Raw genomic sequence first — 57,671 nt, 5'->3', positions numbered from 1 at the left:
GTCAATTAGGTTTTATGGTTAAGAAGAGAGGCCCCAGAGCCTCTCTTTTTTATTTTGGTCACAATCGATGTGCAGGATGTAATACAGTTTTTAAATTCTGGTAATAAAAATACTTGAACAAACAGTATGATTAATATTTTTCGATGCCTTTTGCACTTTGTCATTGTCGTGATTCTAACAGTAATTACACAAATTGGCGGTGTTGCTTACCTTCTTTCTTTGGTATTTAAAAAGTATATAGCTCGAGTAGGGAAATTGAAATTTGGTTATGGTTTTCTTCTATTTGCTATTTTTTATGGCTTGTTATGGGGCGGCTCGATATTTATCGCACCACAGTTTGGCCGTGTAGCACTTCCTTGTTTTTCAGATCAAACAGATAAAATTGCAGTTCAGTCTCCGCTTTATTGTTTGCTGAACAGGCATTATGTTACCCCCAAATTGTTAGAGCTTGGGAATGCTCTGGCGAGTAGTATAGACGCCAGATTTCCAAGAACACAAACACAGGCTCTTGACGCTAACTTTCCATTTTTTGACAAATTTCCTCTGTTGCCGCATTTATCCCACGATGATGGGAGAAAGCTTGATATCGCGTTTTATTATCGGAATGATAAAAACGAATATGTGGTGGGAAAAACCAAATCCCCAATCGGATATTGGGGGTTCGAGCAACCTACTGATAGCCGTAGTCAACTTTGTTCCAATAATGATGATAATTGGAATTTACGATGGGATATGGATTGGTTTCAATTTTTGAATAAACAACACTACCAACTTGATCGAGAAAGAACCTCGGTGGCGTTGCAATGGCTTGCGAATCAAGGACAATCTTATAAGGTGTCGAAAATATTTGTCGAACCTTATTTGGCTAAGCGTTTAGGTGTTTCTAATAAAATTATTCGTTTCCAAGGATGTAGAGCTGCTCGCCATGATGATCATATTCATATACAAATAGCGAAATAAAGCCATCTCAGCCCGTTTTCTTACGTTCCCAAACCGTTCGGTAATCTTCGGGTGAGTTCTGTATGGAAAACTTTATTCTATCATTTTGATACGAAGGGTTTTGGGGAAATTATACGGTTTTCCCTAACCTTTCTTTGGCAAAATCCAAAAACAATTGAACCCGGGCTGGCTTTGTTGAGTTGTGGTGTGTCAAGGCAGTGACCGGGGCGTCGGGTGCTTGCCAGTGGGGGAGGAGCTCTGTCAGGCGGCCCGCTTTGATATCTTCTCGAACACTCCATTCCGATCTTAGAATAATACCGCGATCAGAGAGCGCCCAGCCTTTGGCGACCTCGCCGTCGTTGCTGGCAAGGGGCGGGGCGATACGGATGTCAGAACGTTTTCCTTCTTTACCTGTGAACCGCCATAAGGTGACGTCTTCGTCATCTTCACGGATAGCAATGCATTGATGGTTCGTTAGATCAGCGGGGGTGCGGGGGGAACCGTGTTGTTTCAGATAATCCGGAGAAGCACAAAGAATACGTCTGTTGGATGCTATGGTGGTTCGCAGTAAATCACTGTTTTTTAAGGGGCCAACCCGGAAGATAATATCCCAACTGTCACGCGGTAAGTGCCCCAATTGATCGCTGAGTTGCAGGTTAACTGTGATTCCTTGGTTTTGTGTCTGAAAAGTAGCGAGTAATGGTGCAATACGAAGTCTGCCGAAACCAAGAGGGGCGATGACTTTCAGATGACCTGAAATAATGCCACGTTGGGCTGCGATTTCTTCCTCTAGCCCATCAAGGGTATTGAGAAGCTGTTCGGCCCGGGCGGCAAGTAGTTCACCTTCTGTAGTCATTACAAGGCTTGCTCCGCCTGAGCGCTCAGCCAATTTCAGCCCAAGGCGTTGTTCAAGGCTTGAAAGTCGCTGGCTGACAGCGGAGGCCGTGACATTGAGCGTGCGTGAAGCCGCGGCGAGGGAGCCTCCTCTGGCGATGGCTTGGACAAGTTGCAAGTCGGTTGATGAAATCATTAGTTTATCTAACGTTTAAAGTGAAAAATCATAAATTTACCTTTTCGTTGATCCAGGTGCAAACTGCAACAAGAAAACGAATTAGAAGAAAGGGCGTCTCTATGAGTAATAAAATTCACGATTTGGATACACCATGTTTGTTACTGGACCGAGATCGCCTAGAGACCAATCTTGAGCGCATGAAAAAAGTCGCGACATCTAGATCGACGCTGTTGAGGCCGCATTTAAAAACCTCCAAGTCGCTAGAGGTTGCCTCTTTGGCTCTGAAAGCAAGTGGCGGCGGGGCAACAGTCTCTACCTTGAAAGAAGCAGAGGTTCTTGGGCGCAGCGGTGCCGTTGATTTGCTTTATGCGGTTGCCATTTCACCACAAAAACTCAAACGTGTTGCTGGTTTGAGAGCTGAAGGTATTGATCTAAAGGTTGTTGTCGACAATGTTGAGATGGCCGAGCATCTGTCCGCGTTTTATGAGCAGACTGGGCAAACCATCCCGACCTTGATTGAGCTCGACTTGGATGGACACAGATCGGGCGTTCGCCCCGAGGATAGCATTCAGCTTCTTGCTATTGGGAGAGAACTCGACAGGTATCAGCAGTTACGAGGGGTGATGGCCCATGCGGGTGAAAGTTACGCGCTTTCAGATCCCGCTGACCTGCAGCATTCTGCCGACAATGAAGCAAAGTCAGCTTGTGCGGCGGCGCAAACCCTCTGTAATTCTGGCCTGCCGTGTCCGATTGTGAGTATCGGCTCCACGCCAACGGCCTTGATGGGGACAAGCTACGAAGGCGTTACCGAACTGCGAGCGGGAGTCTTTATGTTCTTTGATCTGGTCCAGTCGGGGGTGGGGGTGTGCAGAAAAGACGATATTGCGTTGAGCGTCCTCAGCACGGTGATCAGTACTAACCCAGATGCCAGCCGTCTGGTCATTGATGCCGGCTGGATGGCCTTGTCCCGCGACCGGGGAACAGCATCCCAAGCTGAAGACTATGGTTATGGGCAGGTTTGCCTACCGGACGGCATCATCCTGACAGATGTTCTGGTGCTGGATGCGCAACAAGAACACGGGATCATCGGGGTGCGTCGTGGATCAAGTGCGTGTCTGCCCAAATTATCAATCGGTGACCAGTTGCGTATCTTGCCCAATCATGCTTGTGCTACTGCGGCGCAGCACGGGGCCTATCACGTCATCAACAAACAAGCGGAAGTCGAGGCTATCTGGCCCCGGTTTTCTGGCTGGTAAGGAGATAGAGTTATGAGCGAATTAACCGTTATCAGTGCATCTGATATTGCAGAGTATGTGACTCGTGATCTTGCCTTTGCGGCTGTTGAAAAAGCCCTGATTGCAATCACCAAACCGGATAGCCGTTTGTTCCCGGTAACCATTGGCCGGGGAGTACCCGATGAGAGTATGGTGGCGATAAAATCAGGAATGTCGGCTCCAGAGGGGGTTGTCGGAATGAAGGTCGGAACCTATTGGCCGAACAACCGGGACATGGGTTTGACCAATCACGGCTCAACAACCTTGTTACTGGATCCGGACACAGGTATGCCGACGGTGTTATTTAATGCTGTGGCGCTGAACGGTTTGCGCACTGCCGCGGCCAATGCGGTTGCAAGCAATGTTCTGGCGCGACCGGATGCCGAGGTTCTTTTGCTGGTAGGGGCCGGGCATCAGGCCCGCTGCGAAATCGCAGCCCTCTGTGACATTCGCCCGATTTCTCGGGTGCTGATCTGGAGCCGTAATCTAAACCATGCCGCGGAATTGGCAGAAGAATTATCCGCGAGCGCCTCAAATCAGTCTTTTGCCCAATTTTCTGCGACCTCAGATCTGGAGATGGCTGCTGGAGAGGCGGATATCATCACCACAGTCACGCCCTCAACCCAAGTGTTAATCCAATCAGCGTGGGTGCGTCCTGGAACCCACATCTCGGCGATGGGAGCCGATAAAAAGGGCAAACAGGAACTGGACCCTCGCTTAGTAGAGGGCGGCAAGCTTTTTGCTGATCACCCGCCACAGTCTGTTGAGATCGGAGAATTTCAAAGCGCGACCCAACAAGAGTTGATCCGGGAGCAGGATATTACGGCAATCGGCAGAGTCTTAACGGGCGTGTGTAAAGGGCGGACGGGCGAAAGAGACATTACTATTTTTGACAGCTCTGGCATCGTTTTACAGGATATTGCCGTTGCTCAGGCCGTATTAGAAAAGATACGCAAGAAAGGAGGTGGGCTTAAAGTATCGTTTTGAGAGAGTAAAATATTTGGATGCTTTAAATACAATAGTCTATGGAACAATAGTGAATAGTTTGGCTCTATCAGCTCGTTTTCTTGCACTCCCATATCGTTTGATAACCTTCGGGTGAGTTCTGGGCAACAAACTCGGCCGAGGTTTTGCAACTTTCGTAGGTTGCGTAGGTTTCTGATCCCCCAATAGTCATTTCCTGTTGCCCACTCAACAACGATACGAGGAAAAATGTAATTTTAAACATGGGAACTATCCTTCCTATGCTTAAAGTACAATCAATGTTTGTGCCAAGGTAATGACGAGACTAGGGAGATACTTTGACCGGAAGGGGAATTAGTTGACTTCGATGGGGAGTTGGTAGCGTGATTTAATGGCGTTCCATTCCGGATCATCTTTCATTTTTAGTATCATGCTATCAAGGAATTCTCTGGCCTGTGGAAGATATCCACTTATGAGAAAGCGTCTAAGAAAGATGCTGTGTTTATAGGTACTGAAATGAATTTCTTCACTAAGATTTTCTTCCCATACCAGATAGCGTGCAGAGCTTTCTGCCATTATTCCGATATCAACACGTTTGCCTACAAGCATTTTGATAAGGTTTCGCTCATGAGGCGCATTCATTCTGGAAAAAGATCCTTTTGCGACTTCATTGTCAATCCGTGCATAGCGGTGACCAAGTACGCCGCCCAACAATAAATCCTCAAGATCCCCCATACTTTTAACTTCTATGGAACGGTCTTTACGTGAAAAATAAACATTTCCGTCGGATATGAGAGGTGTGGTCCATTCAAACCTACTTTTTGCATCCGGCCCAAACCAATCCGGTGAAACCCAGGGGATGATTATATCGCTGTTTGCTTTTAGCAGATTGTCCAATCGCTTTCTGGGAAGGATACTGAGTTTAAATTGGAACTTTTTTGCGCCGTGTTTATTTAGATAATTCACAAGATCGTGACTCAAGCCTTTGTTCTCACCGACAATAAATGGGGGAACATTGTGATAGCTGTAAATTTGATATTCAGTGGCTAGGGAGATCTTTAGGGGAAAGAGTATTCCAAAAGCCAAGCTTACGATGAACATTAAAGCTATATAATGGACGTGAGAAATAGATACACTACGAAGATCATTGGTCATGGTAATAATCTTTGCTGCGGGCTAAAATAAGTACCTAATGTATCACATTATTTGTGTGAAAAGTTATTTTTCTATTTTTGGGTGTGTTTTGGCGGAGTCCAAGAAGTATTTTCCTGAAGTATTAATATCAAAAAACAGAAGTATTTTGATTAATGACTTTAATTCTGAATGTGGTGATTATGCAGCTTTTTCCAGACTTCTTTAATGCTCGGCAGTTCAGAGGACATTAATTCTTTTATTTTACCAAGGCTGTCTTCCGAGAAGTTTGCTCTTCTGAGTTTATCAATATGGATCTTGATAAACTGTCCGTTCTGGGCGCAGGAAAACAATTCAGGGCTTACGGCAATATGCCCGTCGTCTGCCATCAGCATAAGAGGCCCATTGACCTGAATTTCATCTCCGCTTTGGAGAATTGCTTTAATTGTCATTTTGGTACTCAGGATTTATGAGCAGGTGAATTAGAAGGGCAACACTAAAAGCTATATCGTCGATTTTTTATAAATTTAAGTGTTGTCTCTGTTGAAGAGTGGGGAAAACATAGAAGTGAAATTGAAAAAAAGCAAGTTTCTCATCTAGTGGGATTAGAAAGCCAGATGCTCCTTTACAGATCACCCGTTAAATGTTTTCCCAAAGCCCGCTCTCGCCAGCCACGTAGATTGTATCAATTAAACGCTGATTTTTTTGTGAGTTTTCAAGGGTAAAAACTTTTGCAATATCTGCAGAAGTTCTGGTAAGCACTGCGCGTGAGAAGGCTTCTATCTGTAGCTTGTATTGGTTCGCGCCGGGGAAGTGAAATTCCTGTTTTTCGGAATGGCTTGTATTGTGCAGTGTTACTTTATCTGCATCGTAAAGACCCGCATTAAACGGGGCTGAAACTTCAATCCATCCTTTATCACCGTGGAATGAAATTTCCTGTCGATGTGCGAGTTGTGTTGCCACATACATGGTCATTTCAAAGTCACCAAAATCAGCACGACAGGAGGCAAAAACATCGGTACCAAAATCTTTATCATATTTTACCTTTGCGGAAACGGCGACAGGTTCAACACCCGTTGCGAAACGTGTCGCGACGGTTGGGTAAACACCGATATCAGGTAAGGCGCCACCGCCTAATTCGCGGATGTTCCGCATATTATTGCTGTCTTTGTTGAAGTAGGTAAACGCGGATTGAACGTGGGAAAGAGTACCGATGGCACCACCTTGGATTAAATCACGTATTTTGTGCCATTGAGGGTGATAGGTGATCATGAATGCTTCTGAAACCAGGACGTTATTTTTATCCCGTGCCTGAATGATCTCTGCGATTTGAGATGCCTTTAGAGAAATTGGCTTTTCACAAAGCACATGTTTTCCCGCATTTGCTGTCTTGATAGACCATTCCACATGATGTGCAGTGGGCAGGGGGATGTAAACGGCGTCTACAAGGTTGCTTGCCAGTAGATCATCATAAGACCCAAAGGTATGTGGAATAGCAAAGCGTTCTGCAAGGGCATCTGCCTTTGACTTATCCCGACTGGCGATAGCGGCAATCACAGCATTGTCTGCATTTAAAATTGCCGGAATAACGTGTTCTACACCAATTTTGGCAGTCGATAGAATTCCCCAGCGCAGCATTTTTCATCCCGTTCAAAGTAAGATTTTTTATCTGGATGATACTAAAGAGGTAATTGAAATTTCACCAATAAAATCAGAAGCGAGTTGTTGTCCTTGTTTGATGTTATGTGAATCATTACCGATAGATAACAAAAAAATACTATCTAATCTTCGGGTTCATAAAATTCGGTATCCAGATCATCAAGCTTTTCTGCGATATATTTCCGAGCATCGGCGATACCTTGGTTGTATTGTGATGGTCCAATCTTTTTGAGGAGGAAATCGATCACCTCTGCCGCACGAAATTCGCTGATATCTTCGTCAAATTCTGAATAGTGAAAATTGATCAATGCTTCAATAATTTCGGCTCTTCGTTCTTTTTCAAGTTTAATACGCATGATATCAGCGCTTTCATTTCGATAGAGTGTCTAATGATTGGTTTTGGTTTTTTTGTAACGGGATATTTCGAAGGTAAAATCACAGGGCTGAGAAGTGATTCTGTAACCAACTGAGAATGCCTTTGACAGTGGATTTCACTATCGCAGATGGCAGCGGTGGTCGCGATATCATCAGTACAGGGATATTATGTTTTCGGGCGACGATTAGTTTGGCGTAAGTTGCAGTGCCACCTGAGTTTTTGCAGACAATCAGGTCAATTTTTTCTTCTTTTACAAGGCGAGTTTCTTCATCCTCAGAAAAGGGACCACGTTGTAAGATTATTTTTAAGTTCTGTTTCTCTGCGTCTGAGACAGATGGTTCAATCATTCTGGCTATGAATTTATGCTGTTTGATTGCGATGAAACCGTCGAGTTTCTTCTGTCCTGTCGTCAGAAAAACGGTCATAGAATTTTCTAAAGTTCGTAAATATTCCTGTGCTGTCTGAATATCAGGAACCTCAATCCAGTTATCATTCTGTTCTGCGCACCAAGCTGAACGCTGCAAGATAAGGTGAGGAATTTCAAACTTTTGGCACGCTGTCCAGGTATTGCCGGTTATTGTTGATGCAAAGGGATGCGTGGCATCTATAACGACGTTTATGGCGCTTGTTCTGAGATATTCTATGAGACCTTCCACACCGCCAAAGCCACCCATCCTCTCGTTACCTGATACTTTCGCACGGTTTACTGTGACCCCCGCGCGTGATGTCGTTACATGAAAGGTTGGGTCTTTGGATAGGTGCTCTGCAAGCTCGTTAGCTTCGGTGGTGCCGCCCAGAATCAAAATGCGTGGCTGAGTGTCATTATGATTTGTTTTCCCCGTTGTTGTCCTGAAGGTCTGTGAGGTCATTTTGCAAACCCGGTTTTAGCGACGATGGTCCCGGGTCGGTCAATGATGATTACTTCAACTTCAGTATTCCCTCTTAGAATCTTCAAGGCTTCGGTTCGGGCGAGGTAAGCGATCTTTTCAGCCAAAGGAACATCTTCGGCGAGGCAACGTAAAAGGATCTGGTTTGCTGTATTGGCTGTTTGTGCTTCTTCAATGATATCTTCGGAGGCGTCTATTTCACGCAATCTATCGGCGAGCCACGACATATCGACCTGACTTCGCCCAGAATGAAGATCCATATGGCCCATGGCAAGTTTTGTCAGCTTACCAAAGCCACCGCCTATAGTCAGTTTAGGGACAGGGTGGTCTCGCAGATATTTGAGCATCCCCCCGGCAAAATCCCCCATATCAAGCATGTCTGTATCTTCCAAATTATAAAGATCCATAACTGCTTTTTCTGATGTTGATCCTGTGCAACCGGCAACGTGTGGACGATTGGTGGCTATGGCAACGTCAATGCCGCGGTGAATGGAATGAATCCAGGACGAGCAGGAAAAGGGAATAACAACGCCTGTGGTTCCCAGAATGGACAGGCCACCAAGAATACCCAAGCGTGGATTCCATGTTTTTTGAGCCAGCTCTTTGCCATCGGGAATGGATATTTCAATTTCGACATCACCGGGCAGATTGTGCGCATGGGCAATTTCTGTGATGACCTCAGTCATCATTTTTCTTGGGATCGGATTGATTGCTGGCTCCCCCGCAGGAATGGGTAAACCAGGTTTTGTAACCATGCCAACCCCTTCGCCAGCGTGAAAGATTATGCCGCTTCCAGGCACGCCATGTCGAACCCGAGAGATTATTGTGGCATGATGGGTGACATCCGGATCGTCGCCCGCATCCTTTATAATTGCTGCCATGGCCGAGCAATCGTCTTTTTCTTCTCTGCAAAGAGCAAAAGCGGGTTGCTCTCCTTTTGGGAGAGTTATAGTAACAGGATCTGGAAATTGATTTGTTACAAGAGCTGTATAGGCCGCTTTGGTTGCCGCAGTGGCACAGGCACCGGTGGTCCAGCCTCTTTTCAATTTTCCTTCGGGTTTTCGTGCCATGACAGTATAATACTAAACCGTTATTTTATAGATCGTTCGGCTTTACTTCTGAATCAGAATCAGAAAGTAACACCAGTTTGAGGTATCTTTAGTGTGAAGCTACACGAGAAGGACAGTGTGATAAATGGATAAACTGCCTCTAGACCTTCCAAATTTTGAACCCGGCTGGGTTTGGCTTGTTGGTGGCGGACCAGGTGATGCTGGCCTTTTGACACTCTATGGGTTGCATGCACTGAGATCAGCTGATGTTCTGGTATATGATGCGTTGGTTGGCGAAGATATTCTGAGAATGGCCCGTGAAGGCTGTGTTCTTGAATATGCAGGCAAACGGGGTGGTAAGCCGTCTTCAAAACAGGCTGATATTTCTCAGCGTCTTATTCAATTGGCCAAAGAAGGCAAAAGAGTCTTGCGTCTGAAAGGCGGCGATCCTTTTGTCTTTGGCAGAGGCGGCGAGGAAGCTTTGGCGCTGGTGGAAGCGAATGTTCCTTTCCGTGTTGTTCCGGGTATTTCCAGTGGTATTGGCGGGCTGGCTTATGCCGGAATTCCTGTTACCCACCGCGATTGCAATTCGGCGGTGACCTTTCTGACCGGGCATAATGCCAGCGGTATTGTGCCGGATAACATTAACTGGGAAGGTCTTGCTCAGGGATCACCCGTAATTGTGATCTATATGGCGATCAAACACTTGGGTGATATCGCGCAAAAATTAATGGCCCATGGCCGGTCCGCTGATGAGCCCGTTGGCATTGTCAGCCGGGCGTCGACCCCGTCGCAAGAGGTTTTGGAAACCAGTTTGGGGCGCTGTGTCGAAGATGTCGCCAAAAGTGGCATTGAGCCGCCAGCACTTGTGGTGATTGGCGAAGTTGTGCGCTTGCGGTCGGGACTTGACTGGATGGGGGCGATGAACGGTCGAGTTCTTACATCTGACCCGCTTAACCTATCCGAAAATGTTGATAAGGTTGCGAACGCTTGATATCGAAAGACGGTGCCGAAAATTCACAACAGCAAGGCGCTTCTATAAATCCAGAGGCAGCTAAGGGACTGATTATTGCGGCACCTTCTTCTGGAAGTGGCAAGACCACGCTGACCTTGGCATTGTTGCGTTATTTCAAAAACAATAATCTACGTGTTGCCCCGGCAAAGGTCGGGCCGGATTATATTGACCCGGCGTATCATACCGCAGCAGCAGGACGCCCTTGTTTTAACCTTGACCCCTGGGCCATGAGACAAGAGAGTTTGGCCTCTATCATTACCCTCAGCGGGCAAGATGTTGATGTTATCCTGACCGAAGGTGTGATGGGGCTTTTTGACGGCGCAGCCGGTGGAGCAGGGTCAACCGCGGAATTAGCTAAGAAAACCGGATGGCCTGTTATCCTTGTTATTGATGTTAAGGGTATGTCTGCTTCGGCGGCGGCTATTTTACACGGCTTTGCTTCTTTTGATCCTAAAGTTTCTGTCGGTGGGGTTATCTTCAATAGAGTTGGTTCTCCAAGGCATGCCGAGTTGTTGAAAGAAGCTTGTGGCCCCCTTGGAATTCCTGTTCTCGGTTATCTGAAAAGGCAGGATAATCTGGTTTTGCCAAATAGGCATCTGGGTTTGGTGCAGGCAATTGAACACAGCGAACTCGATGGTTATCTCGATGAAGCCGCAGAGCAGGTTGGTTGGGATGTTCGCTGTGAAGAGCTTCTGAAGCTGGCACGTCCTTCTATTCTTGCGGGGCTTTCTTCTTGTTCAGGTAAAGACATACACAGTTTTGTGCCGCCGATAGGGCAACGCATTGCAATAGCACAGGATGTTGCCTTTTCCTTTATCTATCCGGCACTTCTGGAAGGCTGGAAAAGATCAGGCGCAGAGTTGAGTTTTTTCTCTCCCCTTGCTGATGAAAAACCATGTGCAGAAGCTGATGCAATCTATCTGCCCGGCGGATACCCCGAGCTACATGTGGGACAGCTTGGCGCAAATCTGAAATTTCTAAAAAGCCTGCGTCAGGCAGCAAAGAAGAACAAAACCATTTATGGGGAGTGTGGCGGCTATATGGTTCTCGGCAAGGGACTTATTGATACCCGTGGAGATCACCATGAACTTGCTGGGTTGCTACCTGTTGAGACGTCTTTTGCCGTTCGGCGTCGATCATTGGGCTATCGTGAGGTAACGACGCTTAGAAACACTGCTTTGGGCGACAAGGGAACAACTTTTAAGGCTCATGAATTTCATTACTCTACAGTCGTGGGAAATGAAGGCGATGATCCTTTGTTTGATGTCAGGGATGCAGCCGGTCAAAAGCAAGGGCAGGTTGGTTGTGTAAATGGTTCTGTGATGGGGTCTTATATCCATCTTATTGATCAATCCTGAAAGACGAGTCTGCTTTAGTGGAATCGTCTGTATGCTGATTGTACTGCTTTAAGCGGAAAAAAATCAAAAACTGTGCTACTATCTTTACGAGGGGTTTTGTGAGTTCAATCTGAATTCGCATACTCGAGAGGAAAGTATCACGTGCAAGTGAACCGAGAACGTTTTCATAGTTCTGCTCAGTGTTTACCACCACCCCAAGCTTACCCGATGATCCGAGGGACAGTTGGTCGATATATCGCACGCCCGTGGTTTGATGCGTTGGCTCTTCGGTTGGTTGTTAAGTATCTCTTTCCGCTTACCCGTGTTTTACAGAGGGCAATTGTGAGTGAGGGAAATGCCCAAAAGCTAATAGATGATCTTGGTCTCAAACACGCATTGCCTGATAGCAGTGATAAAGCTCTGACTGAAGTTTGTATCCGCCATCATGTGGCTAAATCAGCTTTCGAGCGCTGGAAAGTGGTCATGTTCGGCGACGGTCTGAGTATCGCTGGGAGAGTCTTTGCCGAACGACGCAGACAGGAAACGCAGCAAAGATTGTTGGAAGCATCCCTGTTTTTCAAAGAGATTCGTAAAGAAGTCGCCCCTGTCCAATGGCAACTGCCAACCCCCAAAGAGTTTTTTAAAACCTTTGAGGGGTATCAGGACGATCTAAATGCTTTTTATCGCCCGCCTAAAAAAATGTCTGGGATTCATTCATCACATTCTATTCACGGGGTTTATGGTCGTGAATATTGGCTGCGCTATGACTCTGAGTTTGGCGCAGAGAACTGGGTGCGCTGTTATGAACCGCTGACAGGATTGAACCCGACCGCCCCGACGATTATTTTTTTGCAAGGGCTGGGCGTTGAACAGGACTGTTTTCAGGATCGGGAAGATCCGGTTTGTGCGTTGACGGAGGCTGGTTTTCGCGTTTTGCGTATGCAGCAACCCGGCCATGGTTTCCGCAAAGCGCCGGGGTTTTATGCCGGAGAACAGATATTCAGCGAAGGTCCTATGGGGTTGATCAAGCTCTATAGGCAATGGATTTCAGATATTTCTGTATTGATGAACTGGGTGCGGCAGCAAGGTGGAGGCCCTGTTGTTCTCGGCGGTGTGAGTTTAGGTGCGCTAACCGCACAGCTCTATTCATCTGTTGCCTGGAATTGGCGTGATGCTTTGAAACCGGACGCTTTACTTTTGATTGGCACCAGCGGAAATGTAATGGATGTATTACTTAAAGGATGTTTGACACAGGCACTTGCTATTCCCAGAAAACTTCACGAACTGGGCTGGCGCGAAGCCGACTATGTGAAGTGTTTGCCCTTTGTTCAGCCAACGGGACATTCTGTTGTTCCGCCGGAAAAGATAATTTTTATGCTTGGCCAAGCTGATAAACTAACACCTTACAAAGGTGGACTGGATCTTGCCAATCGCTGGCGGGTTCCCCCGGAAAACAGGTTCCTCAGAAGAAGTAAGGGGCATTTCTCTCTGCTTATTGACCTTATCCGTGATCCAGCTGTCTTAAGACGATTGACTGAAATCACGTCGTAATCCCTAGGCTCTTTTACAAATATTACTGGATGATTCTACACATGCAATTATGGCACAGGTGCTCTGTGAGGCAGGGCATTAACAAAATGATTGTTATCTGATATGTTGCCAAAAATTTGTACTCTGCTGGTTTTCGCAGACGAAAGCCCAAAACTATTTCGGGCTTGATTACCATAGGGGATGGTCTTACATAGCCATCCAATGGACAGACTTTGACGATTGGCGTCAAAGTAAGTTTTTACGAGATAAGCGAACTCATGAATTCTCTTGGTATAGATAAAGAGCCTAAAGATACACGCGTTGTTGTTGCCATGTCTGGTGGTGTCGACAGTTCTGTTGTTGCGTGTATGCTGAAAGAAGAAGGTTATGACGTTATTGGCGTTACCCTTCAACTCTATGACCATGGAATTGCCTTGGAGAAAAGTGGTGCCTGTTGTGCCGGGCAGGACATTTATGATGCCCGTACTGTGGCTGATCGTTATGGGTTCCCACACTATATTCTGGATTATGAATCGCGCTTTAAACAGGATGTTATGGAAGATTTCGCTGACAGCTATATGCGCGGTGAAACACCTATCCCCTGTGTGCGGTGCAACCAGAAAGTCAAATTCAAAGACATGCTGGCGATGGCCAAGGATCTCGGTGCGGATGTGATGGCAACGGGCCATTACGTACAGCGGATCGAAGGCCCTAATGGTCCTGAACTCCATCGGGCTTTCGACGATACAAAAGACCAGACTTATTTCCTGTTCACAACAACCGAAGATCAGCTGGATTTTCTGCGCTTTCCCCTCGGCGGGTTGCCAAAAACGGAAACCCGCAAGATCGCGGAACGTATGGGGCTGTCGGTTGCGGATAAACCGGATAGTCAGGATATCTGTTTCGTACCGGACGGGTCTTATGCCCGTGTGGTTGAACGGTTGCGCCCCGGTGCTTTGGATAAAGGGGATATTGTCCACCTTGACGGCACCGTTCTGGGACAGCATGACGGAATTATCAACTATACGGTTGGACAGCGTCGGGGTATTGGTGTTGGTGGCACCAGCGATCCTATTTATGTTATTCGTCTCAACGCAGAGAAAAAACAGGTTATTGTCGGCCCCAAAGAAGCGCTTTCCCGTGATGTCGTTCTTGTGAATGAACTCAACTGGTTGGCAGATCCTTTGAATGATCAGGGCCGTGAAGTCACTGTTAAACTACGATCTGCATCAAAGCCAACCTCTGCCACGGTTTATCCCGAAGGACAGGGACTGGGTATGGGCGGTGCACGTGTCGTACTGCACGATCCGCTTTATGGCATCTCACCGGGTCAGGCCGCTGTTTTTTATGATGGTGATCGTGTTTTAGGTGGCGGCTGGATCGTGTCTACGAAAAAGCAGGTTCTGGATGAAGAGGCACAGGGTGCCGCTTAACCTTTAAGTCAGTAGGTTTATTTCTTTCTGGAAATGTAATTTTGTTCCTGTTATGTTCTGTGAAGTGTTTCTTTATTCATTTCACAGAAATAGCAGCGCATGATTCCTCAGATAGCCAACTCCCAAGCCCGAAGACTGTTTATGGAGCGGCAGGGGTTATGCGATAATCCTGCCCCGAAACAGAGTAAACCCGAGTTACTAAACCTGATAGAACGCATGGGCTTTGTGCAGATCGACAGTATCAATACTGTGGAGCGCGCTCATCATATGATCCTCTTTTCTCGAAATCAGACCTATCAGAAAAAGCACTTTGATCAGCTTTTGGAAAAAGACCGTTCTTTGTTTGAGAACTGGACGCACGACGCATCAGTGATCCCGATGGTCTATTATCCCTATTGGAAATATCGCTTTGGGCGTACAGAGGTTTACTTGCTGGAAAGATGGCGCAAGTGGCGACAGGAAGGCTTTGAAGAAAGCTTTCGAACAGTCCTGGAACATATTCGGGTAAATGGGCCGACACGTTCCCGGGATATGAAAAAACCGGATACGAGTGATGGGAAAAAGAAAAATCAGGGCTGGTGGGATTGGCATCCATCCAAGACGGCTTTGGAATTTCTGTGGCGGACCGGGGCTTTGTCTGTTGATCGGCGTGATGGTTTTCAGAAGGTTTATGACGTCACAGACAGAATTATTCCATCAGAAATCCTTTCCCAAGATATCAATCATGAGAGCTTTATAGGCTGGTCGTGCCGTTCCGCGATGGAAAAACTTGGCTTTGCGACGTCTGGTGAACTCGCTTCTTTTTGGGATGGGATAAAGCCTGCGGAAGCCAAAACATGGTGCGAAGACAGGCTTGGCAAGGAACTTATTGAGGTCGAGATCCTGTCTGCCGATGGCAGCAAACCGCGCAAGGTTTATGCCTTTGAGGGTATCATAAATCAGTTGGATAGTTTGCCGACAGCCCCGAAACGAGTTCGGGTGCTTAGTCCTTTTGATCCCTTGATCCGGAATAGAAAGCGGACCGAACGTCTTTTTGATTTTCACTACCGCATTGAAGTTTTTGTGCCAGAAGCAAAACGACAATATGGGTACTATGTTTTCCCTTTGCTTGAGGGTGAAAACCTTATCGGCCGGATTGATATGAAACGACAGGGAACGGAGTTGTTTGTTAAAGGCTTGTGGTTTGAGCCTAAAGTGCGGGCCAGTAAGGGGCGCTTAAATGCCTTAACGTCCGAGCTGGAGCGGATCAGGCGTTTTGTTGGCTGTGAAAGTCTGACTTTTGCAGATGATTATCTGAAGTCAGGTTAACTCTATCATCTTACGTTTAACCTACTGGAAAAAAGATCTTAATAAATCCATTCCGCAAGTTTTGGATTTATTTCGATGGCGTCATTAAAAAGCCAGACCATACGATCGCAGAACCACATTTTTCCGATGATCATGGCAAAACCAAAAAACATGGTTGGCCAGAATAGGTTCAGATAAGCGGTGATAAGGCCGCCAAAAAATCCAAACCCGGCCAAAATGCTCAAAGCGCGTGTCTGGGATCTGTGCATGTCGAGAAGTTCGTCCAACCCGTTAAAGGGAACCTCTTTGAGCCAAATACGTTCACCGAAGGTAATCTGTGAAGCCCAGAAATCAGTGTGACGGGGCTTGGGGAAGATACGGGGATTGAGATACATCCAGAAGACAAAGAGAAAGATAAGAAATCCAGCCACGGGCCAGCCCCATGCTTCATGAGACCATATCGCAGGGAAGATGAGCCACCCCGTTACAAGGCGTGTCCACCCTGACATGGGGTGAGAATGGTGTTCCCACGTATTCTGCGACATTTTGAAAATGTTTCGCATGATATCACTTTGCTACGATTTTGTTTTCGTCCAAGAAGGGGTATTGACGAGGTTAGTAATCTGAAAAGCCTGATACAAGCTAATATTATAACTCTTTGCATTCGTTGCCTGTCGGGCTTTGCACGGATTATGGGTGAGGGAAGAGAGATGAATTTTCAAAAAAAATAAAAAGCGTATCACTCCGCTATTGACAGTTTTGTGTCATGGCATTATCACCCCTCTTACAGCGCGAACGGTTGACGAATCAGTTAATCGCAATGGTACTGTCAAAGCCTTATGGCGGAGTAGCTCAGCTGGTTAGAGCAGCGGAATCATAATCCGCGTGTCGGGGGTTCAAGTCCCTCCTCCGCTACCAATTCAAAAAGCCTCAGCAAACGCTGGGGCTTTTTCTGTTTCATGATCTAATTTTAAAAACTTAAAACTGGTCAAACCAATTTTTGTGACGCATTATCTGTCCTTCTTTAAAAGTGGGCCGTCAGGTTTCAGATTACAGTCGGGGTAGTGCAATGGCGTTGGGTATTGGTTTTATTGGTTTGGGTATTATGGGCAACCGTATGCTGACAAATATGTCAGTGCATGGCGGATTTGACCTGGTTGCTGCCTGGGATCCCAATGAAACTGCGCGATCCGATGCTCGAAAAAATTATCCATCTTTGGCTGTTTTTGAGGATGTTCAAGAAGTCATCAAACACCCTGATGTTGATGTGGTTTATATTGCCAGTCCGCCGGCGTCCCATCGGGATTATGCTTTGGCAGCTGCGGATGCGGGTAAGGCTGTTTTTTGTGAAAAGCCTCTAGGGATCGATGTTGAACAGTCACAGGAACTGGTCGAAGCTTTTAAACAAAAAGATGTTTTGAATGCTGTGAACTATCCACTGGCAAATTCTCAGGCGGCTGATTTGATGAAGGCTGATATTGATGCTGGTAAGTTGGGTAAGATTAACTCTGTCGATATTCGTCTGCATTTCGCCCCTTGGCCGCGGGATTGGCAACAGGATGCGACTTGGTTGTCCCTGCGAGCAGAAGGTGGCTTTGTGCGGGAAGTAGGGTCGCATTTCATTTACTTGACCGAGCGTCTTTTGGGGCCTGCAGAAATTTTAAGCGCTTGTGCGATATATCCGGAAGATGATGTTTCCTGCGAAACAAGCGTTCAGGCGCAATTCGCTTGTGATAACGCGCCTGTTTCCTTTCATGCCAGTGCGGGCGGTGTTGGCCCCGATGTCGTTGAGTTTACGATCTGGGGAGAGAAAAAATCCTACCGTCTGACGATGTGGGACCAGCTCTATTCAACAACAGGTGACGATTGGATACGGGAACTGTCCGAGATCGAAGATGCGCGGCAGCATGGCTATATGCGCGGGCTGGATAATCTTATTGCCTGGAGGGAAGGTAAGGAGTGCTCAATTGCAAGCTTTGCCGATGCCTTGTCTGTTCAGGAAAAGGTTGAGGCAATTTTGTCTGGTGAATTTTAAGTCAGTTATAGTTACTTAGCTTAACTCTTTCTCATAGGCTGTTTCATCGTTCGTGCAGGTTTTTCTGCACTTTTCCCTTCGCGGCTTGAGCACGAATTAAGTTTCGGCCAGAGCAAAACTGGCAAAGGTTTTTGTCAGTTCGTGTTGGGGGGCATGGATAAAGTCAGATGTTGGCCTGTCTTCGATAATGCGCCCCTGATCAATCAAGATGAGTTTATCTGCCAGTCGCCAAAGCGTTCGAAGGTCATGGGAAATAATCATCAGGCCGAAATCATAGACCTGCCGTAGGTTACCCAGCAGTGCTATAATGTTTTTTTGCGTAACAAGATCAAGTGCGGAAAACGGTTCATCCAAAATCAGAAATTCAGGTCGGGCAGCGATTGCCCGTGCGAGCGCGATACGTTGGCATTGCCCCCCGGATAAAGCGTGAGGTTGTTTTTGCATAAGTGAAGGAGTTAGCCCCACTTGCTGTAGCAGGCCTTGTGCTTTTTCTCTTCGTTGTACCTTTGTCGTGCTCTTATGTGTTTCCATGGCTTCTTCGACACAGCGAACAGCAGACAAAAACGGGCTAAGCGCCATATGGGGATCTTGCCACATGTATTGTATTTTGTGTCCGGTTTTACCGAACTTGGGTTGGAACGCCGTACCATCTATTTTCAGGCAAGACTGTTCCGATTGGTGGATACCGACCATTGCCTTGGCCAGAGTAGATTTTCCACACCCAGACCGCCCCAGTAACCCCGTCACTTGACCACGTTCAAGAGTGAACGAGATATCATGCAATATCTTGTTGTCACCAAGGGAGAGCGATAAATTATCAACCTGAAAACTCATCTAGGCGACCTTCATAGCATCGATAATTTCCCGGGTGGTTTCGGCCCGTTCGCGATAGGTGAGTTCGTCCCTTGTGCAACGATCAACAATCTTGCCATCTTGCATGACCAAAAGATCACTACAGACACGTTTGACAATTCGGATGTCATGACTGATGAACAGGCAAGATGATTGCGTTTCTTCCAGCATGACATCCATTGCGGTGAGAACGTCCTGTTCCGTTAAAACATCCAGTCCGGTCGTTGGCTCGTCAGCGATTAAAAATTTTGGTTTTAACAACAGAGCCATTGCCATTAGCACACGCTGTTTCATGCCACCACTGAGGTGGTGTGGATACTGTTCCAGACATCGTATCGGCAATTGCATGCGGTCAAAGGCGTATTCAATAACATCTGACGTCGCGGCTTGATCCAGATCGATAACTGTCGAGATCTCGGACATCTGTTGTCTAACCGTCAGGGCAGGGTGAAGGGCACTTCCCGGACTTTGAAAAATACAGAAAATCCCCCGACCGCGGATGCGATGTTTTTCAACAGGGCTAAGGGTAAAAAGATCCTGCCCCTGCAAGATCGCTTCGCCCTGTTTCCTGACAAGGGGTGGACGTAGTATATCCATGATGGCGTGACTTGTGACTGATTTTCCGCAACCGGAGCGTCCGATAAGCCCAAGACGTTGTCCCTGTGCCAGAGAAAAGCTGACATCATCTATAATAGGTTTCTGATCTGTACCTTGCTGACAGATTGTTAAGTGATCCAGCTTGAAAAGAGGGCTGTTTACCATCGGAAAGGGCTCCTGTTATCAAGCTTGTGTCGTATTCCTTCCCCAAGAAGGTTAAATCCCATTACCGCAAGACTTATCAGTAATCCGGGGGCAAGTAACAGACCGGGACGTTCGGTGAAGAAGGGACGTGCTTCGTTTAACATTGCACCCCATTCAGCTTCGGGCGGTTGCGCGCCAATCCCCAAAAAACTGAGAGAGGAAAGAACGAGCAGGATCGACGCCATTTCCAAACTCATCACAACAAATAGAGGAGGTAAGATCTGGGGGAGAATATGCCGTATGACCAATTTAATCGGACTTATACCGCATTGACGGGATGCCAGTACAAAATCTTTGGACAGGGCGTCTGTGGTCAGCGTGTGAACCAGACGGGCAAGGCTAGGCCACCAGGCCAGCGCGACGCCGATGATGGCAGAGTTGAGTGATGCACCCAAAAATCCGATAATAACCAGCGAAAAAATAATCATTGGAAAGGCGAGAAAGATATCTGTTATTCGCATGAGAAGATGGTTAACCCACCCACCGAGCATCGCGGATATAAGCCCAATCGGTAGGGCGATAAAAAGAATAGTTACGGCGGTCATAACTGCAGCCCCAAGGGAGAGCAGTGTCCCGGACATCAAGCGTGAGAGTACATCTCGCCCGAGATGATCTGTCCCCAATGGATAGGTCCAACTCATTCCTTCCAGACGACGAAGAAGGTCCATTTTATTGGGATCATGCGGGGCCAAATTTTCCCCGAAGAAGGCAATCAGCAGCAAACATCCAATCAGGATTATACCTGTGTTTAAGCCAAGAGGTGTTGTACGCAATGACAAGAGTTTCATTCCGTTGCCCCTTGGGAACTATTCTGTTCTCTAAAATGCGGGGTCAGCCAATAGTTCAGGAGATCGGCAATGAAATTACTGACAAAGAAAATCAGCCCCATGAATAGCAAGTAAGCCTGTAAAATAGAAAAGTCGCGTTCGAAGACGGCCTGTAACGCCATTTGCCCAAGACCCGGTAGATTGAAAATATTCTCAACAATAACGGATCCGCCTAGTAATGCACCAAAGGTCACAGCCCAGTTGGTGACCAAGGGCGGGAGGATAGATTTCAGAATGTGGCGACGCAGGATCAGCGCTGGGCTAAGACCTTTCGTAATCGCGAGGCGGATGTAATCTTCACTCATGGCTGCCAGGATACGGTCCCTTATCAAACGGCCCATTGTTGCAGCACTACCGAGAGAAAGTGTCAAAACAGGGAGGACGAGGTCATACCATGCCCCTGACCCCAACAGGGAAATCCATTCAAGGCTGAGGGCGAAAATAAACAAGAGAAGTAGAGCGAGCCAGAAGGAAGGAATAGACACTAAAAAAATGGAAAAAAATTGTACGAAACTTCCCAGTATTTGTGAGCGTGTCAAAGCGGCGGTAATACCGAATAGGCTCGAGAGTAAGATAGAGAGAGACAGAGATAAGCTTGCCAGAATAAGAGTAAGAGGAAGGTGTGTTTTAAACTCTTCCAGTACAGAACGGCCAGAAGCAATGGAATGCCCCATGTCGAGATGCAGGAGTCGTATAAGCCAGTCGAGATAACGTTTGAAAATTGGTTGATCCAAGCCGTATTCCTGACGCAGTGCAGTTACTTGATCCGGCGTGAAGATAACGCCCAGACGTCGTAATTCCATCTCTACGGGATCGCCGGGGGTCAAGGCGACCATGAAAAACCCCAGCATAGACATGCCAAGCAAAGTTGGAATAGCTGTTGCTATACGTTTTAGAATAAAGGTTTGCACGCGGGTTACTCCCTTTGCTCAAGAAATTACCAAATATCTCAAGCCGTGGTCCGCAGACCGATATAAATCAACCTGCGGCATTCACAGGTAATATTATTTGACCGTTACGCGACCATAATCAATCCAGTCAGCGTGCTCAAACATAGGGATTTCCATGCCGGGACGTGACAGGTTGAAATTAGGCACCATCAGAATTGGAATAGCGGCCAATTCATCTTGCACAATAGATCTGTGTGCTTTGCGAACATAGTCAATGATTTCTTCGCGGCTTTGGGCTGCTCGTGCTTTTTCCAACAAAGCATCTACAGTTTTTCCAGGGGCTGTGTATTGATAACCCCAAGGTGTTCTTGAGTGGAATAGGTTATAAAGCAGATAGGTTGGATCTGTGTTGTTGTTGGAAGCAAATTCCATATAGAGATCAGCTTCACCCGTGGCGAGATAGGTGTCGTCATACACACCGGAATCATCCACCTGTACGAGATCAATTTCGACACCGATAGAACGGAACATTTGTTCCAGTAATTCAGGCATCGGACGAACAGAAGATACGTTTGGATAGGCAGCAACCAGTCTGAGTTTCAACTGGCGACCATCTTTTGCGCGCATACCATTTTCACCTATGGCCCAACCTGCGTCATCCAAAAGGGCACCAGCTTTGTCAGGATCGTACGCAAAGCCGTCTACGTGATCATCACCAAGATCAAACATCCAGTTCGGCAATATGCCTTTGGCAACTTCGCCGCGACCATCGAACAGAATCTCTGCCAACTGTGGACGGTTAATAGCATAGGCAATCGCTTCTCTAACCCGTTTATCCTGCATGATATCAAAGGGGGCTTTACCGTGCATATTTGCCAACAGGGCAACGTAACGGATGGGGCGAGATTGATGAACAACAATAGAACCGTCTTTTGGCAGGGCCAACATCATTTGTGGGGTAACTTCGGCAATGACATCGACTTCGTTGTTTTTCAGCGCTAACAGGCGTACTTGGTCATCGGCGATAAAGCGATAGGAAATTTTCTCAGTTGCTGGTTTTTCACCCCAGTAATTATCGTTTCGCTTTAGCGTGATGGATTGTTTAGGTTGATAATCTTCCAACAGGTATGGGCCTGTCCCAATAGGGTTCTTGCTGCGATCACCCGCCGTAGAGAACAAAGAAGCACCACGGTGGGTCATGTTTTCAATGACCAGTGCAGAACCGATTTCTGATTTGAATGTAAAGCTATAAGGACCTGTTTGTTCAAAGCTTGCTTGGTCAATCTGAAGGAAGTCGGATTTCCCCTGATCATAGAGCTTCAACGCCGCAATTGCGGCTTCGGCATTGAAATTTGATCCATCATGAAATTTGATTCCTTCACGGACGTTGATTGAATAAACCCCGTTTTTATAGTCCCAGTCTTTAAACAGAACACCCTGTGGTTTGAAGTTTACATCCGGTTTGACAGCGGTCTCAACAATTTGTGCTGAGGGACGGCGTGTTGTAAAAGAGAACTTCTTGGCATCAACGCTGTAACGGTCTTTTTTTACGGCGATGCGAAGGTGTGTTGTTTCTTCTGCAATTGCTGAGGATGAGAGCGGCAATAAGCAACAGACAATTGCGATACTCCCTGCACGTAGCGTGCGGGTAAATGCTGACATGATTTTGTCCTTAAATTTTGAGAAATTCTTGGGTGTTAACTCAAAATAAAAGGCGGATCCCGGGGGCGATAAGATGTCAGAAGAGGAGAGCAAAGATGACAAATATCATCTTGCGGCAACAGACGTAATTTAAGTTCCTGTGATGGAACAGGTAAATTCGGGGTATGGTATGCTGTTGCTTTTATCGCGTTGGACGCAAAACTACAGACAGAATTTTGTTGTTGTTTGGGATCGGGTTTGATTGGTTGACCGTTTTCATCAACCACAATGGTTTTTATACCTTGCGCGGTACAGATGACAATCTCAAAACCATCTGTGCCATTGGCGGCCATGAAACCAGGCGGCACAAAAAGCTGTAGCAGCGCGAAGTATAGCGCAAACAACCCTCTTTTTGCCGAAATCAATCTCACAACTTTAAACCTTTAGTTCTGTAATTTTTGCTAAGCTATGCCAGCAGCTTTTAGAATGCAACGTGCTATATTGTCCAAGTATTTTTCTGTTACAGGAATTCGCAAGTTAATACTATTTTGATTGTTTACCCATGAGCTTGATATCGGCAATGAGATAGATCAGGTCAAAGTTGGATTTGATTTACTGATAATCTTATTGCTTGCTTCAAGACTAATGGTTATTCAGTGGTAAACTACAGATTTGTTGATCTTCAGTAGCTTGGACTACTAACGACAATTCTGAATTTGAAGACGACGGGTTGGTAACTTATTGGGATTAAATGAATGTCTGATTATGCTTTTTATGTAGGTCATTTACGTTTTATTGCCAATCGGACCGGGCGGGTAAATGAAGACGTTTCCAGGATGATGGATATTCTGGATGATATCGCTACCCAAATAGAGACAAAATCTGCTTTTAAGCTAAAGGCACAAGATCTACGTTTGGGGTCTCGCGCCTTGGCTGGTGTTGCCGGATTCCTTCAGAAACAAATCTTGCCAGAGGTTGTTGCGGCTCAAAATGAAGCTGGGGAAAAGCAGGTACGATGGGTCATTGATACGTCGATGGCCTTTACATCCAAAATTTTGATGCATGCTGAAATCACCAATGATAAGGATGATCTTGAATTGGATCTTCCCAAAGCTCCTTGATAAATTTGGAGTATCAATTCTATTAACTAGGGATGTTTTAATGACATCATTCTGTTGGGGATTTTACCTTGTGTCTTCTTTGTGAAGGAAACGCCTTTACGCGTTCATAAGCTTGTCTTACGTGCTGCATTTTGTGTTAATCTGCCTGATAACAGTTAAGCGAGTGATAGGCGAATAGATTTATGAAGCGGATGGTTTCAGGCACGTCAAAGGAAATACTGTCTGGCATATTCTTTTGTGTTTTGTTGTTTGCCTGGCCCGTTTGCGCGCAAGACTTGATTGTTGACCATTGGGTCTGGGCGGGACAATCGCTGGATGACAGAGATGAGAACCAGCAAAAATTTATGTACGATTGTGAAACGTTCAAATTATCCTGCCAAAGGGGTGAAGCCAGAATTCTCGTTCGTTCGTGGGGACATGAACTAGGTCAAAAATCAACGCCACACCACAGTCCGAAATCTTTTCCAGATACAGAAAAGATTATACTGACATACCGTATGGAAAAACGAGTTGGGGCCAGAGAGGTTGCGGCTTTCATTAATCGCGACATTAATATCTGGAAGCGGGCTGGACGGGATATTGTTGGTGTTGAAATTGATTATGATAGTCCGAGTTCAAAGCTTGATGACTATCGTGTTTGGCTACAGGTCGTGCAGAAACAAATACCTGAGGATATTTCTATCGGGATAACAGGTTTACCCACCTGGTACGAAGACAACCGTAAGGCAGCAAAAAAACTGGCTGCAGCTGTTACAGAGGTCTCGTTGATGTTTTATCGACAAAAACAAACGCCAATAACAGATCATCTTCTTGATGCCATAAAGGGTGTGAATAACATCAGATACGGATTTCTCTGTAATGATGATAGATGGCATAGTCTTTTTAAGGAGAAAAAGAAATATGGGACGTTTCGCATGGCAATATTCATTACTACTGAGTGTCATGTTAATCGCGAGCTTGCTCCCTCGTGATCTCGCAGCAGGGGGAGGTCCCCCTTGCCAGCAACCCATAGCATCGCGCTATTGTTCGTCAACCCAGCTTGATATGCTTGTTCCGCAAGAAGGCCGTTCGAAGGTATTCCTGGAGCAACTAATCCGTGGCTATCGACCGGAACTACTCGAGTATGCTGACAGACCAAATGAAAATTCTAAAATTTTCGCTGATATTCAGAATTTCCACAGAACCTATCGTATTGAGGAACTTGCATCGGAAGAGTTAGGTCTCTTTGTTCGTAAAGAGAACAAAGATATTTTTGCCAATGGGGACTATCTAACACAGGCGTATTGTTACAGTGGGGGCAATTTCTCAAACCTCCACAGTTATTATGCTGGCTTGAAAGATAGCAATTTGGAACAGGAAGAAATCAGGCATCTGGCCATGATGCGTCTTGCTCTTGTTCAAGACTGTCTTTTCAATCTCGATGACTATTTAAAAAGTTCTCAGACATTCCAAGGGCATGTCGGTAAGGAACAGGGCTTATATAAAAACTGGTCTCAATATATCGAAGCGGCAGCCTTTTATCATGATGGTTTTTTCCCCGAGGCTGCAGAACTTTTTGCCATGATTGCATTGGAAGAAAAGAATGCGGGGCGCAAGACGGGTTGGTTAATCGAAACTGCGCGATATATGGAAGTTCTGGCCCTGTTCCACAATGGTAGGGAAGGGCAAGAAAGTGTCTTCCTTCCAGCTATCTTCAATAGCTTTACCGAAGCTTTTCTGACAGATTTTCCCCAATCAGAATACCGGCGCCATGTTGAAGATATGGAAATTGGCATTTGGTTACATTACGGAGATCGTGATCGTTATTACACTGAGCTTTTGGATGAAATTGCAGTAGGCGAGTTACTCACGAATGGTAAGAATTCATTAGATCAACTGGACCATCTGGCGATAAATGCCTTGCGGGCTAACATTGATGAAATCGCAAACCGCCGGCTGACACATCGTAATGGGATCACGCTTTTAGCGGCCATTCTTTCCAAGCCTGATAATGTCGTAGGGCTTTGTGCACAGAGAAAAAATGTTGTCTCTGGCCAACATCAAGAAATTCAAGCTTATAGCGCGATGGTCTGTGATTATTTACTTAAGGAGAAGAGACCTTCTAGTGACGGATATAAAGACACGCCTCTCTATAGCCATGCTCTCGCTTTTGAGGCGATGGTTAACCTGGAACATGGTGAGTTTGATAAAGCACAAATGCAAATTAGTGATATCGCAGCCGGAAAAGAAACCTCGCTTGAAGATCTTTTTGCCTTGCGAAGCAAACAGCTTGAAGTCCGGTTAAAAAACAAAACGCCACTGGATTTCATTTTGAACGATAAAATTCTGATTAATGGCGCTGATAAAAATGAACAACTTTCTAAACTTGCGATATTGGACGTGGTTCTTTACGAGCAGGTGTCTCGTTATTTTTTGAGCGCTAATGACTTTATCTCGGCCTTGTCTGGTACAGCGGATCCCCTGTTGCAATTTGCGTTGATCCGCCCACATCTGGATGAAGCATTGGTTCAGGAAGATTGGCAAGGCGCAATAATGCTCTCGAAAAAACTGGACTGGGAAGCTGCTCTTCAAGCCAGTGCGTTGGAAAAATCTAATAAACTGCGGGAAGAAATAAAGCTCTATGCCGATCTCGAACAAGACATGGAAACACTCGCTTTAATGCAGGCGAAAAGTCGAGGTCGGGCCAGAGCGTTGTCAAATATTGCCTATTTTCTCTATGAAAATCATATTGCACCGCGCTGTAGTTACGCACGTACCAAATTGATCAATCGCTACCTTGAAGATTGCCAACCTGTTTATGTCCACTTAGCTGCCGAAGGCGTTTGGGCGGAAAATAAAACGGTTGATCAGCCAAGGGCACCGATCGAGATGTTTGCAGAAGCATTGGATCTTTATCGCCAAGAAAAAGGGACGACTGCTGAGCAAGCCAGATTGCTTCGGATTATGATATTTTGTGCTAAAGGCGCAAATAACGTCAGTTATTGTCTGCGTTGGAAAGATATCCCCAAGAAGCAATTTCAGAGCTGGTTTGAAACGCTGACTTTGAAGTATCCAAAGTCAGAACGGGTCAAGTACTGGTATTATGATTTACCGTTCTATACAGGTGTTTATATCAACAGGGCAGGGCAGGAATTGGATCAGGAATACTGGTACGAAGAAGATGCCTATCTTGGATATCTGGATGGTGGACCCTATGGTCTGACCGTCCAGTAACGTTGAATAAGCATCTTCTTTGTAACGTTTATTACCCCTTAAGTAGAGGTCTCTGTTTCATACTTTCCGGAATACCAACACCAATTCGAGAGAGTACTGTTGGCGCTATCGCCAGTTGATCAAGCACCTGATCCTTTGTCGGAACTTCGTCTGCGCCAAAATAGTAAAAGGGAACATGGCGCATGATTTCCTCGTTACCACCGTGATGACCATCAGCATTCATACCATGGTCGGCTGTAACCAAAACCTCATACCCTGACTCTAACCAGATTGGTATCGTTCGGGCCAGTGCGTTGTCTATATGCCATGTCTGAATACGATATTGTGCAGAGTCCGCAGTATATTTATGACCAAGACTGTCAACGGATGAGCTGTGTAAGAGAACGTAATCCGGTGTATGACGGCGAATGAGACGTGTTGCCTGTGCGCAGAGATCAATTTCTGCCGGGGCACAAATGTTTGCCGCAGAATAACCTTCCATAGAATAGAAGCGCCCGTACTGGATTGCCTTTGTTTCATCTTCTACTTCGACATGCTCAACAGGATCATAAGGTCCGTTATAGAGTGTGTGGAAGTAGGAATGGGCGACAGCTGCTGTGCTATGCCCCGCCTGATGTAGTTGGTCAAAGACATTTGGAACGTTTGAGCGTCGCAGAGCTTCGTTGCCGCTGACACCATGATCAAGGGGCGATAGACCGGTGTGGATGGTTTCATACATTGCCGCCGAAATAGTTGGTAAAGCTGTGCGCATTTTCCAGCGGCGGGCTCGACCCAGCTCAACCATTCCTTCCAGATAACCACATTGAGAGAGGGCGGTGTCATAACCAACACCGTCCATGATGACGAGAATTACTTTATTGGACATATCGTTTTAACCTGTTTGATATCTCGTCACTATGCTGTAGCACAAAAGCTGTTAACAACACGCTGAAGGATAGGTGCGTAGTATTCATAGGGCGGCGTGCTGACTGCAGGGTCTTTTCCCTCATCGTCCCAATAACGAACCTGAATGATTTCTTTCAGATGCGGGTTTTTTTCCAGCTCATGCATCTCGGCTTCACTCATCGGTCCGCCTTGAAGGTTAAGGGTATGGATAGAGGCATCTGACAGGCGTGAAAAATAAGCTTCGTCTTTGGCACAGAGATATCTTTTCGCTGCTACGTGCTGGCGGACACATTCAGTGATTACTGGTGGGAAAAACTTTTCCAATACGGCAGCACCAGCTTCGTCGTGATGATTGTTGATACCTTTTTCCAGGGCATCGTCTGGGAACTCGTTGGTATAATGGCCGATGTCATGCAATAGAGCTGCAGCAATCAAGGCATCGTCTGCTCCTGCCTTTTCTGCAAGCTGCGCACCTTGAAGCATATGCTCGGACATTGTTACATCTTCGCCGAGGTAAGAGTCTGCGCCACGGCGGTGGAAAATATCACCGATGAAATCAACAATGTTCTCTTTGGTCAGTGTTTGGAATTTATCTGCACTCATTGGGCTGCCTCCTGCGTATTTATTTTTGCTTTGATCGACGCGAGTGTTGATAACAGACCATCTTTGTCTGCATAACACCCCTGAAGCCAGCGTGTCCCTGCACCAGAAAATCCTTTTCTTGCGTGCATAACACGGGTGTTATCTACGATGAAGAGATCTCCGGGTTTCATCATAAAGCTGACTTCCATTTCAGGGCGTTCAATTATCTCGGCATATTTACGATAGGCCGTATAAAATGCATCCATCTGTTCAAAAGGAATATCAGTAAAGGGGGCAGAAGAACGGTTGTTGAAGCGGATCGACAGCATTTCTCCGTCTGGGCCAAGCTCAATTGTCGGACGCTTTGATTGCAGTTTTACATCGTCACTTCCCGCGTATTCAAAGCGCACAGGAAAACTGGCGAGTAGCTCAAAGCTTTCGGGTGATTCCTGGCGCAGGATTTCAGCGGCTTTGAAGCCATCAACCACAATGGAATCTCCTCCATCAGCAGAGTTTTCCATACAGGATAGCAATTGAAGTGTTGGGACCGGATCACGGTATGGGTTATCAGTGTGGGCTTGCAATCCCAATCCTGTGTAGGCAAGGTTCACAGGATTGATTTCTGATCTGACTTCAAAGAAACGTCCATAGTTTGTTTCTCGGACATAGCCGAAAAGCTCTGCAACATCACAAAGAGTACCGCTTTCGAGAGGCAGATCCGTCATAATGGCAAATCCATAGGCTTCCACAGCTTCTAGCCAGTTGCTAAACTCAGGTCCATTTTCTTGGGCCGTTGCGTAATCAACAGTTGGAATTCCGGTAGTATTAGAGAGACTGGAATCCCATGTTTTTAAACGGGTGCTGACCCAGCCCTTATCTGTGGCATGGCTTTTGTCGTAGGCATGCTCTTTTAACCAATTGCTTGGGAAAACAACGGTTTTGTTTTCGGGATGAAAAGTTATTTCAAGTGCACCTTTGATATCTATTACTGCGCTTGAAATAGAGGTATCGGCTGGCAGATCCAGAATGGTGATAAGTCTTTGACCGTTTCCTTCTGATCGTGTTGCGGCATCCAGCGCATTATCCCTGAGCCAAAGTGCATGAAAACGGGCAGAGGATCCGTCCTGCCAGGTTACTTGCAAGACCTTGCCATCATTTAAAATGGCTGTGGTGTTCAAATTCATTTAATCTCTCCAAGACAGAATTTTTATAATTGACTGGATTAGTCCAGTTATAAGGAATAAAAACAATCAATATAATGTAACCCTATGACCTAACTATTTTTATGGCTATGGAGTAAGTTATTGGCATCATTACCTCCTTTGGACTGGTTGCGAACATTTGAAACGTCGGCCCGTCATGAAAACTTCACGGAAGCTGGTCTGGAGCTTGGCTTGACTCAAGCTGCTGTTAGTCAGCAAATCCGAAAGCTCGAAGCCCATCTTGGTGTGATTTTGTTTCACCGTTTGGCGCGGGGCGTTGAATTGACTGCAGAGGGGGATGCCTATCTTCCATCCGTTCGATCCTCACTACATGCTCTGGCGAGATCGACAGAAGATCTCTTTGGCAAGAAGGGTTCGAAAATCATAACGATCGCTTGCCCTGCATCCATCGCATCTTTGTGGTTGGTGCCCCGCTTGCGCTGGATCAGAGACGCACGCCCCAATGTTACCCTTTCCATTGCATCTATTCATCGCCCAGCGGACTATGAAGCAATTAATGCGGATATTGAGATCAGGTTTGGCACTGGAAACTGGGAAGGGAAGATTGCGACACACCTTTTCTCCGAGGTTTTATCGCCAATATGTACGCCACAACTATTAGACGATGTTGATAAGAATGCGTGGCAAAACTTGCCATGTATTCGGTTGGCTGGGCGACGGAGTGGCTGGTCAGAATGGGCGATTGAAGCAAAGGTCTCTCCTCCTCGAAAAACAGCAATTCGGTTTGATAGTTTCATTACTGCACTGGATGCTGCAAAAGCAGGTGTTGGTGTGCTGCTGGCATCACTCCCGTTAAGTGAGGGAGCCTTGTCCCGAGGCGAAGTGGTTCGCTTGTCCCCTATAGAACTGGCGATGCCGAGCGGAAACTGGTTGGTTAGAAAGGAAGCAGGGCAGATGAGAGCGGATATTGAAGAAGTCTGCCGACTGATTTCTCATGCTGTGCCCTGAGAGGCATTTTGAGATAACTAAGTTATTCGGATAAAGCTGCTCATACCGGTCTTTTGGTGTTCGATAATGTGGCAGTGAAGAAGCCAATCACCCACGTTATTGGCAACAAAGGCGACGTCCATGCGTTCATCAGGTAAGACAAGGGCTGTATCAGTCACAAAGGGATCAATCTGCCGTTTATTGGAATTGAGCAGTGTGAAGGAAAGCCCATGCAGGTGGATCGGATGTGTATGAGGTGTTCTATTCCTGAAGCTAAAAATATAACTTTTCCCTAACTTCAACTCTGCGATTGGTTCCATCGGATCTGGTGAAACGCCCAACCATGCTTTTCGATTGATGGCCCAGAAGGAAAAGCCAATTGTACCACAAAAACCGTTCTTCGGGGCTGATTCAGCTGTTGCTGTAAACTCGAAAGGAATGTGCTCCGCATTTTTAATATCGGGGATTGGCACCGGGTTTCGTGGTAGAGGTTTGAGATCGCGTATATCGCGCTTCAAGGATGGGCCCTGTGATCGTAAAGTTGCAACCGTCCAGGCTTTTGATGAAGATGCATTGATGAGCTTGACTTCTTTACCTTCTTCATCAGGCATTCTAAGCGCGATATCAATGCGCTGTCCCGGGCCAACAGCTTGATGATCAAGCGGGAAGTGTTGCGGCACGGGATACCCATCTAGTGCAATAACTGTTGCGTCTGCCCCTTCTGTTTTCAGTTTGAATATTCGCGTAACGTCACTGACCACTGCCCGCAGACGGATGATGCCACAGCTGGGAACGTCATAAACCGGGTTTTCTTCCCAGTTGGTGGTCTTTACGGTTCCGAAGGTCCCTGCGCGTGCACTTTTTCTGGCTTTGTAGAGATTAATAAATTGACCATCTGATCCCAAGCGCCAGTCCCGCAAGTTTAAAGTAACATCGGCGTCAAAATCAGGAGTTTCTTTTTCATCAACGACTAATACCCCTGTAAGCCCATAGCTCATTTGTTCCAAGGTATTGCAATGCGGGTGATACCAATAGGTCCCCGCATCAGGTGGCGTGAAGATATAATCAAACGTCTCGTTTTCATAAGTATAGGGCTGGGTCACAAATGGTACACCATCCATCGCATTGGGTAAGCGCAAGCCATGCCAGTGAATTGTTGTCGGTTCCGGCAACTTGTTTTCTAGACGTACATGGAAAGATTCCCCCTGTTTTGCCCGAAGGATAGGGGCGGGGCCTGTTGCATTGTAAGAAAACACATTTTGGGTCGGATTGGGTCCGAGAATATTCTGTTCGATTATTCTTGGTTTCAGAACCAGATCGGGCGTTGCACTTGCCTGTGATGCAAGAAATCCAAATGATCCCCCGCCAATAACAGCGGAGCCTGTGACCAAACCGGCTTTTAAAAAATGTCTTCTGTTAAGCATGGTATTCTTGAATCTTTGAGAAGAATAATTTGTGAATAGGAATTATTATCAATTAAGCAGTAATCCTATAAGGACAGCAAGTCAAAGAGCCGGAATGTCGCATCTATAACTATTCGGGGGGCCATCTGGGTTTATCAGACTCCGTTCTGCCTGTGTGCGGGGGATCAAGTGTTTGAGTCTGAAATTGATTGTTGATTAAATTCAAGCATCAATCTGAAAAATAGTATTATATTTTTCATAAGCGTATTCGAAAATGAGGAAATTCGTATCCTGACAGTTACTAAACTGTGATTTCTGAATCGTTTCTTGGCTGAGAGACGGATTCAAAAGACCTCTCGTTTCAGGGAATATACATGAGCGATTTTGATTTAGTAGAATACCAGACACGCCTGTCGCTTGCGCAAAAGGCAATGTGTGAGAATAACCTTGATGCACTGGTTTTCTGTACAGAAGCAGAGGTCAGATATTTTACCGGGTTTCGTACGCTGTTCTGGCTCAGCCCAACACGGCCTTGGTTCCTTGTGCTCCCACAAAAAGGCGAACCGATTGCTGTTATTCCGGCAATTGGCGCGGATTTGATGCAAAAGACTTGGGTGAAAGATATTCGAACATGGTCTTCGCCACATCCAACGGATGATGGTATTGGTCTTTTGACGAAAGCTCTCAGTAATTATTCCCGTATAGGATGGCCAATGGGACCAGAGACGAGCCTGCGTATCCCGGTCCGTGATTTTGATGAACTGCGCTCGTCCGTTGGGGCAGAATTTGTCGATTGCACTGATCTTCTCAAAGCGTTGCGCATGGTGAAATCAGAGGCTGAACTGAAAATTATCAGGAATATCTGCGGCATTGGCAGTTCTGCGTTTGCGAGAGTTGGGGAGCTTTTTTCTCCCGGACAAGCGCTGGATGATGTATTCCGACAATTCAAAATTACGCTTTTGCAAGAAGGGGCCGAAGATGTTCCTTATCTGGTTGGTGCCGCAGGGCAAGGCGGCTATGGTGATGTGATCTCGCCGCCGACAGAAACGCCTTTGCGTGAAGGTGATGTTCTGATGCTGGATACAGGCGCAACCCTGAAGGGATATTTCTGTGATTTTGACCGAAACTTTGCGATTTCCCATGCAGATGATGCGGCAAAACGCGGCTATGAGATGCTGTGGCAGGCAACAGAAGTCGGGCTGAAACATGCCCGGTCTGGCACACGTTGTTCCGATTTATTTAATGTGATGCATGAAGCATTGGGCGGTGGCTCATCTGATGTCGGGCGCTATGGTCATGGTCTTGGAATGCAGTTGACAGAATGGCCGTCTATTTATGCGCATGACCATACAGTCCTCAAACCCGGAATGGTTATGACATTAGAACCCAGTCTGGAAATTTCGACCGGGAAAATCATGGTTCATGAAGAAAATATTCTGATTACAGAAGATGCGCCTTTGTTGTTAACGCAACGTGCTGCCCCTGAGTTGCCGATTATCTAGATATAATGGTTCGTTTTTCCTGGTTTTGAAAATAGAACTTCTTGAAAGAAGAGTTGTAGGATTGAAAGATGAAGCTGGATTTTACGCTTGATAAAGGAACCGAGGTCAAGGCTTGTCTCGGTCTGATTGTCCTACAGGCAGATGAAACGCTTGAGAATGAATTCCGACATGCTATTCGGGATTTTGATGTCTCTCTTTTTCATTCCCGTATCCCTAGTCGTCCATCGGTGACGAAGGAAACTCTGGCGCAGATGGCTAATGATATGCCGACTGCTGCCGGATTGCTTCCACAGAGTACAGCTTTTGATGCGATAGCCTATGCTTGTACATCCGGTGCAACCGTTATCGGACCGTCAGAGGTGGCAGCTAAAATACACTCGCAACATCCCGGGGCTCCCGTCACAGACCCTATTACGGCGGTGATCGCAGCGTGCCGGGTTCTTCAAATAAACAAGCTGGGTTTTCTAACGCCCTATGTACCTGAAGTCTCGAATGCAATGAGGACTTTGTTGGAAGACAACAGGCTTGAAATTGCAGGCTTTGGGTCTTTTGAACAGGACCAGGAAAAGGTTGTTTCCAGAATATCGGAAGCATCCACATTGGACGGGATTGTTCAAGTCGGGCAAAAGTCAGATTGTGATGGCGTTTTCGTTTCTTGCACCAATCTACGTACCCTAGGGATATTAGACGAAGCCGAGCAAATACTCGGTAAGCCTGTTATCTCAAGCAATCTGGCGCTTATATGGCATATGTTGAGGCTTGCAGGTGTCGATGGAAGAGGAACAGCACCCGGAAAGTTATTTGCGCAAAGCCTTCTATCAACTTCGGAATAAGTGTAACTGAGGAAGCTCAGGCGTTGTCTTTTGAATCCATAACGATTGTCACCGGACCGTCGTTAAGCAACCTGACATCCATGTGTGCGCCAAAAACACCCTTTTCTACAGTGAGACCTTCGCTCTTTAAGGCATTGCAGAAGAATTCGTAAAGTCTTTCTCCCTCGGCAGGAGCGGCGGCACCAGAGAACCCGGGGCGATTTCCTTTTTTCCAGTTCGCCGCGAGGGTGAACTGGCTGACAGCCAATACTGATCCATTAATGTCAAGAACAGAGTGGTTCATTTTGCCATTGTCATCGGTGAAAATCCGCATTTTGCTGATTTTTCTGGCAAAGTAAGCTGCGTCATCATCACTATCGTTATGCTCTGCACAAAAGAGAATGAGCAGTCCTTGTTTTATTGCCCCGGTTATATTGGAATCGACGGTTACAGATGCTTCACTTACCCGCTGTAGAACTGCTCTCATTATTTATTTCCAATATATTTAGGACTTTGATTAATTAATCAGTTCAAAGCTATGAGTAACTTCGGCTGCTTTTCCAAGCATAATGGATGCTGAGCAATATTTATCAGCTGAGAGTTCAACCGCGCGCTCGACCTTTTTCTCGTTCAAGCCTTCACCTTTAACGCGGAAGTGCATGTGGATTTTCGTGAAAACTTTAGGGTCGGTTTCTGCGCGTTCTGCTTCGACATCCACATCGACATCTTCAACGTTTTCGCGTCCACGCTTCAGAATGTAAACAACGTCATATGCCGAGCAGCCACCCATTCCCATTAAAAGCATTTCCATGGGGCGAGGTCCGAGATTTCTTCCGCCACCTTCAATAGCGCCGTCCATGACAACAGCATGTCCAGAGCCACTTTCAGCCATAAAGGCAACATTCTCTATCCATTTGATGCGTGTTTTCATGTTTTTGATTCCTTTAGGATGTAAATTTATACGCAAGGTAACTTTCCTTCTTCTGCAAGTACAAGAAGGAATTCATTTAGATCACTAAATTATGAAAAGGCGAGAAGACGCTCGGTAAACTATTAAAATTAATTGAAATAGAGTGAATTTAATATTTTTAATTCGATTTTGTCATGCTCAACATCAAAGGGCAGAAACAACACAGTATAGGATTGTTGTTGTAGCTCTTTTTTAACGGCTGTTTCCCATCGCATCGTCTTGGTAACAAGATGAGGCTTTCTGGTATTGTAAACATGGATTAAGCGGGACCTTGCATCAGCAACCGCGTTTTCAGGCAAGACTTCTTCTAAAGGAGAACGACTGGCTTTGATACCAAGATTCTCCCGGCAGTTATCACCTGTGATGGAAACAAAGAACTTGGCATCTTTAAGGACGTCAAACAGCATGACATCCGGCAACGCTTCGCGTACAGCGGCGGGATTGAAGCTTGACCAGATAGGGAGTTCTTTCTCCGCTTTTAAGTCCAGCCAATAGCGATAGAGGTTGGCCTGAGCAACAGATTTTAAATTCTGCTCGGTCACTTCTAAAACTTTAACTATATCAAACGTTTTAGCCATGGTTACAGTACTGTTCAATACACTTTAAATGAGACGCTATCGCGGCAAGGCCACCGTATTTAACATGTTTCATTCGAACATGGGTTAATATCCGGCAAAAATATGATAATTATCTGTTAAAAGATAAATTTCACATTCTTGAAGGCTTGTAGAGGCTAGAATTGCCGGGGTATTGAATGAAACAGGTGCAGACGATATTTGATATTCATACAAAAGGGCAAGGCCTTTATGAATTTACCCGTGAGGTTTCTTTGTGGACAGAGCAGCAAAATATTGTTTGCGGACTATTAAACCTTTTTATTCGGCATACTTCGGCTTCCTTAACAATTCAAGAGAATGCCGACCCGGATGTACAGTTTGATCTAAATAATTTTTTCCGTCGAGTCGTCGAAGAAAACCCTTCTCTCTATCGCCATACCTGTGAGGGGCCGGACGATATGCCCGCACATATTCGCTCAGCCCTGACAGATGTACAACTTAGCATTCCTATTGTTCATGGTTCACTGGCTCTCGGAACCTGGCAGGGCATTTATCTCTTTGAGCATCGTGCTATGCGACATGAACGCCAGGTCGTTGCTCATCTGATCGGAGAGTAACCAACGCACCTTTATTATCCCGTTATGGTTCTTTTTACGCTAGTGACCGTTATTTGTTTTTGGGGCGAAAGGCTGTGCAGTAACTGTTATCGGTTTCCAAAAAGGGGCCGTCTATAAGATCAATGCAATAGGGGATAGCGGGGAAGACAGCGTCCAGACAATCTTTGATTGCCGATGGTTTACCGGGCAGGTTGACCATTAGAGTCTTGCCCCGAATACCTGCTGTCTGTCGGGACAAAATGGCTGTTGGCACAAACTTCAGACTTACCTGACGCATAAGCTCACCAAAACCCGGCATGAGTTTTTCACTAACAGCTTCCGTTGCTTCCGGTGTGACATCCCGTGGCGCTGGACCTGTGCCGCCAGTTGTCACAATCAGACAACATTCTTCCATATCAGCAAGCTCAATTAATGTCTGTTCGATAAGGTCCTGATCATCCGCAATGACTCGTATGACAGGTTTCCAACTGGAAGAGAGGATTTGCGATAATTCTTTATGGATTGCTGGACCTCCAAGATCTTCATATTCCCCTCGACTGGCGCGATCAGAAACGGTGACTATTCCTATTTTTGCAATTTTTGACTGGGTTGAGGTTGTGGTCATGAAACGCTCCTGAAGCTGGCTAGTGATCGCTGTTTTAAATGCCTGACCTTTGTTGGTGAGATCAATTGGGAAACAGGAAGATCAGTCATGTGAGCTGAATAGTAAATTAAAGATGTGATGTCTTTGATGAAGATCAAGGCACAGTTGGTAAGGTCGCAGCATTATTGGCGAAATCATTACTAGCTTTTGTTCCAGAGTATCCTCAATGCATGACAAAAATGCCCTTCTCAAGATGCCACCTTTTACGCCAATGCTGTTTGCAGGGTTTATGATGCGACCCGTTCCGGCATTCTTTCTCAAGCCAGTTGCCAAGCGTGTTTTGGCAAGGATGAAGAAGCTATATCCGGAAATTTTCTCTCGCTTGGCTGTTCTGGAAAATACCAAGTTTCTTATTACCCCGACAGATTTGCAGTACTGTTTTTATCTGTCTGTCGAAGAGGGACAAACATATATTGATGTGGGTGTGAATGATGCAGAGCACCCAGAGTTTCAGGCTGCTATCTCTGGCCCCATGATTGATTTATTAAAACTGTTAGAAGGTCGGGTTGACGGTGATGCTCTTTTTTTCTCCAGAGCCTTGAATATAGAGGGAGATACCGAGGCTGTTCTTACTCTTCGTAATGCGGTTGATAGTGCTGATGTTTCTCTTGTGGATATTTTGGGTGGCCCCGTTCCTTTTATGAAGCCTGGATTTGACAAATTATTTTCAAAGATTGGGTCCTTTTTTGAATATCTAGAGCAAGATTTTGAAACTGTTCACCGATCTATTCTGCTGCCGATTACAAGGCATATGGATGAGATAGATAAGGAGCTGGATAAGTCGGAAGACCGGATGAAGAAAATGGATAAAGAGCTCGTCCGGATCAAAGCATCGTTGAGAAAAAAACAGCAATCAAATCATAAATTTGTGGGGGGCATGCAGTAATGGAGCTTGTTTGCCCTGCTGGTACACCAGCTTCTTTGCGAGCAGCTTTGGACGCAGGGGCCGATGTTGTTTATGTTGGTTTTAGGGATGAGACCAATGCCCGTAACTTCCCTGGCTTGAACTTCAGCCCCGAAGAGTTGGAGGAGAGCCTGGAGAAAGCCCATGATATGGGACGACAGGTTTATGTGGCGATCAACACATATCCGCAGGCAGGAAATTTGGAGCCTTGGTATAGAGCCGTTGATACTGCCGCCAGAATAGGTGTTGATGCGGTTATTCTGGCTGATATCGGTTTGTTGGATTATGCCAAGCGACAACACCCCGAATTAAGGCGACATTTATCTGTACAGGCCTCTGCATCCAATCCTGAAGCAATCAATTTTTATCACTCTGCCTTTGATGTTCAGCGGGTTGTGCTTCCGCGTGTGTTGACCGTTCACGAGATTGCTGAACTGATCAAAGAAATTGATGTCGAGACTGAAGTCTTCGCTTTTGGGGGGATGTGTGTCATGGCAGAAGGACGGTGTTCCCTTTCTTCCTACGCAACAGGTAAGTCCCCGAACATGAACGGCGTGTGTTCCCCTGCCAGTCATGTTGAATACGAACAACGCCGTGGAAAGCTTGTTTCCCGGCTTGGGGAATTTACGATCAACTCTTTCCCCAACGAAGAAGCCGCTGGTTATCCAACCTTATGCAAAGGCAGGTTTGTCGGGCACACGGGTGAGCCATCGTATCTTTTTGAAGAGCCAACATCATTGAACGTCATGATGCTGCTGCCTGAGCTAATTCAAGCAGGAGTGAAAGCGTTAAAAATAGAGGGGCGTCAACGAGGAAAAGCTTATGTTTATCAAGTGGTCTCCGGGTATCGAAAAGCGATTGATGCGGCAATGAAGGGAGAACCAGTTCCGCTTATGGATATGGGGAATATTACCGAAGGAACCCGTTCAACGGCAGGGGCCTATGAAAAGAACTGGAGATAACATTTTATGAGTTCGCAGGTAATGAATTCACAGGCAACAAGTTCAAAGGCAAAACTGACACTTGGTCCCGTTCTTTACAATTGGCCAGCAGAGCAAAGACGGGATTTCTATTTTCAAATAGCAGAGGAAGCACCCGTTGATGTTGTTTATATTGGCGAAGTTACCTGTTCCAAAAGAGCACCATTTTTAACTCCTTTCATTCCAGAGATATGTGAGCGTCTGGAGCGGGCGGGTAAGGAAGTTGTTATCTCGACCCTCTCACTTGTGATGTCAAAGCGGGAAAGAAAAGAACTACACGAGATTGTTCAGGATAGTCCCTGGACTTTAGAAGCAAATGATCTCTCTGCCATCGGATTACTTGAGGGGCGGGAACATATCGTTGGCCCCTTTGTAAATGTCTATAACGAAGATACGTTGGATTATTTTTATCGTAATGGTGCGCAGCGGATTGTTTTACCATGTGAATTGTCAGGAAAAGCTATTGAGCGGCTGTTGTTGTCCAATAATAGCAAAGAGATTGAAATTCAGGCTTTCGGGCGGGTTCCGCTAGCCCTGTCTGCACGATGTTATCACGCCAGATCTCATGGGCTGAGTAAGGATGGTTGTCTGTATGTGTGTGAGCAAGATCCCGATGGAATGAATGTCGAGACGCTGGATGGAGAACCGTTTCTTGCTGTGAACGGCACCCAGACGATGTCATATACAGTTAATAATCTTCTGGATGAGGTCAACTATTTGAACAAGCTTGGTGTAACGCATTTTAGATTGTGGCCTCAACAGGTGGACATGGTTCGGGTTGCAGAAACATATCGGGCACGATTGGACGGAAAGGTTACAAATGAAGAGGGGCAGGACGTTTTGTCAAATCTTGTTGATTTTGCGCCCTTTGCAAATGGTTTCTACCATGATGTAGAGGGAAACAAGCTGGTCGAGTAACTTGGTTAAACCATAATGGCGATTTTAAGTCAGGTTGTTAACATGTTATGGTACTCCTCGGTAGGGAAATATACCACCATACATTAGCTTCGCAGGTTGGCTTGGATTTGGTACTCAGAACAAGAGCGTCTGGCATGGGGTGAGAAAAACAGAGCTCTCTACGAGTACTGGCTTTCTATTCACCCGGACAAAGATACACTTCCGGGACGGCAACATCTTGACCCAATTGATATTCCATCGCTATTGCCGAATGTCTGGCTTGTTGATGTCGTCAAAGACCCTGTGCGATTTCGGTTCCGCTTGTTTTGTACGGCGCATTATGGCGCAATGGATAGAGACTGTACGGGAATGTGGATTGACGAGGCTTTTTCAAGTTTCTTGGAATCAGAAGTTTATGATGATTATATAAACCTTATTGAGAATAAAATGCCTATTTACCGTAATGGACCCGCTTCATTTCATATACCGAATTACAAAACGATTGAGCGTATTATGTTACCGCTCGCCGAAAACGGTACAGATGTGAACATGATCTTTGCCTTAACAGTTTATTTTTAATTTCATTTGAATTTGTTCTGTTTGAGATATCTTCAGGACACTTCTTATTCTACTTATACATTTTATTATAATTCATTCTGATGATGGCGTGTTTTCCTGAGGAAAAATTATGACTGCAGCGCAAGAGCTTTATCTTGAAAAATTAATGTCTGCCTCTACAGCAGCACAGATAGTAAAAGATAAGAGTAACCTTATGATTTCTATGGGAGTATCGATGCCTCCGGCCTTAATGCAGGCGGTTGCTGATCGTGCAGTGAGTGGAGATCTGACATATTTGAAAACGTATTATATGCATGCCAGTTCTCATGCTGGTGAGACAATTCTCGACCCCAAAGTGATGTCTGTTATCAAGCCGCATTCACTCTTTATGAGTAGCCATGACCGGCAGATTGAAAAGCTTGGGTTGGAGCGGGGTAAACGCTGGCTGGAATATATTCCAAGTACCTTTCACCAGGTTGGGCGCCTCATGAGCGAGACGTTGGGGGCAGATTGTTTTATTGCGACAGTTTCTCCCATGGATCGACATGGATATTTTAGCCTTGGAACGAATAGTGATTATGGCACCACAGTTGCTCGAAGTTGCGGGAAACTGATTGTTGAAGTTAATGAGGAGATGCCGAGGGTTTTTGGCGAAGCCCTTATTCACATATCAGAAGTGGACGCCATTGTAGAAAACCACGTTCCGCTTCAGGAAGTTTTGCCATCTGCACCGCAAGAGGTGGATGAGATCATTGCCAGACAAATCGTCGAGCTAATTCCCGACGGGGCTACCATCCAAATGGGGGTTGGCGGTGTACCAAATGCTGTGGCTGGTTTTCTGGTAAAACACAACGATTTGGGGCTACACAGTGAACTGTTGTCACCGGGGATTATGGATCTGATAAAAAGCGGTGTTATCAATGGTCAACGCAAAACACTGCACAGGTTGAAACACTTGTTCACTTTGGCGCTGGGTAATAAAGAACTCTATGATTTTATGGACGATAATCCATCGCTTGCGGGATATCCGGCTTCTTATATTAATGACCCTACAATTATTGCCCAGAATGAAAATATGATTTCCGTTAATTCAGCGTTGCAGGTTGATTTAACCGGACAAATTAATGCCGAGTATCTAAGAGGGCGAGAATTTAGTGGACCCGGCGGGCAACTCGATTTTGTGCGTGGGGCCTATGCGTCTCGTGGCGGTAAATCTTTTGTTGCTCTGCATTCAACGGCAAAAGCGGGTAGTGTTTCGCGGATTGTATCTCAGCTGGACGGCCCTGCAACAGATCCTCGAATGGATACGCACCATGTCGTCACGGAATATGGAATGGTTGATTTGAAAGGGTTGTCACTTTCCCAAAGAGCAGAATCTCTTATTGCTATTGCCCATCCGGATTTCCGAGATGAATTGAGAGAAGCGGGTAGGGTACGCGGATTGTTAAGCTGATTCCAAGGTTAATTGTCAGGGTTGATTGTACTGTCACAATTGAGGTGTGTTATAATTATATGACAGGCTTTGTTGCGGTGCACAATCGATCTGGTTATAGTGCCTTTCACGCGTCATTAGGCACGAGAACTATTTGCAGTACTACAGAGATCTAAAAATGGCAAAACGCACAACTATCCCACAGATTATGCGCCTTAAGGGGCAACGTCCTATTGTAAGCCTGACGGCCTACACGGCATCGTTGGCTAATTTGTTGGACGAACATGTCGATTTCTTATTGGTCGGGGATAGCATGGGGATGGTTATCTATGGGATGCCCAATACGCTGAGTGTGACTCTGGATATGATGATTGCCCATGGTGCGGCAGTCGTGCGTGGCAGTAAAAAAGCATGTGTGATTGTGGACATGCCCTTTGGTAGTTATCAGGCGTCCCCAGTACAGGCTTTTGAAAATGCAGCACGTATTATGGCAGAGACAGGTTGTGCGGGGATCAAGCTTGAAGGCGGCCTGGAAATGGCTGAAACTATCACATTCCTCGTAGAACGAGGTGTGCCAGTTTTGGCCCACGTGGGGCTGTTGCCACAGCATGCCAACAGAGTGGGCGGTTTCCTGACACAGCGTGATGAAGAAAAGATTTTGGCTGATGCTCATGCAGTTACTGAGGCCGGAGCCTTTGCGACGGTTATTGAGTGTACTGAACCTGCAATTTCGCGCCGTATAAGTGAAGAGATTGCAATTCCGACAATTGGTATTGGGGCTGGGTCAGATTGCGATGGCCAAATCCTGGTGACTGAGGACATGATCGGACAGGGAACAGGTTACGTGCCTTCCTTCGTTCGTCGATATGCACAGGTGCATGAAGACATTACCAAGGCGGTACAGAATTATGCCAATGATGTTCGTAACAGGGATTTCCCCAATAACTAATGGCCAACAACTAATCAGAAGTGTCATTAGCTAACAACGAGCAATCGCTCGGATGACCTTGTGCTATTAGTTCCTGCATCTGTCACCGTGATAATGGCGTTCTTCCTTAATTCTATTCCCGTGCCACTGCTGCCAGTACAGACCATTGATACTAATTTTTTGATTTGTTGAAAAACAGGCAAACTTGATGGTTTGGAACAATCACGAGGTCTTCAATCTTACCGACTATTGTCTTGGCACTGTTTATGTAAGGTTTCTGCTTTTTGTGACTTTCTGTTTTGCCCTGAGCAAACAGGTTGTCATTTTCAAACATAATCCCTGCATTGCCGAAATAGGGATCCAATGTTTCAAGATCCTGATCTAGATTAAGCAGGCGGATCTGATCTGATCTTTCATACAGGTTTCGAAATCATCTAAAAAGGTTTTACCGTTTATGGGTGGTCGAATTTTCTTTTATGATCTCATTGGCTCTGACATAAGGGCATCAGGAGTGAGATTGTCGATTTATGTCTGCTTTCTTGCCGTGACTTTAACCGTGACGTTATAAGCAACACATTATGAATGAGATTATGAACATGAGTGAAAGAAATACAGAAAGTGATGAGCTCCTTGATGGTTTGAGAGATGAGCTGGTAGAATTTGGTGCCGAAGACCTGATCGTGTTTGGCTTGAAGTACACAGACGATGATGAAATTGATCTTTCCATCTGGGATTCTTTGGGCGATCCAGAGCTTGTAGCGGATCTTTTGGAAGATTATGTAAAAGCCTATCGTCGTGAGAACAAGCCCAAAAAATAATTGATCTGATTGATCGGAATTTAAAAGATAAAGAACGAAGATATGAGTGAAACCGAAACCAAAGATGAAGAGTTTTCCTGGGATGCAACGGTTACTTTGCATGGTAGTGAGGTTGTTATTCCGCTAAAAAACTCTGTGATTAAGCAGGAAATAGAAGATCAGATTTCGATTAAGGGTTCACATCGAAAAGCGATTTTGCGATCTACTGTTAAGAAGTTTTCTGCTTGCTTGAAAAAAGGCGTAGAAAATTTGCAGGGTGAAGCTTTGAAGGAATTTCAGTGGAATGCTTTTATTCTATTGATTGATGACATTATTGCCAACCGCCACATGGCAATGAGATCTGATGCATCTTTGGTTGAAGGCGCAATCGCTGATCCTCGATTGCAGGCGCCAAAGTAAATTCTGGGTTGTTCCCGGATCTAGCAAGCTGTTGTGTATTCTAGTGCTTAATAGTCAAAGCAAGAGTGTTGTAAGATGGAGAAAAGGTTAACGGCTTCCCACTGGGGAACTTATTATCTTTCTGTTGACCAAGGAAAAATTACGGCTGTTGATCCTTATGAAATGGATCCAGATCCATCTGCTATAGGTCAATCATTTGTTGATGGTATACAACACCCGTGCCGGGTAAAGCGTCCTGCTGTACGTAAAAGCTACTTGGAAAAAGGCCCCGGTGCCGCAACGGATAAGCGTGGGGCCGAACCTTTTGTCGAGGTAGAATGGGATACTGCTTTTGAGCTTGTAGCCAAAGAACTGGATCGTGTTCGAACTGATTTTGGTAATCAATCAATTTTTGCTGGGTCTTATGGATGGGCCAGTGCTGGACGCTTTCATCATGCGCCGAGTCAAATTCACCGCTTTATGAATTCTATTGGTGGGTACACAAAATCTGTGAATACCTACAGCTATGCTGCATCTGAAGTAATTCTCCCCCATGTCGTTGGTATGATGGATTGGTTACTGTCACAGCATACGTCCTGGCCCGTATTGGAAAAACATTGTCAGTTGATGGTAATGTTTGGTGGCGTGGCCCTGAAAAACGGGCAGATTAACGCTGGCGGTGTTGGCCGCCATTCGGCAAGGGAAGGCCTGCTTGCTTGTAAAAAAGCGGGAACAAAGTTTGTTAATTTCAGCCCGATCCGTGAAGATGTCGACGATGCGTTGGATGCCCAGCACTATCAACTCGTGCCCAATAGTGATGTCGCCATCATGCTTGCCTTGGCATACCATCTTTATGATGGCGGGCGACACGATCAGGAATTCTTGAATAAATACTGTGTTGGATTTGATCAGTTCAAGCCGTACCTGTTGGGAAAAACTGACGGGCAAGCCAAAGACGCTGACTGGGCCGAGAGGATTTCAGGTGTTGAAGCTTCGGTTATCCGCGATCTTGCTATCGAAATGGCGACTAAACGAACGATGATCACAGCCAGTTGGTCACTTCAACGTGCGGATCATGGTGAGCAAACACATTGGATGGCGATTGTTCTTGCGGCAATGCTGGGGCAAATCGGCTTGCCAGGTGGTGGCTTTGGGCTTGGTTATGCCGGCGTTAATGGTGTGGGACATCAATTCCGAAACTTTACCTGGGCGTCGTTAGACCAAGGTGTCAACAACGTCTGTGATTTTATCCCCGTGGCTCGGATCAGTGATCTACTGTTGAATCCCGGAGGGCGTTTTTCTTATAACGGTCAGGACTATATCTATCCAGACACCAAAGTGGTTTATTGGGCAGGTGGTAATCCATTCCATCATCATCAGGATTTGAACCGTCTGCTGAAGGCATGGCAAAAACCGGATAGCATTATTGTTCATGAACAGACATGGAACGCCCTATCCCGTCACGCTGATATTGTTTTGCCTGCGACAATGACAGCCGAACGTAACGATATTGTCTGTGCCAAACGGGACGATGATATCTTTGCCTTGAAACAGGTTGTTGAACCTGTTGGCGAAGCGAAAAACGATTACGATATCTTTTGCGGGATTGCACGTTCTATCGGTGCTCTGGACCGTTTCAGCGAAGGTCGGGATGAAATGGATTGGCTTAAGCTGTTTCACGCTAAAAACCGCCAACGGGCTGCCAGTTTTGGCATTGACATGCCGGACTTTGACAGTTTTTGGGAAGGTGGCGAATATTCACTGCCAGCCGGCAAAGATCTCGTTTTACTTGAAGATTTCCGTAAAGATCCCGAAACTCATAAGCTCAGAACGCCATCTGGCTTGATTGAAATTTATTCTGAGACAGTTGCCTCTTTTAAATTGGAAAGCTGCAAAGGGCACCCGATGTGGCTGGAGCCCAAAGAATGGTTGGGTGGGAAACATGCCAAGAAATTCCCCTTGCACCTTATATCAAATCAACCGGCAACTCGCCTTCATAGTCAGTTAGATCATGGAAAAGCCAGTCAGGAGAGCAAAGTTTCGGGTCGGGAAGCAATGACAATGCACCCTGATGATGCGCAGGAGAGAAGTCTCAATATTGGTGATATCGTTCGGGTGTATAATGATCGTGGAGCCACCCTTGCCGGATTGATCATTAGCACAATCGTACAGCCTGGTGTTGTTCAGCTACCTACCGGGGCTTGGTACGATCCTGTCGATCCGGGTATGATTGGTAGTTTGGACAAAGCGGGTAACCCCAATGTTCTGACCAGAGATGAAGGATCGTCAGAGTTGGGGCAGGGGCCAACAGCTCACTCTACATTGGTTGAAGTTGAAAAATTTGAAGGCCAGGTTCCAGAGGTCAGTGTCTATACACCTCCCGAAATCATCGGTCTATAGGCGATATTACTGATCAATGTAGTGGGAAAAAGAAGCAAATCTTGAAGTGCTTGTTTCTCTTTGCCTCCAGGACGCTAGGGGCGATGGCTATTGCCCCATCGGTAACGTGCGTTTTTTAGGCTAGCAAAGACCCAGCTATCATTCTTTCTTGGGGCATCATTTTTACTGAAGGCTGCCGAAGAAACCAAATGGTAGGACCCATTTTGGTAAATCAAAGTAGGCAAGGATCTCTGCGCGACATTCGTGCCTCTACATGGGATAGTACCAACGTGGGGGAGCTTTTGTTTGGATAGTTTTTGTGAACATCCGTTGGAAAGACGAACAGCGTGCTCCCAGCCGTTGTGGTAGCCAGCATTAAACATTTTAGCTGACCCTAATCTTAGTTGGTGGCGTACGCCTTTGTTCAGACTTTTTAATCCCAGCCAACCCGTATATTGGCCCAGTGGTTCTTTCAATGTAACGACTGCCCAATCGCCTGCTATGCTGGCAAGGCTATCGGGTGATTTCGGGTTGTAGCTATCAGAAATTTCTATACGGGCGACGTTTGATGATGCCATATGTTTGCCGTGCTGGTAGGCGGCACGATAGTGGAGTTCATTCTTGTTCCACCATCTCTTTTCCGCCTTGTTATAAAGGCAATTTGCCTGGGTAAAGAGATGTTTCTTTCCAATCATGACGCCAGTGCAATGGCGCTTGCCGCCAATATTTAGGCGACCAATTGTACTCCATGGGTAAGTCAGCGCATCGACTGTACCTTTGTTATTTCCCGTATTCTTTAAGAGAGATACTCTCGCGCCTTTTTCATTGTAAAATGATGAAGCTAGTGCAGCAGGTGTTGTTGCGGCTGATAGAATAAGAGCACTTAAACCAAGGGCAAAAGACTTCGATACTTGATTAAACAGGGTTGGATACTTATGAAACATCAACTAAACACACTTCTATTGAAAACTCTGCGGCGAACTCTGTGATGGAAATGAAGGTATCAAGTCGTTTCGGGAAAGGGTGTGACCATTTTGGGATTCTTTTTTTAACGGATTCTTAATAAATTCAGACCTCTATAGCTATTCAGGCTTTAAGTTTAAGGATTGAAAATAAACTAGATTTCGTGCTTGTTCCGTACGGAGATTGGGGAGAGTCTGGCGTGGAAAATATAATTTTTTTTACTATGGCTTGCTCTTAAGAGCTTGAAACGGTATAGCTATTACTGAAATTATTTCTGCTGTGGGTTGCAGCACTCATTAAGGGGTGGACAATGAAAACCAAAAGTTTTCTGTTCGGGGCTGTTGCGGCTGTGATCGCTGCTGCACCGGCAAACGCTGGTCCGCTGGACGCTATGTTCGGTGGCTTATTCGATACTGACAGTGCTCAGGGTCTTGAAGTTGAAGGTGTTCAGTTTAGCAACGCCTTGTACGACGGCTATCTTGCTCTTTCTGAAGAGCGTGATGATAACTGGGATCTGGTAGATGCCGAGCATTTTAATCACAAAGCACGCACTGCTGCGCGCCGTTCTTCCGTGTTGCCAGATGCGCCGGATGATCGTTGGTTGCGCGACGACCAAAAGCCTGAGTTTGCTGATGCGCTTTTGCGTATGCGCAAAGCTTTTGATCGTGGTGGCCGTGTTGTAGCGCCTCAGTTGGCTGCTAAAGCTCAGGTTAATTATGATTGCTGGATTGAAGCAACTGAAGCTGGTCGTTCCGTTCAGTATCAACCGTCAACACGTGGCGCTGAATGTAAAGAAGCTTTCGACGCTGCTATGAACGGTCTCGATGCGCTTGCAACTTTCAAGCTTACGGATTTCCAACCATATATTTCTCCTGCACCAGCTGCTGAAGAAGCACCACTGGCAAGTTCTTTCCTCGTGTACTTCAACTTTGACAGTACGGTTGCGACAGACGCCGGACGTCAATCTTTGGAAGAAGCTCTTTCTGCGGCTCAGGGTAATGATGCAACAACTGTTCGCATGGTTGCTCACGCTGACCGTTCGGGTGCGATTGATTATAACCAAGCGCTTTCTCAGCGCCGCCTTTCCGTTGTGATGGAAGCAATGGCGCGTGCTGGTGTTGATGTGGGACGCATCGTTCCGGATGCTGTTGGTGAGACACAGTCTCTTATCCCAACGGAAGATGGTGTTCGTGAACCAGGTAACCGCGTTGTGGAAATTGATCTGGTTCAATAATCTGATCTCACGATGAAAATTTGACCGTTTAGGTCATCTAAAAGCCCTGCCGATTCGGTGGGGCTTTTTTTGTTATTTTGGCTAGGATTCCATTGGGATGTGTCTCGTTTGGTAATGCTTAAGAAAGGATTCTTTAGCTCTTTGTTAGTTCAAATGTCCTATAAATGCTGTGTATAGGGGGAATTACGTAGTATCGGGGGGTGCTATTTATGGTTAAAATAAAATTAATAAGTTAAACTCATACATATAGATGTAGATTTTGAAGATGATTCACTTGAGTTGAATTCACTTCCTAGTAATATTAACTCAAAGTTTAATGGGCGTCGTGCGCCTTATAAGAATTAAGTGCCGTACCAATTGTACTGAGAGAGGCACAAGACATAGGAACCTTAAGGGGGATTCCAAATGACTGATGATCTTAAACGAAACGATGGTGAAGCAATGGTTGATACAAATGATGTAAATGTCGTTGGGGAAACGGGACGTGATGTACTGGTCGGACAGGCTGCGGGGGCAGTTGATGTTTCAGCGCCAGGCGCAGGAGAGACAGTTAATGTCACTCTTGTCAAAGGACAAAGCGCAAACCTTAACTTCGATGCAACCGCTGCAACGCCAGTTGTCGATGGTAATGATTTCGTTCTGACGTTCGATTCAAACGGTGACGGGGAAGCTGACAGTCGAATTGTTTTCCAGAATTTGGTCGAGGAATCTCAAGGCGCGGATGCGCCTGTTCTTATTATTGGTGGCGTTGAACTGTCTGCCGGTCTTCTGATCGGTCAGGCGCAGGCCCTTGCCGAAGGTGAAACTCTTGAAACTGCAGCTGGTGCAGGTGCTGGCCCAACTGGTGGTGGCGGAAGCACATACAGTGATGATCTCGGTAGTGCGATTGATCTCCTGGATGCGCAAGGTGTTCTCGGCGGTACTCTGCTCGAGTTTGGTCTGCTTGGTGGAAGTGAGGACATTACCGACCCTGCGCAAGGCACGCTTCTGATTAACTTTATTACGACAACAACAGAAGTTGATGAGTTTCCTTCAGGTGGAATATCTGGAACCTTTGCGGGTGGGTTTGAGGATTGGTTGCCAAATCAGCATCTTTCGGGTGGAGATACTGACAGAGATAGTAGCCCATTTGAAGGTGGGAATGGGAGTAACGAGGGTGTGTCTGCAGCAATGCGGATGACGCTAACGTTTACACCTGCTGACAATGAAACACTTGATAGTCTCGTTCTTGATGCCCTTCCCGAAGGAGCACGCCTCTTTATTGGTGGTAATGAAGTTGGTGATGAGTTTACAGGTACATTCCCTGTTACCATTACGCCTGCTGATTTTGATGAAATTTATATCCTGCCGCCGGTTAATTCTGATGCTGATATTACTGTTACCGGATTAGCAACTATTTCTGACCCAGACTCTGGAGAAACTCAAACTCTGAGTTATTCATCTGTTGCTGTTATTGATGCCGTCGCTGATTTGCCGGACGAACTTCGTATCGGCAATGATGATGGTGGTGAAAATGGGGTACAGATACCTACCGATTCGACTACAACTAGATCTGTATCTTCTGACGGTGAAGTTGTTAATTCTGGCAAGGAAGAAGAAATTGTTACAATTCCGGTAACGGTTGATTTTGGTGATTTTGCCGATGATTCTGAAGCACATGAATTGGTGGTCGATGGTGTGCCTGTTGGTTGGGATATTCGCCCTGTTCCAGGTGCTGAAATCTGGCAAATGGATGGTGACAATGTTTACCAAGTGACGTTTGATACTGATGGAAAACCAGTTCTTACACTTGTAACAGATACAACGAACCTTCCAGCTTCTCTTCAGCATCAAATTGCTTTGGCTGCTGGTGAGGTCCCTGCGCCGGGTGCATTAAACCCACTAGAAAATACAATCGGTGATGAAACTGCAGATGATGGTTATGTTCGTTATTTTATTGATGTTTCCGAAAATGTTGATGAAGCGAATGGTGGAAATACTCCTGACACATCAGATGACGGCACAGGAAGCCTGACTACGAATATTTCATTTGCACCAAACGACTGGACCAATAGTCGTTTGCCTGATGGAACACTTCGTGACGGTGATGGTGGAGATCAAGGTGGTCCTGCAACGATTACTGTGCATGCCGTAGCAACGGAAACTCTTCCTGATGAATCCGGGGCTGAAGTTACTGATCCAGATGGAACGCCAGTTGATGAAAACAACCAGGCTGTGACAGGACCAGTTTCTGTTGATATTTCTATCGAAGAAGATGTGCCTGAATTTACATCTCCGATTACACTAATTCACGATGAAACACAGCGTACAGTTAGTGATAAGGGCGTTGGTGTCGATCCTGATTCAAATGATATTGCTGATGTCCCTGCGTCAATACAGACTGTACTTGATACAAGATATAAGGTCTTGAAAGACGACGAAGGTGCCACACTTGGAGAAACCGTCGGTCAGGCTCAAAATACCTTTACTTATGATTTGAAGTCAGATGGCTCTAAAGATGAGGACGATGGTTCGGACTTGACGATTAGTGACGAAGATAACGTTACTAAAATTCGTGACACAGATGCTACCCTTAATGATGATTTAGCAATTCCGGATGATCTTGAAGCAATAACGTTTAATCTGCCAGGTGATGTTGATAGTGGCTTAACGTCTGGTGGTTCTGTGATCACACTTCGTCAAGACCCAGAACAGCCACAGGTGGTCTGGGGGATTGATGCATCTGGCGATGTTATCTTTGCAGTACATATTGATGGTACGCTTGGCAATAATGGGAACACTGGTAACCTTACATTTGTGCAATACGGCCCGATCGATCACGATCAACCGGGCGATGGTGGTGAAGGATCTCATGATGAGAACGCATCATTTAATCTTCCTGTTAAGCTGACAGATGATGAAGGTGATAGCGTAACGGCGACTGCCACCATCAATATCGAAGATGATGGTCCTACAGTTGAAGTCAATGTGAAGGATGACGGTAACGGTCGTGCAACGCTTTCATTGGGTAATAATCTGGATGAATCCATAGGAACGGATACTGGCGATGCGAATGCTGCGTCAGATGATGTGATTGGTAATACTACTCCTGATCCGACAGGAACAAACCCTATTGGCCGTATTGGAACTGCGAGTGACAGTAAGGCGCTTTCTGATCTGTTTAACGTTGTTATTGATGCGGGTACAGATGGTGAGAAATCAGTTGCTCATCAGTTTGAACTGACACTTTCTGAAAACGTAATTGCAACAACACTTTCCGTGACACAGCCTGTAACTGGGGCTCCTTATGCGGACCCTTCTATTGAGCTTGTTCTTGAGGGAGAAGAGATTATTGGTCGCTTCCTTATCTCAGGATCAGAAGCCGGTGGTGATGCTGTTTATGGCACAGCGTTGCGGATATCTCTGGATGATGTGACAAGTCTGGAAAATGCCGATCTGACTGTTGAACAGTATGTTCCAATTGATCATGGTGCAGACAGTAATGATCACGATAGCCTACAGAGCCTACTGACATCGGGCGATGGTGTTGTTGGCCTTAAATTGACAACAACAGTTACCGATGGTGATGGCGATACAGCAACGAGTAATGACACAGTTATTCTTGCTGATAATGAAAACAGTAGTATCGGTATTGAGGACGATGGACCATCCGTTGATGTTTCTGTCAAAACAGTTGGACAAGGTGAAGATGCTGAACCTGTAAGACTTTCTCTGAATAATCTGGATGAATCCATCGGAACGGATACTAATGATGCGAATGCAGCATCTGATGATGTTGCAGGAAATACAGCTTCAGACCCGACAGGAGCAAACCCGATTGGTCGCGTAGGTACATTGGCGAATAGTGGTTCACTTTCCGATTTGTTTAATCGTATCTGGGATGCTGGAACTGATGGTGAAAAAACAGTTGCGCACCAGTTTGAACTGACACTTTCCGGGAATCCAGCGCAGGGCGGTGGCATTGCCACAAACCTTGAGGTTACCCAAGGTACGGGTTCTGATGAGTATGAAGATACAAAAATATATCTGTTCCTAGAGAACGGTCAGATTGTTGGTCGCTTTGATAACAATCCGGGTGATAACAATCCATTTGATGGTATTGCATTACGTATTTCCCTTGATGAGGCTGACAGTCTTGTTAATGCTGACCTAATTGTCGAGCAGTATGTTGCAATCGATCATGGTGGTGACAGTAACGAACACGATAGCTTGCAAAGCCTGTTAACTTCAGGCGATGAATCTTCTGTTGGCCTTAAGCTAACAACGACAGTCACAGATGGTGACGGTGATAGTGCATCAGATAGTGCGACAGTTGTTTTAGCTGATGAAAATAACAGTAGCATTGGCATTGAAGATGATGGCCCGTCCGTTGATGTTTCTGTTAAGACCGTTGGGCAAGGCGAAGATGCCGAACCTGTAACGCTTACATTAAATAGCCTTGATGAATCTACTGGTGAAGATACTGGTGATTTGAATGCGGATTCCGATGACACTGGTGATGTGGTACCTGACCCAACTGGTGAAGATCCGATTGGTCGCGTTCGTACCGCCCGTGACAGCGCTGCGCTTTCTGATTTGTTTGATGTTGATCCAGATGCTGGAACAGATGGTCTTGGTGATCTGGAACATGAGTTTGAGCTAACGCTTTCTAGCGCTGTTGTGGCAACAACACTGTCCGTAACGCAACCGGCAACAGGTTCTCCTTATGCAGATCCTTCTATTGAGCTTGTAATGGATGGTGACGAGATTGTTGGTCGTTTTCTCATTTCCGGCTCTGAAGCGGGTGGTGATGCCGTTTACGGTGTTGCTTTACGTATTTCCCTTGATGATACAGACAGCTTGACAGATGCCGATCTGAAAGTTGAGCAATATGTTCCTATTGATCATGGGGACGATGGTAATGATCATGATAGCATTCAGAATCTATTAACAACTGGTGATGACGTTGTTGGCCTTAAGCTGACAACGACAATTACTGATGGTGACGGTGATACATCTTCTGACAGTGCAACAGTTGTCTTGGCAAACAAGGATGATGGAAGTATCTCGATCGAAGATGATGGACCTGCGATTACTTCGTTTACAACGAAGGACGGTGTTTCAACGAAGCTGACGCTTGACGAGTCATTGGGTGCGGATGTTGGTGACAGCAATGCAGCTGACGAAGAGACCGTTGGCGCGCCAGCTAATGCCATTGGTTATGCGAAGATCTCAGGTACAGATCTGATTAATATTGCAGTTGATGCGGGTACAGATGGAGAGAAATCCCGTGTGTTCTCCCTCACACTGGATGATCAGATTGCGAGTGGTTTGGTTGATACGGCAAGTGGTGAAACTGTTGCTCTGAGCCTGGATGGTGACGTTATTACGGGTACAGCTGGTGGAGAGACAGTCTTTACCATTACAGTTGATCCAGCCACAGGCGGTGTAACCGTTGTCCAGTATCGTGCGCTGAAACATGACAAAACGGATGATCATGATGAGAACTCTGATCCTCTGGAGCTTGCGACAGGTGCGATTAAGTTGGCTGTTACAGTCACGGATGGTGATGGTGATACGGACAGTGAGTCCACTGAACTTGGTGATCTGATCAAGTTTGAAGATGATGGACCTGTAAACACACTTGAAGCAGTTTCAAAAACGGTCGAAGAAGACAATCTTACTGACGGAAACGATGAAGACGCATCTGGTAGCACAGTTGCGACTGGCTCTGTTGCCGGTTTGATTGATTTCGGCTCTGATGGTGCTGCTGCTGGCGGTGGTTTCAGTTTTGCGGATAACCTTACGAACCTGCCCGTTCTCACATCGAATGGTTTGTCTGTTTCCTACGCTGTGTCTGGTGATACGCTGACAGCGTCGACAACGGCTGGCCCAGTCTTCACGCTTAAACTTGAAGCAAATGGTGCTTATACCTTTACACTTAAAGATCAAATTGATCACCATCCGGTAAATGCTGCCGATAATGCGGAAGGCTTCGTCGATCTTGACCTTTCTTCTGCTATTGTGGCAACGGATGGCGATGGCGATAGTGTAACTGTTGATAATGGCTTCACGATACGTGTTCAGGATGACATTCCTGTTGCACTTGAGGATGCTGAAGTAAGCGGTAGCGTTCAGGAAGATGCGCTTGCTGACGGTAACACTGAGACAACAGTTCCTGCGCAAACAACAGTTTCCACTGGTTCTGTTACTGGTTTGTTTAGTGCTGGCGCAGACAACCCGGGTACTTATAGTCTGTTGACAGACACAAATGATCTTCCGGCCTTGAAATCTGGCGGTGTTGACGTTGAATATATAGTTTCCGGCGACACTCTGACGGCAACAGCGGGTGGCAATGAAGTCTTTACGCTGAAACTTGAAGCTGATGGCGGTTATACCTTCACACTCAAAGATCAGATTGATCATGAGAATGATCCGACCAATGACGATGGACAAACTACCACGATTGATTTTGGTTCACTGATCCGCCTGACAGATGCCGATGGCGATTACGTTGATGCCACAGGCAAACTGAATATTTCAATCGAAGACGATATTCCAGAAAACAACGATGTAGCTGCGAAGGTCTTCACTGTACATGAAGACGCACTGAATGGTCCAAGCGGTGGTGATAGCTCACAAGGGAATCCTGATCCTGGTGATACAGAGTTTGCGAGCTTTACGGTTAGTGATCTCGCTAATCATGTTGCCGTAGGTGCTGATGCACCAGCGCGGTTTGAGCTAAACGCTGACATTACCGGTCAAGCTGTGACTACTCCTGATGGAACGCCAATTACATCGAATGGTCATCCCGTCACTTACGTATATGACAACGCAGAACAGATTAGTGGTGTTGCAAACGGTGTTCCTATTTTCCAGTTACAGATACTGAATAATGGTACTTTCAGATTTGATCTTGATGATCAGATTGACCACCTACCAAATATTCCTGCCAATAATGACGGACAAGTTCTTGGTATTGATATCTCGAGCCTCTTAAAAGCCTTTGATGCTGATGGAGACAGCGTCGTTCTGGATAGTGCTGTTACGATAAATGTTCAGGATGATATTCCTGTTGCGAATGTTGGTGCCAAAGTAGAAGGCAGTGTTCAGGAAGATGCGCTTGCTGATGGCAACAGAGAGAATGCCGGGCAAACAACAGTTGCATCTGGATCTGTCTCTGCATTGTTCAGTGTTGGTGCAGATGACCCAGGCACATACAGCCTCTTAACAAATACAAACGCTTTACCTGCTCTCAAATCTGGCGGGGTTGATGTTGAATACTCTGTGTCTGGTGATACTTTAACCGCGACAGCTGGTGGCAACGAAGTCTTTACACTGAAACTTGAGGCTGATGGTACCTATACCTTCACACTCAAAGATCAGATCGATCACGCGAATGATCCGACTAATGACGATAGTCAAACAACAACGATTGATTTCGGTTCGTTGATCCGTTTGACTGATGCTGATGGCGATTATGTTGATGCCACGGGTAACCTGAATATCTCTATCGAAGACGATATTCCTGTTGTTGTTCCATCAAGCACATTGATTGAAGTTCAGGAAGATGCCCTCCCTGATGGCAATAATGAAGGCAGTAAACAAACCTTTACAGATATTAGTTTTGCTGATCTCGCGGCACACGTTTCTTTTGGTGCTGACGCTCATGATTCACTGCCTTTATCTACATTTAACATCAATAGCGCCATTGACGGTACCCCGACTGGCTTAGTATCGGATGACGCAAGTATTGTTTTCAAAATTATCAATTCTGGCCAGGTTTATGGTGTTGTTCCGGACACAAATGGTGGACCGGATAAAGTTGTCTTCACCATTATAAAAAAACCAAACGAGGTTTTTCAGTTTGAACTCTTAGAGCAAATTGATCATCCAGATGACGCCGGAAGTGATGATAGTCAGACTATTGATCTTGATCTTTCAAATGTTTTTGAAGCATTTGATGCCGATGGCGATAGCGTTATAATCGACAGTGGTATTACAGTTCGTATTGAAGACGATATTCCAACTGTTGATATTTCTGACGAAACATCTGTTGTTGAGGGCCAGACACTAACTGGTACCAGGGACGGTGATTTTGGCGCTGATGGTGCTGCAAGTAGTGACAGTGTTGTGATTACGGTTGATGGCGTCAGTGGTACTCACGCGATTGGTGATGCAATTGATGTTCCCGGTAAAGGTACATTGACTATTGTTGATGCCACAAATTGGTCTTTTGCTGCGGATCCTGGTGTTGATCACACAAATGGTAATCCTCAGGTTTCATTTACTGTTGCTGTGACTGATGGCGATGGTGATGTCGCTACAAAAACAGAAACATTTGAAATCACTCCAGCTGTTACGCCGCCGACTGTTACGATCACGACACCTGATGAAATGCCGGATATTTCTGGTGATCAGGCGATCATTAAGGAAGACGGTAGTAAGACTGTTACTGCGACGGTTACAACTGAACAGGATGATATTGTTGATGTTGTCACCCTTACTGGGCTTGATGGTGCCGCGACATACGAAGTTACAATTAATGGTGTTACTGTTTCTGTTTTGGGTGGTAAAGCTGAGCTAGATGTTGCAAGTCTGACAACACCACCGACTTTTGATAAGCAGTCTCTTGATATTCAAATCAAAGTCACCCCAACAGGCGATAGTGATGTTGACTTGGGTACTATTAAAGTTGAAGCAACAGCCGTGGACCCTGGAACAACCGTAAAATCAGCTGCAGTGAATGACAGTATTGATGTTGTTGTTGATGCGGTGTTGGATCAGGGACTTGATGTTGATGGATCCGATGCATCCGTTAACGAGGT

At 46.0% G+C, this 57,671-nt stretch carries 51 protein-coding genes and 1 tRNA gene; 28 read left to right on the top strand and 24 right to left on the bottom strand.

All coding sequences use genetic code 11. The annotated features are described in order from the left end of the window. Nucleotides 1–126 precede the first annotated feature (126 nt). Complete coding sequence (locus WH96_RS00265; RefSeq protein WP_047762151.1) at nt 127–960, top strand: hypothetical protein; 834 nt, start codon at nt 127–129, stop codon at nt 958–960. 109 nt (nt 961–1,069) lie between these two features. On the opposite strand, the gene WH96_RS00260 is transcribed toward WH96_RS00265, so the two are convergent. Continuing rightward, nucleotides 1,070–1,969: a LysR family transcriptional regulator gene (locus WH96_RS00260; protein WP_047762150.1), complete on the bottom strand. Its 900-nt coding sequence runs from the start codon at nt 1,967–1,969 to the stop codon at nt 1,070–1,072. A gap of 101 nt (nt 1,970–2,070) precedes the next feature. On the opposite strand from WH96_RS00260, the gene WH96_RS00255 reads away from it, so the two are divergent. Together WH96_RS00255 and WH96_RS00250 are read left to right on the top strand one after the other, a co-directional pair. Continuing rightward, nucleotides 2,071–3,207 (top strand): alanine racemase, encoded by a 1,137-nt coding sequence (locus WH96_RS00255; RefSeq protein WP_047762149.1) that lies wholly within the window; start codon nt 2,071–2,073, stop codon nt 3,205–3,207. 12 nt (nt 3,208–3,219) lie between these two features. Further along, on the top strand, nt 3,220–4,212 hold the full coding sequence (locus WH96_RS00250) for an ornithine cyclodeaminase family protein (RefSeq protein WP_047762148.1): 993 nt from the start codon (nt 3,220–3,222) through the stop codon (nt 4,210–4,212). A 67-nt stretch (nt 4,213–4,279) separates the two neighbouring features. On the opposite strand, the gene WH96_RS21815 is transcribed toward WH96_RS00250, so the two are convergent. The 7 genes from WH96_RS21815 to WH96_RS00220 all read right to left on the bottom strand — a co-directional run bounded on the left by WH96_RS21815 (nt 4,280) and on the right by WH96_RS00220 (nt 9,311). Then, nucleotides 4,280–4,453: a hypothetical protein gene (locus WH96_RS21815; protein WP_156176641.1), complete on the bottom strand. Its 174-nt coding sequence runs from the start codon at nt 4,451–4,453 to the stop codon at nt 4,280–4,282. Nucleotides 4,454–4,542: 89 nt separating this feature from the next. Then, on the bottom strand, nt 4,543–5,343 hold the full coding sequence (locus tag WH96_RS00245) for a substrate-binding periplasmic protein (RefSeq protein WP_047762147.1): 801 nt from the start codon (nt 5,341–5,343) through the stop codon (nt 4,543–4,545). 158 nt (nt 5,344–5,501) lie between these two features. Further along, the gene (locus WH96_RS00240) at nt 5,502–5,771 is read right to left on the bottom strand and encodes a hypothetical protein (protein ID WP_047762146.1); all 270 of its coding nucleotides are present in this window, start codon (nt 5,769–5,771) and stop codon (nt 5,502–5,504) included. Nucleotides 5,772–5,958: 187 nt separating this feature from the next. Next, nucleotides 5,959–6,957, bottom strand: coding sequence for a Gfo/Idh/MocA family protein (locus WH96_RS00235; protein WP_047762145.1), 999 nt, complete (start codon nt 6,955–6,957; stop codon nt 5,959–5,961). 143 nt (nt 6,958–7,100) lie between these two features. Further along, the gene (locus tag WH96_RS00230; RefSeq protein ID WP_047762144.1) at nt 7,101–7,334 is read right to left on the bottom strand and encodes a DUF2164 domain-containing protein; all 234 of its coding nucleotides are present in this window, start codon (nt 7,332–7,334) and stop codon (nt 7,101–7,103) included. A 79-nt stretch (nt 7,335–7,413) separates the two neighbouring features. Continuing rightward, nucleotides 7,414–8,223: a cobalt-precorrin-6A reductase gene (locus tag WH96_RS00225; RefSeq protein ID WP_047762143.1), complete on the bottom strand. Its 810-nt coding sequence runs from the start codon at nt 8,221–8,223 to the stop codon at nt 7,414–7,416. Next, complete coding sequence (locus WH96_RS00220; protein ID WP_047762142.1) at nt 8,220–9,311, bottom strand: cobalt-precorrin-5B (C(1))-methyltransferase; 1,092 nt, start codon at nt 9,309–9,311, stop codon at nt 8,220–8,222. The genes WH96_RS00225 and WH96_RS00220 overlap by 4 nt, the downstream gene beginning before the upstream one ends. A 124-nt stretch (nt 9,312–9,435) precedes the next feature. Between WH96_RS00220 and cobA the strand changes: the two genes are divergently transcribed. From cobA to WH96_RS00195, 5 genes are all read left to right on the top strand, one after another. Further along, entirely contained in the window at nt 9,436–10,284 is an 849-nt protein-coding gene (cobA, locus tag WH96_RS00215; RefSeq protein ID WP_047762141.1) for a uroporphyrinogen-III C-methyltransferase, read from the top strand. Beyond that, a complete protein-coding gene (locus tag WH96_RS00210; RefSeq protein ID WP_342667199.1) occupies nt 10,281–11,663 on the top strand; it encodes a cobyrinate a,c-diamide synthase in 1,383 nt (460 codons plus the stop codon). Before cobA ends, WH96_RS00210 begins: the two co-directional genes overlap by 4 nt. A gap of 141 nt (nt 11,664–11,804) precedes the next feature. After that, nucleotides 11,805–13,193, top strand: a complete 1,389-nt coding sequence (locus tag WH96_RS00205) for an alpha/beta fold hydrolase (protein ID WP_047762140.1) — start codon at nt 11,805–11,807, stop codon at nt 13,191–13,193. 257 nt (nt 13,194–13,450) lie between these two features. Beyond that, complete coding sequence (gene mnmA, locus WH96_RS00200) at nt 13,451–14,605, top strand: tRNA 2-thiouridine(34) synthase MnmA (protein ID WP_047762139.1); 1,155 nt, start codon at nt 13,451–13,453, stop codon at nt 14,603–14,605. 99 nt (nt 14,606–14,704) lie between these two features. Beyond that, entirely contained in the window at nt 14,705–15,913 is a 1,209-nt protein-coding gene (locus WH96_RS00195; RefSeq protein WP_047762138.1) for a winged helix-turn-helix domain-containing protein, read from the top strand. A 38-nt stretch (nt 15,914–15,951) separates the two neighbouring features. Here the strand turns inward: WH96_RS00195 and WH96_RS00190 are convergent, their stop codons facing one another. After that, a complete protein-coding gene (locus WH96_RS00190) occupies nt 15,952–16,455 on the bottom strand; it encodes a DUF6653 family protein (protein ID WP_047762137.1) in 504 nt (167 codons plus the stop codon). Between the two features lie 278 nt (nt 16,456–16,733). Between WH96_RS00190 and WH96_RS00185 the strand changes: the two genes are divergently transcribed. Beyond that, nucleotides 16,734–16,810: transfer RNA gene (locus WH96_RS00185), tRNA-Met, on the top strand. A 151-nt stretch (nt 16,811–16,961) separates the two neighbouring features. Continuing rightward, nucleotides 16,962–17,927, top strand: a complete 966-nt coding sequence (locus tag WH96_RS00180; protein ID WP_047762136.1) for a Gfo/Idh/MocA family protein — start codon at nt 16,962–16,964, stop codon at nt 17,925–17,927. A 96-nt stretch (nt 17,928–18,023) separates the two neighbouring features. On the opposite strand, the gene WH96_RS00175 is transcribed toward WH96_RS00180, so the two are convergent. From WH96_RS00175 to WH96_RS20985, 6 genes are all read right to left on the bottom strand, one after another. Then, nucleotides 18,024–18,761 carry an ABC transporter ATP-binding protein gene (locus tag WH96_RS00175; protein ID WP_047762135.1) on the bottom strand — a complete coding sequence of 246 codons (738 nt, stop codon included), beginning with the start codon at nt 18,759–18,761 and terminating at the stop codon, nt 18,024–18,026. Further along, the gene (locus WH96_RS00170; protein WP_053005499.1) at nt 18,762–19,541 is read right to left on the bottom strand and encodes an ATP-binding cassette domain-containing protein; all 780 of its coding nucleotides are present in this window, start codon (nt 19,539–19,541) and stop codon (nt 18,762–18,764) included. Continuing rightward, the gene (locus WH96_RS00165) at nt 19,535–20,368 is read right to left on the bottom strand and encodes an ABC transporter permease (protein ID WP_047762134.1); all 834 of its coding nucleotides are present in this window, start codon (nt 20,366–20,368) and stop codon (nt 19,535–19,537) included. The genes WH96_RS00170 and WH96_RS00165 overlap by 7 nt, the downstream gene beginning before the upstream one ends. Continuing rightward, nucleotides 20,365–21,318 (bottom strand): ABC transporter permease, encoded by a 954-nt coding sequence (locus WH96_RS00160; RefSeq protein ID WP_047762133.1) that lies wholly within the window; start codon nt 21,316–21,318, stop codon nt 20,365–20,367. The genes WH96_RS00165 and WH96_RS00160 overlap by 4 nt, the downstream gene beginning before the upstream one ends. A gap of 93 nt (nt 21,319–21,411) precedes the next feature. Further along, nucleotides 21,412–22,959 carry an ABC transporter substrate-binding protein gene (locus tag WH96_RS00155; protein ID WP_047762132.1) on the bottom strand — a complete coding sequence of 516 codons (1,548 nt, stop codon included), beginning with the start codon at nt 22,957–22,959 and terminating at the stop codon, nt 21,412–21,414. A gap of 35 nt (nt 22,960–22,994) precedes the next feature. Beyond that, a complete protein-coding gene (locus WH96_RS20985; RefSeq protein WP_053005497.1) occupies nt 22,995–23,369 on the bottom strand; it encodes a hypothetical protein in 375 nt (124 codons plus the stop codon). Nucleotides 23,370–23,693: 324 nt separating this feature from the next. Here WH96_RS20985 and WH96_RS00145 point away from each other — a divergent pair, with 324 nt between their 5' ends. The 3 genes from WH96_RS00145 to WH96_RS00135 all read left to right on the top strand — a co-directional run bounded on the left by WH96_RS00145 (nt 23,694) and on the right by WH96_RS00135 (nt 27,272). Further along, nucleotides 23,694–24,059, top strand: a complete 366-nt coding sequence (locus WH96_RS00145; RefSeq protein ID WP_047762131.1) for a hypothetical protein — start codon at nt 23,694–23,696, stop codon at nt 24,057–24,059. A 182-nt stretch (nt 24,060–24,241) separates the two neighbouring features. Next, entirely contained in the window at nt 24,242–25,030 is a 789-nt protein-coding gene (locus tag WH96_RS00140) for a DUF3142 domain-containing protein (protein WP_047762130.1), read from the top strand. Further along, nucleotides 24,960–27,272 carry a hypothetical protein gene (locus WH96_RS00135; RefSeq protein WP_156176639.1) on the top strand — a complete coding sequence of 771 codons (2,313 nt, stop codon included), beginning with the start codon at nt 24,960–24,962 and terminating at the stop codon, nt 27,270–27,272. The genes WH96_RS00140 and WH96_RS00135 overlap by 71 nt, the downstream gene beginning before the upstream one ends. A 31-nt stretch (nt 27,273–27,303) precedes the next feature. Here WH96_RS00135 and WH96_RS00130 read toward each other — a convergent pair whose 3' ends face one another. From WH96_RS00130 to tmpA, 3 genes are read right to left on the bottom strand one after another with little or no spacing between them, the layout of a single operon-like run. Continuing rightward, nucleotides 27,304–28,137: an alkaline phosphatase family protein gene (locus tag WH96_RS00130; protein WP_047762128.1), complete on the bottom strand. Its 834-nt coding sequence runs from the start codon at nt 28,135–28,137 to the stop codon at nt 27,304–27,306. 29 nt (nt 28,138–28,166) lie between these two features. Continuing rightward, nucleotides 28,167–28,760, bottom strand: a complete 594-nt coding sequence (gene tmpB / locus WH96_RS00125; RefSeq protein ID WP_047762127.1) for a (R)-1-hydroxy-2-trimethylaminoethylphosphonate oxygenase — start codon at nt 28,758–28,760, stop codon at nt 28,167–28,169. Then, complete coding sequence (tmpA, locus tag WH96_RS00120; protein WP_047762126.1) at nt 28,757–29,923, bottom strand: 2-trimethylaminoethylphosphonate dioxygenase; 1,167 nt, start codon at nt 29,921–29,923, stop codon at nt 28,757–28,759. The genes tmpB and tmpA overlap by 4 nt, the downstream gene beginning before the upstream one ends. 120 nt (nt 29,924–30,043) lie before the next feature. Here tmpA and WH96_RS00115 point away from each other — a divergent pair, with 120 nt between their 5' ends. After that, complete coding sequence (locus WH96_RS00115) at nt 30,044–30,910, top strand: LysR family transcriptional regulator (protein WP_047762125.1); 867 nt, start codon at nt 30,044–30,046, stop codon at nt 30,908–30,910. Nucleotides 30,911–30,927: 17 nt separating this feature from the next. Here WH96_RS00115 and WH96_RS00110 read toward each other — a convergent pair whose 3' ends face one another. Then, nucleotides 30,928–32,313, bottom strand: a complete 1,386-nt coding sequence (locus WH96_RS00110; RefSeq protein WP_047762124.1) for a multicopper oxidase family protein — start codon at nt 32,311–32,313, stop codon at nt 30,928–30,930. Between the two features lie 353 nt (nt 32,314–32,666). Between WH96_RS00110 and WH96_RS00105 the strand changes: the two genes are divergently transcribed. After that, entirely contained in the window at nt 32,667–33,794 is a 1,128-nt protein-coding gene (locus WH96_RS00105; RefSeq protein ID WP_047762123.1) for a M24 family metallopeptidase, read from the top strand. Between the two features lie 68 nt (nt 33,795–33,862). After that, the gene (locus WH96_RS00100; protein WP_047762122.1) at nt 33,863–34,627 is read left to right on the top strand and encodes a maleate cis-trans isomerase family protein; all 765 of its coding nucleotides are present in this window, start codon (nt 33,863–33,865) and stop codon (nt 34,625–34,627) included. Between the two features lie 16 nt (nt 34,628–34,643). Here the strand turns inward: WH96_RS00100 and dtd are convergent, their stop codons facing one another. The 3 genes from dtd to WH96_RS00085 all read right to left on the bottom strand — a co-directional run bounded on the left by dtd (nt 34,644) and on the right by WH96_RS00085 (nt 36,154). Next, nucleotides 34,644–35,093, bottom strand: coding sequence for a D-aminoacyl-tRNA deacylase (gene dtd / locus WH96_RS00095; RefSeq protein WP_047762121.1), 450 nt, complete (start codon nt 35,091–35,093; stop codon nt 34,644–34,646). Between the two features lie 30 nt (nt 35,094–35,123). Beyond that, nucleotides 35,124–35,537, bottom strand: a complete 414-nt coding sequence (locus WH96_RS00090) for an OsmC family protein (RefSeq protein WP_047762120.1) — start codon at nt 35,535–35,537, stop codon at nt 35,124–35,126. A 128-nt stretch (nt 35,538–35,665) separates the two neighbouring features. Then, on the bottom strand, nt 35,666–36,154 hold the full coding sequence (locus WH96_RS00085; RefSeq protein WP_047762119.1) for a PAS domain-containing protein: 489 nt from the start codon (nt 36,152–36,154) through the stop codon (nt 35,666–35,668). Nucleotides 36,155–36,330: 176 nt separating this feature from the next. Here WH96_RS00085 and WH96_RS00080 point away from each other — a divergent pair, with 176 nt between their 5' ends. Next, nucleotides 36,331–36,750, top strand: coding sequence for a secondary thiamine-phosphate synthase enzyme YjbQ (locus WH96_RS00080; protein WP_047762118.1), 420 nt, complete (start codon nt 36,331–36,333; stop codon nt 36,748–36,750). A gap of 49 nt (nt 36,751–36,799) precedes the next feature. On the opposite strand, the gene mog is transcribed toward WH96_RS00080, so the two are convergent. Further along, nucleotides 36,800–37,354 (bottom strand): molybdopterin adenylyltransferase, encoded by a 555-nt coding sequence (mog, locus tag WH96_RS00075; RefSeq protein WP_047762117.1) that lies wholly within the window; start codon nt 37,352–37,354, stop codon nt 36,800–36,802. Nucleotides 37,355–37,559: 205 nt separating this feature from the next. On the opposite strand from mog, the gene ubiT reads away from it, so the two are divergent. The 9 genes from ubiT (at nt 37,560) to WH96_RS00025 (ending at nt 46,688) form a co-directional block, all read left to right on the top strand. Beyond that, nucleotides 37,560–38,279, top strand: coding sequence for a ubiquinone anaerobic biosynthesis accessory factor UbiT (gene ubiT / locus WH96_RS20980; RefSeq protein ID WP_053005496.1), 720 nt, complete (start codon nt 37,560–37,562; stop codon nt 38,277–38,279). Beyond that, nucleotides 38,279–39,259, top strand: coding sequence for a ubiquinone anaerobic biosynthesis protein UbiU (ubiU, locus tag WH96_RS00065; RefSeq protein WP_047762116.1), 981 nt, complete (start codon nt 38,279–38,281; stop codon nt 39,257–39,259). The genes ubiT and ubiU overlap by 1 nt, the downstream gene beginning before the upstream one ends. A gap of 6 nt (nt 39,260–39,265) precedes the next feature. After that, nucleotides 39,266–40,195: a ubiquinone anaerobic biosynthesis protein UbiV gene (gene ubiV, locus WH96_RS00060; protein ID WP_245629386.1), complete on the top strand. Its 930-nt coding sequence runs from the start codon at nt 39,266–39,268 to the stop codon at nt 40,193–40,195. A 96-nt stretch (nt 40,196–40,291) separates the two neighbouring features. Continuing rightward, nucleotides 40,292–40,753 (top strand): PAS domain-containing protein, encoded by a 462-nt coding sequence (locus WH96_RS00055; protein ID WP_047762115.1) that lies wholly within the window; start codon nt 40,292–40,294, stop codon nt 40,751–40,753. A gap of 109 nt (nt 40,754–40,862) precedes the next feature. Then, a complete protein-coding gene (locus WH96_RS00050; protein ID WP_047762114.1) occupies nt 40,863–42,185 on the top strand; it encodes an acetyl-CoA hydrolase/transferase family protein in 1,323 nt (440 codons plus the stop codon). A 157-nt stretch (nt 42,186–42,342) separates the two neighbouring features. After that, nucleotides 42,343–43,113, top strand: coding sequence for a 3-methyl-2-oxobutanoate hydroxymethyltransferase (gene panB, locus WH96_RS00045; protein WP_047762113.1), 771 nt, complete (start codon nt 42,343–42,345; stop codon nt 43,111–43,113). Between the two features lie 575 nt (nt 43,114–43,688). Next, nucleotides 43,689–43,910: a hypothetical protein gene (locus WH96_RS00035; RefSeq protein WP_125911835.1), complete on the top strand. Its 222-nt coding sequence runs from the start codon at nt 43,689–43,691 to the stop codon at nt 43,908–43,910. Between the two features lie 42 nt (nt 43,911–43,952). Continuing rightward, nucleotides 43,953–44,309, top strand: coding sequence for a hypothetical protein (locus WH96_RS00030; RefSeq protein WP_047762110.1), 357 nt, complete (start codon nt 43,953–43,955; stop codon nt 44,307–44,309). 75 nt (nt 44,310–44,384) lie between these two features. Further along, nucleotides 44,385–46,688 carry a molybdopterin guanine dinucleotide-containing S/N-oxide reductase gene (locus WH96_RS00025; protein ID WP_047762109.1) on the top strand — a complete coding sequence of 768 codons (2,304 nt, stop codon included), beginning with the start codon at nt 44,385–44,387 and terminating at the stop codon, nt 46,686–46,688. Between the two features lie 74 nt (nt 46,689–46,762). On the opposite strand, the gene WH96_RS00020 is transcribed toward WH96_RS00025, so the two are convergent. Further along, entirely contained in the window at nt 46,763–47,611 is an 849-nt protein-coding gene (locus WH96_RS00020) for a trypsin-like serine peptidase (RefSeq protein WP_047762108.1), read from the bottom strand. Nucleotides 47,612–47,940: 329 nt separating this feature from the next. Between WH96_RS00020 and WH96_RS00015 the strand changes: the two genes are divergently transcribed. Next, on the top strand, nt 47,941–48,864 hold the full coding sequence (locus WH96_RS00015; RefSeq protein WP_047762107.1) for an OmpA family protein: 924 nt from the start codon (nt 47,941–47,943) through the stop codon (nt 48,862–48,864). A 405-nt stretch (nt 48,865–49,269) separates the two neighbouring features. Beyond that, nucleotides 49,270–57,671, top strand: an 8,402-nt coding sequence (locus WH96_RS00010; protein ID WP_047762106.1) for a T1SS-143 repeat domain-containing protein, incomplete at its 3' end; no start/stop codon positions are given.

This window comes from Kiloniella spongiae (assembly GCF_001026905.1).
GTDB classification, from domain to species: Bacteria; Pseudomonadota; Alphaproteobacteria; order Kiloniellales; family Kiloniellaceae; genus Kiloniella; species Kiloniella spongiae.
Note: the sequence above shows the minus strand (reverse complement) of the source record. Positions and strands in the feature narration are given on the sequence as shown.

Excerpts from the sequence above, each read along its gene's own strand:
- WH96_RS00265 (WP_047762151.1), top strand. The coding sequence starts at position 127 with ATGATTAATATTTTTCGATGCCTTTTGCACTTTGTCATTGTCGTGATT.
- WH96_RS00260 (WP_047762150.1), bottom strand. The coding sequence starts at position 1,969 with ATGATTTCATCAACCGACTTGCAACTTGTCCAAGCCATCGCCAGAGGA.
- WH96_RS00255 (WP_047762149.1), top strand. The coding sequence starts at position 2,071 with ATGAGTAATAAAATTCACGATTTGGATACACCATGTTTGTTACTGGAC.
- WH96_RS00250 (WP_047762148.1), top strand. The coding sequence starts at position 3,220 with ATGAGCGAATTAACCGTTATCAGTGCATCTGATATTGCAGAGTATGTG.
- WH96_RS21815 (WP_156176641.1), bottom strand. The coding sequence starts at position 4,453 with ATGTTTAAAATTACATTTTTCCTCGTATCGTTGTTGAGTGGGCAACAG.
- WH96_RS00245 (WP_047762147.1), bottom strand. The coding sequence starts at position 5,343 with ATGACCAATGATCTTCGTAGTGTATCTATTTCTCACGTCCATTATATA.
- WH96_RS00240 (WP_047762146.1), bottom strand. The coding sequence starts at position 5,771 with ATGACAATTAAAGCAATTCTCCAAAGCGGAGATGAAATTCAGGTCAAT.
- WH96_RS00235 (WP_047762145.1), bottom strand. The coding sequence starts at position 6,957 with ATGCTGCGCTGGGGAATTCTATCGACTGCCAAAATTGGTGTAGAACAC.
- WH96_RS00230 (WP_047762144.1), bottom strand. The coding sequence starts at position 7,334 with ATGCGTATTAAACTTGAAAAAGAACGAAGAGCCGAAATTATTGAAGCA.
- WH96_RS00225 (WP_047762143.1), bottom strand. The coding sequence starts at position 8,223 with ATGACCTCACAGACCTTCAGGACAACAACGGGGAAAACAAATCATAAT.
- WH96_RS00220 (WP_047762142.1), bottom strand. The coding sequence starts at position 9,311 with ATGGCACGAAAACCCGAAGGAAAATTGAAAAGAGGCTGGACCACCGGT.
- cobA (WP_047762141.1), top strand. The coding sequence starts at position 9,436 with ATGGATAAACTGCCTCTAGACCTTCCAAATTTTGAACCCGGCTGGGTT.
- mnmA (WP_047762139.1), top strand. The coding sequence starts at position 13,451 with ATGAATTCTCTTGGTATAGATAAAGAGCCTAAAGATACACGCGTTGTT.
- WH96_RS00195 (WP_047762138.1), top strand. The coding sequence starts at position 14,705 with ATGATTCCTCAGATAGCCAACTCCCAAGCCCGAAGACTGTTTATGGAG.
- WH96_RS00190 (WP_047762137.1), bottom strand. The coding sequence starts at position 16,455 with ATGCGAAACATTTTCAAAATGTCGCAGAATACGTGGGAACACCATTCT.
- WH96_RS00180 (WP_047762136.1), top strand. The coding sequence starts at position 16,962 with ATGGCGTTGGGTATTGGTTTTATTGGTTTGGGTATTATGGGCAACCGT.
- WH96_RS00175 (WP_047762135.1), bottom strand. The coding sequence starts at position 18,761 with ATGAGTTTTCAGGTTGATAATTTATCGCTCTCCCTTGGTGACAACAAG.
- WH96_RS00170 (WP_053005499.1), bottom strand. The coding sequence starts at position 19,541 with ATGGTAAACAGCCCTCTTTTCAAGCTGGATCACTTAACAATCTGTCAG.
- WH96_RS00165 (WP_047762134.1), bottom strand. The coding sequence starts at position 20,368 with ATGAAACTCTTGTCATTGCGTACAACACCTCTTGGCTTAAACACAGGT.
- WH96_RS00155 (WP_047762132.1), bottom strand. The coding sequence starts at position 22,959 with ATGTCAGCATTTACCCGCACGCTACGTGCAGGGAGTATCGCAATTGTC.
- WH96_RS00145 (WP_047762131.1), top strand. The coding sequence starts at position 23,694 with ATGTCTGATTATGCTTTTTATGTAGGTCATTTACGTTTTATTGCCAAT.
- WH96_RS00140 (WP_047762130.1), top strand. The coding sequence starts at position 24,242 with ATGAAGCGGATGGTTTCAGGCACGTCAAAGGAAATACTGTCTGGCATA.
- WH96_RS00135 (WP_156176639.1), top strand. The coding sequence starts at position 24,960 with ATGGGACGTTTCGCATGGCAATATTCATTACTACTGAGTGTCATGTTA.
- WH96_RS00130 (WP_047762128.1), bottom strand. The coding sequence starts at position 28,137 with ATGTCCAATAAAGTAATTCTCGTCATCATGGACGGTGTTGGTTATGAC.
- tmpB (WP_047762127.1), bottom strand. The coding sequence starts at position 28,760 with ATGAGTGCAGATAAATTCCAAACACTGACCAAAGAGAACATTGTTGAT.
- tmpA (WP_047762126.1), bottom strand. The coding sequence starts at position 29,923 with ATGAATTTGAACACCACAGCCATTTTAAATGATGGCAAGGTCTTGCAA.
- WH96_RS00110 (WP_047762124.1), bottom strand. The coding sequence starts at position 32,313 with ATGCTTAACAGAAGACATTTTTTAAAAGCCGGTTTGGTCACAGGCTCC.
- WH96_RS00105 (WP_047762123.1), top strand. The coding sequence starts at position 32,667 with ATGAGCGATTTTGATTTAGTAGAATACCAGACACGCCTGTCGCTTGCG.
- WH96_RS00100 (WP_047762122.1), top strand. The coding sequence starts at position 33,863 with ATGAAGCTGGATTTTACGCTTGATAAAGGAACCGAGGTCAAGGCTTGT.
- dtd (WP_047762121.1), bottom strand. The coding sequence starts at position 35,093 with ATGAGAGCAGTTCTACAGCGGGTAAGTGAAGCATCTGTAACCGTCGAT.
- WH96_RS00090 (WP_047762120.1), bottom strand. The coding sequence starts at position 35,537 with ATGAAAACACGCATCAAATGGATAGAGAATGTTGCCTTTATGGCTGAA.
- WH96_RS00085 (WP_047762119.1), bottom strand. The coding sequence starts at position 36,154 with ATGGCTAAAACGTTTGATATAGTTAAAGTTTTAGAAGTGACCGAGCAG.
- WH96_RS00080 (WP_047762118.1), top strand. The coding sequence starts at position 36,331 with ATGAAACAGGTGCAGACGATATTTGATATTCATACAAAAGGGCAAGGC.
- mog (WP_047762117.1), bottom strand. The coding sequence starts at position 37,354 with ATGACCACAACCTCAACCCAGTCAAAAATTGCAAAAATAGGAATAGTC.
- ubiT (WP_053005496.1), top strand. The coding sequence starts at position 37,560 with ATGCATGACAAAAATGCCCTTCTCAAGATGCCACCTTTTACGCCAATG.
- ubiU (WP_047762116.1), top strand. The coding sequence starts at position 38,279 with ATGGAGCTTGTTTGCCCTGCTGGTACACCAGCTTCTTTGCGAGCAGCT.
- ubiV (WP_245629386.1), top strand. The coding sequence starts at position 39,266 with ATGAGTTCGCAGGTAATGAATTCACAGGCAACAAGTTCAAAGGCAAAA.
- WH96_RS00050 (WP_047762114.1), top strand. The coding sequence starts at position 40,863 with ATGACTGCAGCGCAAGAGCTTTATCTTGAAAAATTAATGTCTGCCTCT.
- panB (WP_047762113.1), top strand. The coding sequence starts at position 42,343 with ATGGCAAAACGCACAACTATCCCACAGATTATGCGCCTTAAGGGGCAA.
- WH96_RS00035 (WP_125911835.1), top strand. The coding sequence starts at position 43,689 with ATGAGTGAAAGAAATACAGAAAGTGATGAGCTCCTTGATGGTTTGAGA.
- WH96_RS00030 (WP_047762110.1), top strand. The coding sequence starts at position 43,953 with ATGAGTGAAACCGAAACCAAAGATGAAGAGTTTTCCTGGGATGCAACG.
- WH96_RS00025 (WP_047762109.1), top strand. The coding sequence starts at position 44,385 with ATGGAGAAAAGGTTAACGGCTTCCCACTGGGGAACTTATTATCTTTCT.
- WH96_RS00020 (WP_047762108.1), bottom strand. The coding sequence starts at position 47,611 with ATGTTTCATAAGTATCCAACCCTGTTTAATCAAGTATCGAAGTCTTTT.
- WH96_RS00015 (WP_047762107.1), top strand. The coding sequence starts at position 47,941 with ATGAAAACCAAAAGTTTTCTGTTCGGGGCTGTTGCGGCTGTGATCGCT.